Annotated in this window: 50 protein-coding genes (2 of these 50 cut by a window edge); 34 read left to right on the top strand and 16 right to left on the bottom strand. The window is 68.6% G+C overall.

Annotated elements, in window-relative coordinates; translation table 11 throughout:
• The 5 genes from VGN58_RS02800 to rph all read right to left on the bottom strand — a co-directional run.
• Positions 1–1954: the 5' portion of a DUF1631 domain-containing protein gene (locus tag VGN58_RS02800; RefSeq protein WP_327481404.1), read on the bottom strand. 530 nt of this gene lie to the left of the window's left edge; the window shows 1954 of its 2484 coding nt (coding positions 1–1954); the start codon lies at positions 1952–1954; its stop codon lies off the left edge, out of view.
• 90 nt (positions 1955–2044) lie between these two features.
• A complete protein-coding gene (gene hemW / locus VGN58_RS02805; protein WP_327481406.1) occupies positions 2045–3199 on the bottom strand; it encodes a radical SAM family heme chaperone HemW in 1155 nt (384 codons plus the stop codon).
• Positions 3200–3201: 2 nt separating this feature from the next.
• A complete protein-coding gene (rdgB, locus tag VGN58_RS02810) occupies positions 3202–3795 on the bottom strand; it encodes an RdgB/HAM1 family non-canonical purine NTP pyrophosphatase (protein ID WP_327481408.1) in 594 nt (197 codons plus the stop codon).
• Positions 3796–3801: 6 nt separating this feature from the next.
• Positions 3802–4194 carry a VOC family protein gene (locus VGN58_RS02815; RefSeq protein WP_327481410.1) on the bottom strand — a complete coding sequence of 131 codons (393 nt, stop codon included), beginning with the start codon at positions 4192–4194 and terminating at the stop codon, positions 3802–3804.
• A 101-nt stretch (positions 4195–4295) separates the two neighbouring features.
• Complete coding sequence (gene rph / locus VGN58_RS02820) at positions 4296–5021, bottom strand: ribonuclease PH (RefSeq protein WP_327481412.1); 726 nt, start codon at positions 5019–5021, stop codon at positions 4296–4298.
• Between the two features lie 110 nt (positions 5022–5131).
• Here rph and VGN58_RS02825 point away from each other — a divergent pair, with 110 nt between their 5' ends.
• From VGN58_RS02825 to VGN58_RS02845, 5 genes are all read left to right on the top strand, one after another.
• Positions 5132–5992 (top strand): YicC/YloC family endoribonuclease, encoded by an 861-nt coding sequence (locus tag VGN58_RS02825; RefSeq protein WP_327481414.1) that lies wholly within the window; start codon positions 5132–5134, stop codon positions 5990–5992.
• A gap of 90 nt (positions 5993–6082) precedes the next feature.
• On the top strand, positions 6083–6772 hold the full coding sequence (gene gmk / locus VGN58_RS02830; protein ID WP_327481416.1) for a guanylate kinase: 690 nt from the start codon (positions 6083–6085) through the stop codon (positions 6770–6772).
• A gap of 262 nt (positions 6773–7034) precedes the next feature.
• A complete protein-coding gene (gene rpoZ, locus VGN58_RS02835) occupies positions 7035–7334 on the top strand; it encodes a DNA-directed RNA polymerase subunit omega (RefSeq protein ID WP_327481418.1) in 300 nt (99 codons plus the stop codon).
• A gap of 125 nt (positions 7335–7459) precedes the next feature.
• Positions 7460–9631, top strand: a complete 2172-nt coding sequence (locus VGN58_RS02840) for a bifunctional (p)ppGpp synthetase/guanosine-3',5'-bis(diphosphate) 3'-pyrophosphohydrolase (protein ID WP_327481420.1) — start codon at positions 7460–7462, stop codon at positions 9629–9631.
• A 251-nt stretch (positions 9632–9882) separates the two neighbouring features.
• On the top strand, positions 9883–10266 hold the full coding sequence (locus tag VGN58_RS02845; protein WP_327481423.1) for a RidA family protein: 384 nt from the start codon (positions 9883–9885) through the stop codon (positions 10264–10266).
• Positions 10267–10358: 92 nt separating this feature from the next.
• Here the strand turns inward: VGN58_RS02845 and VGN58_RS02850 are convergent, their stop codons facing one another.
• Positions 10359–11396, bottom strand: coding sequence for an AraC family transcriptional regulator (locus VGN58_RS02850; protein ID WP_327481425.1), 1038 nt, complete (start codon positions 11394–11396; stop codon positions 10359–10361).
• Positions 11397–11514: 118 nt separating this feature from the next.
• On the opposite strand from VGN58_RS02850, the gene VGN58_RS02855 reads away from it, so the two are divergent.
• From VGN58_RS02855 to VGN58_RS02885, 7 genes are all read left to right on the top strand, one after another.
• The gene (locus VGN58_RS02855) at positions 11515–12750 is read left to right on the top strand and encodes a parallel beta-helix domain-containing protein (protein WP_327481427.1); all 1236 of its coding nucleotides are present in this window, start codon (positions 11515–11517) and stop codon (positions 12748–12750) included.
• A gap of 9 nt (positions 12751–12759) precedes the next feature.
• Complete coding sequence (locus VGN58_RS02860) at positions 12760–13935, top strand: SO2930 family diheme c-type cytochrome (RefSeq protein WP_327481429.1); 1176 nt, start codon at positions 12760–12762, stop codon at positions 13933–13935.
• Positions 13936–13970: 35 nt separating this feature from the next.
• Positions 13971–16421: a TonB-dependent receptor gene (locus VGN58_RS02865; RefSeq protein WP_327481431.1), complete on the top strand. Its 2451-nt coding sequence runs from the start codon at positions 13971–13973 to the stop codon at positions 16419–16421.
• An 86-nt stretch (positions 16422–16507) separates the two neighbouring features.
• Positions 16508–18613 carry an ATP-dependent DNA helicase RecG gene (gene recG / locus VGN58_RS02870; protein ID WP_327481433.1) on the top strand — a complete coding sequence of 702 codons (2106 nt, stop codon included), beginning with the start codon at positions 16508–16510 and terminating at the stop codon, positions 18611–18613.
• A gap of 123 nt (positions 18614–18736) precedes the next feature.
• The gene (locus tag VGN58_RS02875) at positions 18737–19675 is read left to right on the top strand and encodes a nucleoside hydrolase (protein WP_327481435.1); all 939 of its coding nucleotides are present in this window, start codon (positions 18737–18739) and stop codon (positions 19673–19675) included.
• Between the two features lie 74 nt (positions 19676–19749).
• Complete coding sequence (locus tag VGN58_RS02880) at positions 19750–19992, top strand: type B 50S ribosomal protein L31 (RefSeq protein WP_162336762.1); 243 nt, start codon at positions 19750–19752, stop codon at positions 19990–19992.
• A gap of 260 nt (positions 19993–20252) precedes the next feature.
• A complete protein-coding gene (locus tag VGN58_RS02885) occupies positions 20253–21542 on the top strand; it encodes a citrate synthase (RefSeq protein ID WP_327481439.1) in 1290 nt (429 codons plus the stop codon).
• 58 nt (positions 21543–21600) lie between these two features.
• On the opposite strand, the gene VGN58_RS02890 is transcribed toward VGN58_RS02885, so the two are convergent.
• A complete protein-coding gene (locus VGN58_RS02890) occupies positions 21601–22101 on the bottom strand; it encodes an isochorismatase family protein (RefSeq protein ID WP_327481442.1) in 501 nt (166 codons plus the stop codon).
• Between the two features lie 104 nt (positions 22102–22205).
• On the opposite strand from VGN58_RS02890, the gene VGN58_RS02895 reads away from it, so the two are divergent.
• A complete protein-coding gene (locus VGN58_RS02895; protein WP_327481444.1) occupies positions 22206–22610 on the top strand; it encodes an Lrp/AsnC family transcriptional regulator in 405 nt (134 codons plus the stop codon).
• A gap of 9 nt (positions 22611–22619) precedes the next feature.
• Here VGN58_RS02895 and VGN58_RS02900 read toward each other — a convergent pair whose 3' ends face one another.
• Positions 22620–23276, bottom strand: a complete 657-nt coding sequence (locus VGN58_RS02900) for a hypothetical protein (RefSeq protein WP_327481446.1) — start codon at positions 23274–23276, stop codon at positions 22620–22622.
• 104 nt (positions 23277–23380) lie between these two features.
• Positions 23381–25804: a penicillin-binding protein 1A gene (locus VGN58_RS02905; RefSeq protein WP_327481448.1), complete on the bottom strand. Its 2424-nt coding sequence runs from the start codon at positions 25802–25804 to the stop codon at positions 23381–23383.
• 215 nt (positions 25805–26019) lie between these two features.
• Here VGN58_RS02905 and VGN58_RS02910 point away from each other — a divergent pair, with 215 nt between their 5' ends.
• The 14 genes from VGN58_RS02910 (at position 26020) to VGN58_RS02975 (ending at position 42065) form a co-directional block, all read left to right on the top strand.
• Complete coding sequence (locus tag VGN58_RS02910; RefSeq protein ID WP_345786028.1) at positions 26020–27078, top strand: pilus assembly protein PilM; 1059 nt, start codon at positions 26020–26022, stop codon at positions 27076–27078.
• On the top strand, positions 27078–27842 hold the full coding sequence (locus VGN58_RS02915) for a PilN domain-containing protein (protein ID WP_327481452.1): 765 nt from the start codon (positions 27078–27080) through the stop codon (positions 27840–27842). The genes VGN58_RS02910 and VGN58_RS02915 overlap by 1 nt, the downstream gene beginning before the upstream one ends.
• Positions 27839–28516 carry a type 4a pilus biogenesis protein PilO gene (locus VGN58_RS02920; protein WP_327481454.1) on the top strand — a complete coding sequence of 226 codons (678 nt, stop codon included), beginning with the start codon at positions 27839–27841 and terminating at the stop codon, positions 28514–28516. Before VGN58_RS02915 ends, VGN58_RS02920 begins: the two co-directional genes overlap by 4 nt.
• On the top strand, positions 28516–29037 hold the full coding sequence (locus VGN58_RS02925) for a pilus assembly protein PilP (RefSeq protein WP_327481456.1): 522 nt from the start codon (positions 28516–28518) through the stop codon (positions 29035–29037). The genes VGN58_RS02920 and VGN58_RS02925 overlap by 1 nt, the downstream gene beginning before the upstream one ends.
• 14 nt (positions 29038–29051) lie before the next feature.
• Positions 29052–30968, top strand: a complete 1917-nt coding sequence (locus VGN58_RS02930; protein WP_327481458.1) for a type IV pilus secretin PilQ family protein — start codon at positions 29052–29054, stop codon at positions 30966–30968.
• Positions 30969–31132: 164 nt separating this feature from the next.
• Positions 31133–32122, top strand: a complete 990-nt coding sequence (locus VGN58_RS02935) for a MoxR family ATPase (RefSeq protein WP_327481460.1) — start codon at positions 31133–31135, stop codon at positions 32120–32122.
• A gap of 19 nt (positions 32123–32141) precedes the next feature.
• Complete coding sequence (locus VGN58_RS02940; RefSeq protein WP_327481462.1) at positions 32142–33038, top strand: DUF58 domain-containing protein; 897 nt, start codon at positions 32142–32144, stop codon at positions 33036–33038.
• Complete coding sequence (locus VGN58_RS02945; protein ID WP_327481464.1) at positions 33038–33496, top strand: DUF4381 domain-containing protein; 459 nt, start codon at positions 33038–33040, stop codon at positions 33494–33496. The genes VGN58_RS02940 and VGN58_RS02945 overlap by 1 nt, the downstream gene beginning before the upstream one ends.
• 17 nt (positions 33497–33513) lie before the next feature.
• The gene (locus VGN58_RS02950; RefSeq protein ID WP_327482052.1) at positions 33514–34515 is read left to right on the top strand and encodes a VWA domain-containing protein; all 1002 of its coding nucleotides are present in this window, start codon (positions 33514–33516) and stop codon (positions 34513–34515) included.
• Positions 34512–36263, top strand: coding sequence for a VWA domain-containing protein (locus VGN58_RS02955; RefSeq protein ID WP_327481466.1), 1752 nt, complete (start codon positions 34512–34514; stop codon positions 36261–36263). Before VGN58_RS02950 ends, VGN58_RS02955 begins: the two co-directional genes overlap by 4 nt.
• Entirely contained in the window at positions 36260–37933 is a 1674-nt protein-coding gene (locus tag VGN58_RS02960; protein ID WP_327481468.1) for a BatD family protein, read from the top strand. Before VGN58_RS02955 ends, VGN58_RS02960 begins: the two co-directional genes overlap by 4 nt.
• Positions 37934–38073: 140 nt before the next feature.
• Positions 38074–39387: a dicarboxylate/amino acid:cation symporter gene (locus VGN58_RS02965; RefSeq protein ID WP_327481470.1), complete on the top strand. Its 1314-nt coding sequence runs from the start codon at positions 38074–38076 to the stop codon at positions 39385–39387.
• A 100-nt stretch (positions 39388–39487) separates the two neighbouring features.
• Positions 39488–41485, top strand: coding sequence for a transketolase (gene tkt, locus VGN58_RS02970; protein WP_327481472.1), 1998 nt, complete (start codon positions 39488–39490; stop codon positions 41483–41485).
• A 13-nt stretch (positions 41486–41498) separates the two neighbouring features.
• On the top strand, positions 41499–42065 hold the full coding sequence (locus tag VGN58_RS02975; protein ID WP_327481474.1) for a 2OG-Fe(II) oxygenase: 567 nt from the start codon (positions 41499–41501) through the stop codon (positions 42063–42065).
• Positions 42066–42089: 24 nt separating this feature from the next.
• Here VGN58_RS02975 and VGN58_RS02980 read toward each other — a convergent pair whose 3' ends face one another.
• The 7 genes from VGN58_RS02980 to VGN58_RS03010 form a co-directional block, all read right to left on the bottom strand.
• Positions 42090–44036, bottom strand: coding sequence for an acetyl-CoA hydrolase/transferase C-terminal domain-containing protein (locus tag VGN58_RS02980; RefSeq protein WP_327481476.1), 1947 nt, complete (start codon positions 44034–44036; stop codon positions 42090–42092).
• A 44-nt stretch (positions 44037–44080) separates the two neighbouring features.
• Positions 44081–44641, bottom strand: a complete 561-nt coding sequence (locus VGN58_RS02985; protein WP_327481478.1) for a flavin reductase family protein — start codon at positions 44639–44641, stop codon at positions 44081–44083.
• A gap of 40 nt (positions 44642–44681) precedes the next feature.
• Positions 44682–45299, bottom strand: coding sequence for a molybdenum ABC transporter ATP-binding protein (gene modC, locus VGN58_RS02990; RefSeq protein ID WP_327481480.1), 618 nt, complete (start codon positions 45297–45299; stop codon positions 44682–44684).
• Positions 45299–46000: a molybdate ABC transporter permease subunit gene (gene modB, locus VGN58_RS02995; RefSeq protein WP_327481482.1), complete on the bottom strand. Its 702-nt coding sequence runs from the start codon at positions 45998–46000 to the stop codon at positions 45299–45301. The genes modC and modB overlap by 1 nt, the downstream gene beginning before the upstream one ends.
• Positions 46001–46007: 7 nt before the next feature.
• The gene (modA, locus tag VGN58_RS03000) at positions 46008–46793 is read right to left on the bottom strand and encodes a molybdate ABC transporter substrate-binding protein (RefSeq protein ID WP_327481485.1); all 786 of its coding nucleotides are present in this window, start codon (positions 46791–46793) and stop codon (positions 46008–46010) included.
• A 75-nt stretch (positions 46794–46868) separates the two neighbouring features.
• Positions 46869–47678, bottom strand: coding sequence for a S1/P1 nuclease (locus VGN58_RS03005; RefSeq protein ID WP_327481487.1), 810 nt, complete (start codon positions 47676–47678; stop codon positions 46869–46871).
• Between the two features lie 64 nt (positions 47679–47742).
• A complete protein-coding gene (locus tag VGN58_RS03010) occupies positions 47743–48363 on the bottom strand; it encodes an OmpW/AlkL family protein (RefSeq protein ID WP_327481489.1) in 621 nt (206 codons plus the stop codon).
• A 165-nt stretch (positions 48364–48528) separates the two neighbouring features.
• Between VGN58_RS03010 and gap the strand changes: the two genes are divergently transcribed.
• The 7 genes from gap to VGN58_RS03045 all read left to right on the top strand — a co-directional run.
• Complete coding sequence (gene gap, locus VGN58_RS03015; protein WP_327481491.1) at positions 48529–49533, top strand: type I glyceraldehyde-3-phosphate dehydrogenase; 1005 nt, start codon at positions 48529–48531, stop codon at positions 49531–49533.
• A gap of 224 nt (positions 49534–49757) precedes the next feature.
• Positions 49758–52475, top strand: coding sequence for a DUF2339 domain-containing protein (locus tag VGN58_RS03020; RefSeq protein WP_327482054.1), 2718 nt, complete (start codon positions 49758–49760; stop codon positions 52473–52475).
• A complete protein-coding gene (locus VGN58_RS03025) occupies positions 52472–53830 on the top strand; it encodes a DUF3999 family protein (RefSeq protein WP_327481493.1) in 1359 nt (452 codons plus the stop codon). Before VGN58_RS03020 ends, VGN58_RS03025 begins: the two co-directional genes overlap by 4 nt.
• Positions 53831–53900: 70 nt before the next feature.
• Positions 53901–55076, top strand: a complete 1176-nt coding sequence (locus tag VGN58_RS03030) for a phosphoglycerate kinase (protein WP_327481495.1) — start codon at positions 53901–53903, stop codon at positions 55074–55076.
• Positions 55073–55714 carry an HAD hydrolase-like protein gene (locus tag VGN58_RS03035; protein WP_327481497.1) on the top strand — a complete coding sequence of 214 codons (642 nt, stop codon included), beginning with the start codon at positions 55073–55075 and terminating at the stop codon, positions 55712–55714. Before VGN58_RS03030 ends, VGN58_RS03035 begins: the two co-directional genes overlap by 4 nt.
• A 276-nt stretch (positions 55715–55990) precedes the next feature.
• Positions 55991–57460, top strand: coding sequence for a pyruvate kinase (gene pyk / locus VGN58_RS03040; protein ID WP_327481499.1), 1470 nt, complete (start codon positions 55991–55993; stop codon positions 57458–57460).
• 136 nt (positions 57461–57596) lie between these two features.
• On the top strand, positions 57597–57671 hold the 5' portion of the coding sequence (locus tag VGN58_RS03045; RefSeq protein ID WP_327481501.1) for a class I fructose-bisphosphate aldolase. Its footprint extends 930 nt past the window's final position; 75 of the gene's 1005 nt are visible here — the first part of the coding sequence; the start codon lies at positions 57597–57599; its stop codon lies beyond the right edge, outside the window.

The raw sequence follows: 57671 nt of genomic DNA on the forward strand, positions 1-57671 counted from the left end.
CGGGCGCCTGCGTGGTGGTGGTGGCGGCGACGATCTCCAGCGTGGTCTGCAGCTGGTCGGCCCATTCCGCGGACGACTCGCCATTGCGCAGTTGGGTAAGCGTCAGCACGTCGGCCCAGGCCTGGCTCAGCAGGGCCTGCACGAATTTCTGCGGCCTGGCTTCGGCCATCGCCGATTCGATCGTGTCCACCGCCCGTTGCTTGGCGATCTCCAGCCGATCCTTGCCACGCGCGGCCTCGATCTGCCGGCGTTCGGCCAGTTCGGCCTTGCGCGCCGCTGCCTGCAGGTGCTGCTGCACGTCGCGGTTGGCGTCTTCAAAGACCGCCTCGTCGCCCTCGTAGGTTTCGACCACGGTCTCGACCGCCTTGTGCAGGCGCTGCACCAGGTTCGGATCGACATCGTCGTCGCCCAGCCAGGTGGCGCCGGATTCGGCCACCGTGTTGAGCAGGTCGCGCGCCGGATGCTGCGCGCGCAGGAAGAAGTTGCGGTCGCGCAGGGCGGCCTGCACGACCGGCACCTGCAACCGAACCAGCATGTCGGCGGCGGGGGCGTCGTGCTGCACTTCGCGCTCGATCTCGTTGTACAGCAGGTCGAGCAGCTCGAAGGTGTCCGAATCGGCGCTGGCCAGCGTCGCCCCCGGCCCATGCGTGGCGCGGACTTCGGCCAGCATGGCCTGCTGCAGGTCGGCGACCGTGCGGCGCGGCTGGTCCGGCGTGCGGGCGGGCAGCGGCGCCTTCTGCAGCGCCTGCAGGGTGCCCAGCACGTCGGGCGTGGGCAGAAGACGGCGCGGAGCCGGTGTATCCGACGATCCGCCGCGTTGTGTGCCGCCCGGGGCGCCACCGTCACCGCCATCACGGTGGCCATGGCCTGCCGTGCCACCGGCGGCGGCTCCGTCGGCGTGACCGGTGAGCGGTGCCAGCCCGCCTGCCTGCGCCAGCGCATCGGCCTGCAGGCCGCCGCGGCGTATGGAGAGCAGCTTCTGCAGCACCTCGAACGAGCCGGCCATCTCCTGCGAGGACGCGCCTGAGGCGGCCGCGTCGGCGGCGGGCGCGCCTGCGACGGCGGACGACGTCACGGCATGGTGCTCGCCGTCCCTGCTGCCGGTCAGCGCGCCGGCGACCGCATGCAGCTGTTCGGGCGACAGCGTGGCCCAGTGCGAGCCGCCCGGCTGGCTCTGCCAGCCGGTCATCGGTCGTGCGCCACTGCCGGCCTCATCGCGCGGCGGGCGCACGATCTCGAGAGTGCGTGCGCGCCGCGGCGCGTAGACCAGGCCGGGCAGGATGCCCTCGCGTGCGAGGAACTGGTTCACCGTGCTCGCCCATTCGGTGTAGTTCAGCATCACCTTGTGGTCGAAGCTGCGGTACAGCACCAGTTGCGCATCGATGGACAGGTCCAGGCACTGCGCCGCGTCCTTCAGCAGGTGGCACAGGCGGTACGGGCCGAGCGGCAACGTCTCGGCCTCGTAGGCGGGGCAGCAGGCGAGCACGCCGAACCGCTGGCCCAGCATCAGGATCTGCGCGTTGCCGCGCTGCTCGTGCCGGCGCGCGACCTCGCGCAGCACGATCTCCTGGTCCATCACCGCGTCCTCGACCAGGGTCAGCGTCTGGTAGTCCAGCCGTGCCTGCGCCGACTCGTCCGCCGGCCGTGCGCTGCGGATGCCCGCCAGCGTCGCTTCCAGCGCGAACATGTAGTGCGGGACCAGCTCGCCCCGGTTCTTCTGCAGCGAGCGCAGGTCCACGAAGATCTGCGCCTGCGCATGGTTGCTGCGGGCCTGCTCGGCCTGCTTGAACAACTGCTGCTCGAACTCCACCAGCATGCCGTTGAGGGCCGACACGAAATCCGTGGCGATATGGTCGAACAGGTTCTGCAGCACGCGGCGCACGCGCGGCGGCAGGGCCGACAATGCGATCGTGGTCGGCGCGGCAGCGGACGTAGGCGGTCGTGTCGCGGTCATCGGTGCGGTGGGCTCCCCTGTAGCCGCATCATTATCACACCCGGTGTTGCCTGCGCACCCCTCCGTCGGCACGTGCGGGCGGGGCGCGGATCAGGTCTCCAGGAACAGTTCGATCACATCGTTGGTGAACCGCCGGCCCAGGGCCGTGGGGCGCACGTGCGTCGCGGACAGGTCCAGCCAGCCGTGCTGCGCGGCCTGCTGCAGCGCCGCCGTGATGCTCGCCGGCGGCAGGCCGGTGGTGGCGGTGAAATCGGCCAGCGCAAAGCCTTCGTGCAGCCGCAGCGCGTTGAGCATGAACTCGAACGGCCGGCGATCGGGCCCGATGTCGTCGTCGCCGCCGATCGCCTGGGGCGTGCCGGCGGTAGCCAGGTAGGTCGCCGGATGCTTCACCTTCCAGCGCCGCAGGATCCGCTGCGTGGCGCCGACGGTGATCTTGCCGTGCGCACCGGCGCCGATGCCGAGGTAATCGCCATAACGCCAGTAGTTGAGGTTGTGCGCGCAGCGCCGGTCCGGCTGCGCGTAGGCGCTGACTTCGTAGTGCCCGTAGCCGGCGTCGGCGAGCAGCGCCTGGCAGTGCTCCTGCATGTCCCAGGCATGGTCGTCGTCGGGGATGCCCTGCGGCGGACGCGCGAAGAACACCGTGTTCGGCTCCAGCGTCAGCTGGTAGTGCGAAATGTGCGCCGGCCGCAAGGCGAACGCGCGCTGCAGGTCGTGTTCGGCCATCGCCAGCGTCTGGCCGGGCAGGGCGTACATCAGGTCGAGGTTGACGTTGTCGAAGCCGGCATCCTGTGCCAGCTTCACTGCATTTTCGGCTTCGCGACTGTCGTGGATGCGGCCGAGCTTCTCCAGGCTCGCATCGTCGAAGCTCTGGATGCCGAAGCTGATGCGGTTCACTCCGGCCGCGGCGTAGCGGTCGAAGCGGCCGTGCTCGGCGGTACCGGGATTGGTCTCCAGTGTGATTTCCAGTCCGGGTGCGAAGCGCAGCCGGCTGCTCGCGCCCTGCAGGAACCGGTCGATCGCCTCCGGCGGAAACAGGCTGGGCGTGCCGCCGCCGAAGAACACGCTGTGCACCGTGCGACCCCACACAAGCGGCAGGTCCTGGTCCAGGTCGCGCAGCAGGGCGTCCACATAGTCGTCGAACGGCAGCGCGCCATTGCCCTGGTGCGAGTTGAAGTCGCAGTAGGGGCATTTGCGCACGCACCACGGCAGGTGCACGTACAGCGACAGGGGGGGCGGGATGAGCATGGTCAGGGCAGGTCGAGCAGCAGCTGCTTCAGGCCGGCCAGCGCCTTGCCGCGGTGGCTGATGCGGTTCTTCTCGTCCAGCGGCATTTCGGCGGCCGTCTGTCCGCGCGACGGGTCGAAGAACACCGGGTCGTAGCCGTGTCCGCCGCTGCCGCGACGCTCGTGCAGGATCCGTCCACGCCATTCCCCCTCGACGATCAGCGGCTGCGGGTCGTGCGCATGACGCAGCAGCACCAGCACGCAGTAGAAATGTGCGCCGCGCTGGTCGCCGGCGACGTCCTTCAGCGCGTCCAGCAGCTTGTCGATGTTGCGGTCGGCGTTGCCGTGCTCGCCGGCGTAACGCGCCGAATACAGGCCGGGCGCGCCGTTCAGCGCATCCACGCAGATGCCGGAGTCGTCGGCCAGCGCGGGTAGACCGGTCTGCAGGCTGGCGTGGCGCGCCTTGATCAGCGCGTTCTCGACGAAGGTGGTGCCGGTCTCGTCGGCATCCTCCACGCCCAGGTCGGATTGCGCGACCAGTTCGATGCCGGTGTCGGCCAGCAGGCCGCGGAGTTCTTCCAGCTTGCCCGGATTGGAGGAGGCGAGGACGAGTTTCATGGTGGATCAGCCCTTGGGTTGCAGCAGGTCCCAGCGGTTGCCGTAGGCATCGCGGAACACGGCGACGGTGGCGTAGGCCTCTTCGCGCGGCGTCTCCAGGAACTCGACGCTGGCGGCCGTCATGCGCGCATGGTCGCGCCAGAAGTCGTCGGTCTGCAGGAAGAACCCCACGCGCCCGCCGGTCTGGTCGCCGATGCGCGCGCGCTGTTCGTCCGTGCTCGCGACGGCGAGCAGCAGGTCCGTGGTGCCGTCGCCCGGCGGTGCCATGCGCACCCAGCGCTTGCCGCCGCCGAGGTCGGTGTCCTCGCGAAGTTCGAAGCCGAGCGCGTCGCGGTAATGCGCGATGGCGCGGTCGTAGTCGTCGACGAGCAGGGTGACCAGGCTGAGGATCTGCGGCATCAGTCAACTCCGTGGAACAGGGCGGTTGTGGGAGCGATGTCAGTCGCGATGAGGCGTTACCGCTGGGCTATCGCGACTGACGTCGCTCCCACAGGACAACATCAACCTGCCAACGCGGCGCGCTGGGCGGCGAACAGTTCGCCGATGCCCTTCTCGCCCAGCGCGAGCAGCGCATCCAGCTCTTCGCGACGGAAGGCGTGCCCTTCGGCCGTGCCCTGCAGTTCGATGAAGCCGCCGCCGTCGTTCATCACGAGGTTCATGTCGGTGTCGCAGTCGCTGTCCTCCGGATAATCCAGGTCCAGCACCGGCACGCCGCGGTAGATGCCCACCGAGACCGCCGCCACGGCGCCATGCACCACGTCGCGCTTGATCTCGTTGCGCCCCTTCAGCCAGTTCACCGCGTCCACCAGCGCCACGTAGGCACCGGTGATGGCGGCGGTACGCGTGCCGCCGTCGGCCTGCAGCACGTCGCAGTCCAGGGTGATGGTGCGCTCGCCCAAGGCGCCACGGTCCACGCAGGCGCGCAGGGTGCGTCCGATCAGCCGCTGGATCTCCAGCGTGCGCCCACCCTGCTTGCCGCGCGAGGCCTCGCGGTCGCTGCGGGTGTGGGTGGAACGCGGCAGCATGCCGTACTCGGCGGTCACCCAGCCTTCGCCCTTGCCACGCAGGAAGCCCGGCACCTTGTTCTCCACCGTCGCCGTGCACAGCACGCGGGTATGTCCGAAGCTGACCAGCACCGAGCCCTCGGCATGGCGGGTGTAGTGGCGCAGGATGCTCACATCGCGCATCTGGTCGGGCTGGCGGCCACTGGGGCGTGAGAAGGACATGGGAACATCCGCAAAGAGGGGGACGAAGTCTACCAGCCCGCCCTCCCGGGCCCGGCGGCGGCCGTGCAGGCTGGTAAGATGCGCCGCTCACTGGTCCGATGGGCACCTGCATGATCCGCAGCATGACGGCGTTCGCCACCGGCGAGCGCGCTACCGAGGGCGGCACGCTGGCGGCCGAACTGCGCGCGGTCAATCACCGCTTCCTGGAACTGGGCGTGCGCCTGCCGGACGAACTGCGCGCGCTGGAGCCGGCGTTGCGCGAGCGCGTGGCCTCTCGCGTGTCGCGCGGCAAGCTGGACCTGACCCTTCGCCTGCGCGCGCCCGAAGGCGGCGGCGCGCTGCAACTCAACCCGCGCGTGGTGGCGCAACTGTCCGAACTGGCGCAGGAGCTCTCCGCGCGCCTGCCGGACCTGCGCACCGAGTTGACCGACGTGCTGCAGTTTCCCGGCGTGCTGCAGAGCAAGGGCGTGGACATGGAGGCGCTGCAGGCCGAGGCGCTCGGACTGCTGGACACGGTGCTGGACCAGTTCGTGGCGGCGCGCGAGCGCGAGGGCGGCAAGCTGGTGGCGGCGATCTTGGAACGCGTGGACGGCATCGCGGCGCTGGCGGCGGAAGTGCGCACCCTCATCCCGCAGATCCGCGCGGGCCAGCGGCAGAAGCTGGAAGCGCGCCTGGCCGACGTGGCCCAGAACATGGAGCAGGGCCGGCTGGAACAGGAACTGGTGCTGTGGCTGCAGAAGCTCGACGTGGACGAGGAACTCGACCGCCTCGACAGCCACATCAAGGAGATCCGCCGCGTGTTCACCCAGAAGGAACCGCAGGGCCGCCGGCTGGACTTCCTGCTGCAGGAGTTCAACCGCGAAGCGAACACCCTGGGCTCCAAGTCCGTCGACATCCGCACCACCAACATCGCGGTGGAGCTGAAGGTGCTGATCGACCAGATCCGCGAACAGGCGCAGAACATTGAGTGAGGCGGTGATTGGTGATTGGTGATGCGGAAAAGCACCCATTCAGAATCGCTGGGACGAACGGATCGATGGAACTACCACTTGAGCGCGACGATGACTCACCAGACTCCCAATGAGCGCGATTCGGCGTCTGCGAATCACGAATCACGAATCACGAATCCCAGCTCCAACCGGGGGACCCTCTACATCGTCGCGGCGCCGTCGGGCGCGGGCAAGAGCAGCATCGTCAACGCCGTGCTGGCGCGCGATGCCGACATCGCGCTGTCCATTTCTTTCACCTCCCGTGGTGCGCGTCCGGGCGAGAGGCATGCGCAGCACTACCATTTCATCAGCGCCGACGAGTTCAAGGCGATGATCCGGGCCGGCGATTTCTTCGAGTACGCCGAAGTCCATGGCGACTGGAAGGGCACCGCTCGTCAGTCGGTGGAGCCGCAACTGGCGGCCGGCAAGGACGTGCTGCTGGAGATCGACTGGCAGGGTGCGCGGCAGGTGCGCGAGAAGGTGCCGGACGCGGTCAGCGTGTTCATCCTGCCGCCGTCGCGCGACGCGCTGGAACAGCGCATGCGCGCGCGCGGGCAGGACAGCGAAGAGGTCATCCAGCGTCGGCTGGCAGCCGCGCGCGAGGAGATGTCGCATTACGCCGAGTTCGACTACGTCATCGTCAACGACGTGTTCGAGACCGCGGTCGAGCAGATGCACGCCATCTTCACCGCCAGCCGCCTGCGCCGCGAAGCGCAGGACGCACGCCACGCCGACCTGATCGCGGCGCTGCTGGCCGAATAGCGCCCGACCGGCGTAGCGCCGAGCTTGCTCGGCTCCGCACGCCATCAACCCGCGAGGAAACCGTCCTGGATTGGGGTTTGCCCAGCATCCGTTTCGAGCACATCCAGAGGCAGCGGAGCGAGCTCCGCTCTACGGAAGCAGTGCCATCTCGCCCTAAATCATTGATTTGCAAGGAAAGACTTGCAATGCGGGGCTTGGCTGCCTACAATCCCGGCCCCTTTCCGTATTCACTGCGCGGCCTGCCCGGTCGCCGGGAGCCCGCATGGCCCGCATTACCGTCGAAGATTGCCTGGAAGTCGTAGATAACCGTTTCGATCTGGTCACGATGGCCGCCAAGCGCGCCCGCCAGCTGGCGAACGGCGTGGAGCCGCAGATCGACAACACCGAGGCGCAGGACAAGCCGACCGTGCTGGCGCTGCGCGAGATCGCCGCGCGCAGGATCGACAACGAGCTGATCGACCGCGTCGAGAAGGCCGAGCGCGAGCGCGCCGAGCGCGAGGCGCTGGAGTGGGCCGCCGCCGAAGTGGTCGCCGACGACGACCTGTCCAAGGGCGACGACTGATCGTTTCCGACTACCGTTGCGATCGGAACGGATGATCGATGGAAAGCCCGCGCAAGCGGGCTTTCCGCGTTTGGGAGCCCGCTAGGCGCGTTGCCGTGGCGACGTGACTGGCATAGTCTGGCGACATGAATTCAGGTCGTACCGCCAAGGCACTCCGCAGCCCCGCCGCATCGCGCGACGAGGGCGTGCCCGAGTACGTCGCCCAGTTCGAGAAAACCGCGTCGTATCTGCCGAAGGAACAGCTGCCGCTGTTGCGGCGTGCGTGGGAGGTCGGTGCCGCCGCGCACGCCGGACAGACCCGCAAATCCGGCGAGCCCTACATCACCCATCCGGTGGCCGTGGCCGGCGTGCTGGCCGAACTGGGCATGGATGCCGAGACGCTGATCGCGGCCATCCTGCACGACACCATCGAGGACACGCCGTTGACCGGCGTGGACATCGCCGCCGAATTCGGCGAGTCGGTCGCCGAACTGGTGGAAGGCGTCACCAAGCTGGACAAGCTGAAGTTCCGCGATCGCCAGGAGGCGGCGGCCGAGAGCTTCCGCAAGATGCTGCTGGCCATGTCGCGCGACCTGCGCGTGATCATGATCAAGCTGGCCGACCGCCTGCACAATATGCGCACCCTGGGTTCGCAGAGCGCCGAAGCGCGCGGACGTATCGCGCGCGAGACGCTGGAGATCTACGCCCCCATCGCGCAGCGGCTGGGCATGAACCTGGTCAAGTCGGAGCTGCAGGATTTGGGTTTTCGCGCGCTGCACCCGTGGCGGCATGCGGTGATCGAGAAGCACATCCGCAGCCAGCCGGTGATGCGCCGCGAGTCGATGGCGCAGATCGAGGCGCACCTGTCGCAGCGCCTGGCCAAGGAAGGCATCGAACACCGCCTGGTCAGCCGGGTGAAGACGCCGTGGAGCATCTACAACAAGATGCGGGGCGAGGGCAAAAGCTTCGACCGGGTGATGGACGTGTTCGGCTTCCGCGTGGTGGTCGACTCCGTGCCGGACTGCTACCACGCGCTGGGCGCCGCGCACGCGCAGTACAAGCCGCTGGACGGACGCTTCCGCGATTTCATCGCCATCCCGAAGGCCAACGGTTACCAGTCGCTGCACACGGTGCTGTTCGGGCCCTACGGGTCGCCGATCGAGGTGCAGATCCGCACCACCGAGATGGACCTGATCGCCGAGCGCGGCATCGCCGCGCACTGGACCTACAAGTTCGGCACCGATTCGCCGAACAGCGCGCAGAACCGCGCCCACGCGTGGATCGTGGAGCTGATCGACAACCAGCGCGCCGCCGGCTCGTCTCTGGAGTTCCTGGACAACGTGAAGGTCGACCTGTTCCCGGACGAGGTCTACCTGTTCACGCCGAAGGGCAAGATCCTGTCGCTGCCGCGCAACGCCACCGCGCTGGATTTCGCTTATGCGGTGCACACCGACGTGGGCAACCAGGCGGTCGCCTCGCGCGTGGACAAGAAGCTGGTGCCGCTGCGTACCAAGCTGGCCAGCGGGCAGAGCGTGGAGATCATCACCGCCAAGTCGGCCGCGCCGAAGCCGCAATGGCTGGAGTTCGTGGTCACCAGCAAGGCGCGCACGGCGATCCGGCATCAGCTCAAGCAGCTGGAACACGAGGACGCGGTGCAGCTCGGCCACCGCATGCTCGACCGCGCGCTGGAAGACCTGGACAGCTCGCTCGAGCGCCTGCCGCAGCAGCGCCTGGAGGCCTTCCTCAGCGAGCACAAGTATCCGCGCCTGGAAGCGTTCCTGGCCGACGTGGCGCTGGGCAACTGGATGCCCTCGCAGGCGGCCCAGGCGTTGACGGCGTTCGCCGAGCTGCGCGCCGGCGGCCACTCCAAGCATTCGCAGGAAAAGATCCTGATCACCGGCGGCGAGCGCGGCGTGGTGAGTTTCGCGCAGTGCTGCCAGCCGATTCCCGGCGACGAGATCATGGGTTACCACACCGCCGGCAAGGGCATCGTGGTCCATCGCCTTGATTGCCCCAACGTCACCGAGTTCCGCAAGTCGCCGGAGCGCTGGGTGCCGATCGCGTGGGACGCGAAGGTCACCGGCGATTACGACGCCGCCCTGCTGATCGACGTGGAGAATCGCCCCGGCGTGCTGGCGCAGGTGGCGGCCGCGGTCGCCAAGAGCCAGTCCAACATCGAGCGTGTCGAGTATCTCGAACGCGACATCAATGTCGCCGTGCTGCGCTTCTCGATCCAGGTGCGCGACCGCAACCATCTGGCCGAAGTGATGCGTCGGCTGCGGCGGCTCAACGTCGTGCATGGCGTGCGTCGGCAGTGATTGGTGATTGGTGATTCGTCATTCGTGATTGGTGATTGGTGATTGGTGATTGGTGATTGGTGATGGTGATGGTGATTCGGCCGTGGCGTAGGGCGGGCCTTGGCCCGCCGTTTTCATGCCCGTGCGTGTGGGGATGGCGACTCGTGTCCATCGCCTGCACCGATCAATTCAATGCCATCGCGATCCGGGTGGTGCCGATGGCGGGCCAAGGCCTGCCCTACGTAGAATCGGGGTTCTGACAGGAGCCCGCCATGACCAAGCAGATCATCCACACCGACCAGGCGCCCGCGGCCATCGGTCCGTATTCGCAGGCCGTCCGTGCCGGCAACACGGTGTACTTCTCCGGGCAGATCCCGCTCGATCCGGCCACCGGCACTCTGGTCGACGGCGATATCGACGCGCAGGCGCGCCGCGCCTTCGACAACCTCAGGGCGGTGGCGGAAGCGGCGGGCGGCTCGCTCGACCGCATCGTGCGGCTGGGCCTGTACCTGACCGACCTGTCGCAGTTCGCGGCGGTCAATGCGGTGATGCAGGACTACTTCGCCGCGCCGTATCCCGCGCGCTCGACCATCGAAGTCTCCGGCCTGCCGAAGGGCGCCGCGTTCGAAGTCGATGCGGTGATGGTGCTGGAGTGAGGGCGGAGGCGTCGTAGAGCCGAGCTTGCTCGGCTCCGCATGCCGTCAGGCATGTCGTCGACACAGCAAGAGACAGCGGGGCAAGCTCCGCTCTACGCGGGCGAGCGTCGGGTCTCGCTCGGCGTATGTCCGGTCCATCGCTTGAACGCCCGGCGGAACTCACGAACGTCGTTGAAGCCGATCTGCGTTCCGACGGCCGCGATAGTGGTTTCGGCATCCTGCAGCAGTTCCAGGGCCCGCTCGGTGCGCACGCGGTCGTGCACGGCGCTGAAGGTGGTGCCTTCTTCGGCGAGCTGGCGGCGCAGCGTGCGCTCGCTCAGGTGCAGTGCGGCGGCGACGTCGGTCATCTGCGGGTTGTCGCGCAGGCGCGGGCGAAGCTGGCGTTCGACGGCGGCGGTGGTCTCGCCGCGCAGCGACATGGCGGTGAGCTGCGCCCGGCACAGGGCCAGCGCCTGTCGCGACGTCACGGGGTTGTAGCTGGCGAACGGCAGCTCCAGCCAGCGCCGGTCGACCACCATCGCGTGGTGGGGCTGGTCGAACCGGATCTCGCAACCGAACAGGTCGTCGTAGCGTGCGGCATAACGCGGCGCCGGATAGCCCAGTTCCAGCCGTAGTGGACGGAACTCCGGCCCCGCCAGTTCGCGCGCCAGCATCAGTGTGCTGGCGAACATCTCTTCGCACAGGAACGGCAGCAGGTCGGCGGCTTCCTCCGGCGCCGTCGCGACCACCGCCAGGCTGCCGTCGTCGCGGTCCTGCATTTCCAGGTCCATCAACGGCCCGAGGTTGCGCTGGTATTCCAGTCCGATCTGCACGGCGTCCCCGAACGTCGGCGCGGTCTTCATCGCCAGCCCGAGCAGGCCGAAGTTGCCGCCGTTCTGCTTCTCGCCCATGGCCAGGCCCACACCGTCGATCGGCAGGGTCGGCAGGGCGCGGCGGATGATCTCGCTGGCCTGGCGGTAGGACACGCGCGCCTGCGGGTCGTGGATCTCCTGCACGTTCAGCCGCATGCCGGCGAACCAGCTTTCGGCCTTCACGCCGAATTCGCCGGCCAGCAGCACCAGGCCGCACAGCATGTTGGTGGGCAGGTTGGCGATCGACAGGCGATGGCCCAGTCCGGTCTTCCAGCGCATCGGAGCCCCTCCAGCTTGTCCGCTTTACCCCCCGTAGTATGCCGCTCCCGCCCTCCGTGCCGCACCTGCCCGCGCACCAGACTGCGGGGCACTACGCAGGCGTATGGGAGGGGACCTCATGCAACGCACCATGTCCGTGGCGGTGGCAGGCGCGCTGGCGCTGGTGGCCGGCGCCTGCCAGCAGAAAGCGCCAGAAGCCGCATCCGTCGCGGCCGCTGATGCCGCCTTCGCGACCACGCTGCAGGAACGGCTGCTGGATGCGAAGCCGGGCGACGTCATCGAGATCCCGGCCGGCCGCCATGCCTTCGACCGCAGCCTCAGCCTGCGCGCCGACGGCGTGACGATCCGCGGTGCCGGCATGGACAAGAGCGTGCTGAGCTTCAAGAGCCAGAAGGCCGGCGCCGAGGGGCTGCTGGTCAACGGCGATGACTTCACCATCGAGAACCTCACGATCGAGGACTCCAGGGGCGACGGCTTGAAGATCAGCGAGTCGTCGAACATCACCATCCGCGGCGTCAAGGTGCAGTGGACCGGTGGGCCGAGCACGAAGAACGGCGCCTACGGCATCTATCCGGTGCTGACGAAGAACGTGCTGATCGAGGACACCGTATCGATAGGTGCGTCCGACGCCGGCATCTATGTCGGCCAGTCCGATGGCGTGATCGTCCGCCGCAGCCGCGCCGAGCAGAACGTGGCCGGCATCGAGATCGAGAACACCATCAATGCCGACGTGTACGAAAACGTGGCGACCGGCAATACCGGCGGCATACTGGTGTTCAACATGCCCGGGCTGTCGCAGCAGGGCGGCAACATCCGCGTCTTCGCGAACAAAGTGATCGCCAACAACCACGAGAACTTCGGCGCCAAGGGCACGCCGGTGGCCAGCGTGCCGGCCGGGTCGGGCATCGTCATCAATTCCAACGACGACATCGAAGTGTTCGGCAACGAGATCCGCGACAACGCGACCGCCAACATCATCGTCTCCAGCGTGTATTCCACCGGTTACAAGGACAGCAGCGCATCGCCGAACTTCGATCCGTACCCCGAGCGGATCTTCATCCACGGCAACACGCTGTCCGGCGGGGGCGATTCACCGGACGGATTCGACCTGAAGGCGCTGAAGGTGGCCACTTACGGCCTGCGCGGCAACTTCCCCGACGTGCTGTGGGATGGCTATTTCAATAGGGACAGGATCGTCGACGGCAGGAAGATCGGGCCGCAGATCTGCCTGCGCAACGTCAACGGCGTCGTGAATGCGGACGGCCCCGGCGGCTACAAGAACCCGAGCAAGGACGCCAAGCTCCACGACTGCGAACTGCCGCGCCTGCCGGCGGTCGACCTGAAGCGCGGTTGAGGACAGCGCATGCGGTGGCGCACGCTGGTCCTGCTGATGGCGCTTGCGGCCGGGGTGCTGCTGTCCGCCTGCCGACCGGCACCGGGCGTGCACTTCTTCGCTGAAGGCCAGCCCGCCACGCTGGAGGAGTGGAGTGTGCTGCGGATCGAGGACGGTCGGCTGCGCCTGAGCGAAGGCGTGGTGCCCTACGACCTCAACACGCCGTTGTTCAGCGACTACGCCCACAAGTTGCGCACGGTCTGGATGCCGGCCGGCACCTCGGCGCGATACCAGCCAGAACACAGCTTCGACTTCCCCGTCGGCACCATCCTCAGCAAGACCTTCTATTACCCGCTGCCCGAAGGAGCGCCGTGGGACGGCAGGTCGGTCGCGCGCACGCCGGCCTCATCCTCTCCGCTCGAAGCGGAGTCGCTGGATCTTTCCAGGGTACGCCTGATCGAAACCCGCCTGCTCGTGCATCGCGCCGAAGGCTGGGTCGCGCTGCCGTACGTGTGGAACGATGCACAGTCCGCCGCCACGCTGAAGCGCACGGGCGAACTGGTCGAACTCGATCTGGTCGATGCGCAGGGCAAGCGCGAGACCGCGAACTACCAGGTGCCGGACCAGAACCAGTGCGGCGGCTGCCACATCACCGACAACAAGTCGCGCAAGCTGCTGCCGATCGGTCCGAAGGCGCGGCACCTGAACCGCGACTTCGACTATGCCGGCGGCAGGGAGAACCAGCTGGCGCATCTGGTGCGCGTCGGTTACCTGACCGGCGTGCCCGCCACGCCACCACGGCTGGCCGATGCGATGGACACGAACGCGCCGCTCGACGCCCGTGCGCGCGCCTATCTGGACATCAACTGCGGCCACTGCCACAGCGCCACGGGGCCGGCGATCACCTCCGGCCTGTGGCTGGACGCGCACACGCAGGACCGCCTGAAGCTGGGCTTCTGCAAGCAGCCGATCGCGGCCGGCAAGGGCACGGGCAACCGCTTGTACGACATCGTGCCGGGTCGCGCGGCCGATTCCATCTTCGATTACCGGCTGGACAGCGACGATCCCGCGATCATGATGCCGGAGCTCGGCCGCTCGGTCGTGCACCGCGAGGGGGTCGATCTGATCCGCGCCTGGATCAACGCGCAGGCGGGCAGTTGCGATACGGCGACCGCGACAGGCAGTGAACCACCGCCGGCCAGCTGAGGCCGGTATCCGTACAACGCTTCCGGGAGGGCGTAATGAAAGTGATGCAGCGGACTCTGGTCGTAGGGCTTCGGCGCGCGCTGTTCGGCGGTTGCGTGGTGCTCGGTGCGGGCGGGACGGCGTGGGCGCAGGCGACGCCGGAAGGCGAACGGCAGGCCACCAACCTCGACACCATCACCGTCACCGCGCAGAGCCGCCAGCAGGAACTGCAGGACGTGCCGATCGCGCTGCAGGTCGTCGACCAGCAACTGCTCGACGATGTCGCGGCGGAGAACCTGGGCGATATCGATGCCTTCGTGCCCGGCCTGGTCGTCGATGCCGCCCAGCCGACGCAACCGTCGTTCCGCCTGCGTGGCGTGGAGACCAACGACTTCGGCATCGGCACCGATCCGGCGGTGGGCATCTTCGTCGATGGCGTGTACGGCGGCCGCGGCGGCGGCGTGCTGCTGCCCTTCCTCGACGTGGAGCGCATCGAGGTGCTGAAGGGGCCGCAGGGTACGCTGTTCGGCCGCAACACCGCCGCGGGTGCGATCTCGCTGGTGACGCGCCGGCCGCAGGACGAGACCGAAGCGCGGCTGCGCCTGCGTCTCGGCAACTACGGCAAACAGTACGTCGATGCGATGTGGAACGTTCCGGTCAGCGACGTCTCGGCGTTCCGGGTGAACGCGCTGTTCAACCACAGCGACGGCTGGTTCCAGGACGGCACCACCGGCCAGGATCTGGGTGGCGAGAACGTCTGGGCCGCGCGCGCGGCATGGCAGCTGCGCATCGGCGACAACACCACTGCGCTGCTGAGCTGGGACCACGAAAGCCTCGATCAGAACGGCCGTGTGACCACCGGCATCGTGCCGTTGCCGGCGTATCCGGCGCTGCCGTCGGTGCCGGTGGACACCGACGACTACCTCGACCCGCGCGAGGTGCCGACCTACAGCGACGCCGAGAACGCGGAGTGGCGCACGTTCGATGGCGTCACCCTGATCGTCGATCACGCCTTCGCCTGGGGCAACCTGACCTCGACCTCGTCCTGGCGCGAGTACGATTCGCTGAACCAGACCGAGGAGGACGGCACCAACCGCGCCGACCTGTACATCGACTCGGTCAACACCGAGAGCAACGAGACCTTCTACCAGGAGTTCAAGTTCGCCGGCAGCAATGCGCGGCTGGACTGGGTGGCAGGCGCCAGCTTCTTCAAGGAGGACGCCCGCCAGACCAGCGAGGTGAACACGAATACCGAAGCGGTGGACAACATCGTGCGCAACCTCGGCATCGCGCCGACGCCGGACGGCAGTCTGTTCGGTTTCACCTCGTTGCTGGCGCAGATGAACGGCATCCCGGTGTCGCTGGTGGGCGACCGCTGGAACGAGCGCTTCAACAACACGCTGTCGACCACCGCCTACGCGGCGTTCGGTGACATCATCTGGCGCGCGAACGACCGGCTCAACCTGACCTTCGGCCTGCGCTATACCCGCGACGAGAAGGACTTCACCTGGCTCAACACGCCTCGCAACGCACCGGAGCTGGAGGCCAAGCTGGCGCTGCTGGAATCGCTGGGCTTCTTCGCCGCGTTGGGGCAGATGGGCATCCCGATCACGCGCGAGCTGCTGACCTTCGACATGGCCTTCATCGACCCGCCGGCGATCGTCAACAAGGGCGTGCTGGTGCGTGACAAGCGCAGCTGGAGCGATGTAAGTCCGCGCTTCGTCGTGGACTACCACCTCGACGACACCACCATGGTCTTCGGTTCGCTGGCCAAGGGCTACAAGGCCGGCGGCTTCAACGCCCTGCAGATCGGCCCGGCGTTCGAGAACGAGGATGTCTGGAACCTGGAAGCCGGCATCAAGCAGTCGTTCGGTCGCTTCGCCTGGAACGCGTCGCTGTTCCACTACCGGTACGACAATCGACAGTCCGTCCGCCTGATCGATCCCGATCCGAACAACCCGGTCGACATCCCGCGTTTCGTCTTCGACACCGGCGACCTGGAAGCGACCGGCGTCGACGTGGACCTGCGCTGGAAGGTGACCGACGGCCTGACGCTGGATGCACAGGCCGAGTGGATCGATTCCAGGTACAAGGACTACGTGACGCCGGAGGGGGTGGACCTGGATGGCGAGGCCACCGGTGAGCCGCGCTTCACCGCGTCGATGGGCGCGGCCTACCGGATCGACCTGGCCGGACATGGCGAACTGCGCTTCTCGGCGCGACATGCGTACCGTGGGCGCAGCCGCTGCAACGCCGGCTCGGACCTGCAGGGCGATTGCGGCGTCAATGCATTGCTCGACATCGGCGAGGCGCGCGACCGCACCGACCTGCGGATCGGTTGGACGGCACCGCAGGGCCACTGGAGCTGGGCGATCTACGGCAACAACGTGTTCGACAACCAGTACGTGAAAGGGCTGAACACCTATGGCCGCGGACCGCTGGGACTGGTGGGCGCCACCATCACCGAGCCGCGCACCTACGGCATGGAAGTGGCCGTGAAGTTCTGATCCGCGCGGCGATGCGCTGGACGTGGGCCCCGGCATCGTGAGGTGCCGGGGTTTTTGTTTGGCGGCGTTCCCGGCATGCTTGCGCGATGCCTGCACGCCGCGATGCGCCCCCCATCGAACTCTCCGCCGAACCCTTGAGCCGCCTGCCCGGCGTGGGCCCGCGCGTGGCCGAGAAGCTCGCCGCGCGCGGACTGGTGACGATGCAGGACCTGTGGCTGCACCTGCCGCTGCGCTACGAGGACCGTACCGCGATCACGCCGATCCGCCTGTTGCAGCCCGGCGTGCCGGCACAGGTGGAAGGGCGCGTGGAGGCGGTGGAGCGCGGCTTCCGCTATCGCCCCGTGCTGCGGGTGGCGGTGGCCGACGAAGGTCACGGCTCACTGGTGCTGCGCTTCTTCCATTTCCGTGCTGCGCAGGTGGCGCAGTTCGCGGTCGGCGCGCGCATCCGTTGCTACGGCACGCCCAAACCCGGCCAGAATGGACTGGAGATCGTCCATCCCAGCTACCGCATCCTCGGCGACGACGATGATGCGGCGTTGGGCGATGCACTGGATCCGGTCTACCCGGCCATCGAGGGTCTGGGGCCGGCGAGCATCCGCAAGCTGGTCGGACAGGCGCTGGAACGGCTGCCGGACAACGATCGGCTCGAACTGCTCCCTGCCACCCTGCTGGCGGGCCTGGGCTTGCCCTCGCTGCGGCAGGCGCTGCTCACCATGCACCGGCCGCCACGCGATGCCGACGTCGCGGCGCTCGCGCTGGGCACGCACCCCGCACAGCGCCGGCTGGCGATCGAAGAACTGCTGGCGCATCACCTGAGCCTGCGCCGGCAGCGGCTGGCGTTGCAGCAGCATCGTGCGCCGGCATTGAAAGGCAAGGGTGCGCTGGTGAAGGCGCTGCTGAAGACGTTGCCGTTCACGCTGACCGGCGCGCAGCAGCGCGTGTTCGCACAGATCCGCGAGGACATCGCCAAGCCCTCGCCGATGCTGCGGCTGGTGCAGGGCGACGTGGGCAGCGGCAAGACCGTGGTGGCTGCGCTGGCGGGCATGCTGGCGGTGGAAGCCGGCAAGCAGGTGGCGCTGGCCGCGCCGACCGAACTGCTGGCCGAGCAGCACCTGGCCAACCTGCGCGCCTGGCTCGAACCGCTGGGCGTGCGCGTGGCCTGGCTGGCCGGCAAGGTCACCGGCAAGGCGCGCGAGACCGTGCTGGCGCAGGTGGCGTCGGGCGAGGCGCAGGTGGTCGTCGGCACGCACGCGCTGATGCAGGAGGCGGTGACCTTCCACGACCTGGGCCTGGCCATAGTCGACGAGCAGCATCGCTTCGGCGTGCACCAGCGCCTGGCGCTGCGCGACAAGGGCGCCGGCGCCAACCGCGTGCCGCACCAGCTCGTCATGACCGCCACGCCGATTCCGCGCACGCTGGCGATGGCGGCCTATGCGGACCTGGACGTGTCCGCGATCGACGAACTTCCGCCGGGCCGCACGCCCGTGCAGACCGTTGCGCTGAGTGCGGAGCGCCGGCCGGAGCTGGTGGAGCGCATCCGCACGGCCTGCGCGGAAGGGCGGCAGGCCTACTGGGTCTGCACGTTGATCGACGACAGCGACGAGGTGGTCGCGCAGGCGGCGCAGACCACGTTCGAGGCACTGTCCGCGTCGTTGTCCGAGGCGCGCGTCGCCCTGGTGCATGGACGGATGAAGGCCGCCGACAAGCAGGCCACGATGCGCCGCTTCAAGCAGGGCGAGATCGACCTGCTGGTGGCGACCACGGTGATCGAGGTCGGCGTGGACGTGCCCAACGCCTCGCTGATGATCATCGAAAACGCGGAACGACTGGGCCTGGCGCAGTTGCACCAGTTGCGTGGCCGCGTCGGCCGCGGCGCAACCGCATCGACCTGCGTGCTGATGTACCAGCCGCCGCTGTCGATGATGGCCAAGCACCGCCTGGCGACGATGCGCCAGACCAACGACGGCTTCGTCATCGCCGAAAAGGATCTGGAGCTGCGCGGGCCCGGCGAACTGCTGGGGACGCGGCAGACCGGCCTGGCCGCATTCCGCGTGGCCGACCTGGCGCGCGATGCGGGCCTGCTGCCGCAGGTGCATGCGCTGGCGGAGCGCCTGCTCGCGGACGATCCGGCGGCGGCGGACCGCGTGATCCATCGCTGGGTGGGCGGGGCGGCGAGATACGCCTCGGCGTAGAGCCGAGCGTGCTCGGCCGAGCAAGTCCGTTGCAGCGGAGCGGGCTCCGCTCTACAGGCCCCGCGCTTCCCTGGCATCGCCTGCGGTGCGAGACTCGACGGCCAAGAAGACGAAGAGAAGAAGATGACGGAGAGGATTCCCCTGCTGATCGACACCGATCCCGGCGTCGACGATGCGCTGGCGCTGCTGATGGCGTTCAACGACGCGAGGCACGACATCGTCGGCCTGACCATCGCGGCCGGCAACGTCGGCCTGCAGCACACCGTGCGCAATGCGCTGAAGCTGTGCGAAGTCGCGGGCCGCGACGACATCCCGGTGTTCGCCGGCGCACCCGCGCCCCTGCTGCATCCGTCGCCGGATGCGGGGTATGTGCACGGGCAGGATGGCTTCGGCGATGTCGGCTATGCCCCGGCCGCGCGCCAGGCGGACGCCGAACACGCGGCCCTGGCCATTCTGCGCCTGTCGCACGAATACGCCGGCCGGCTGGTGCTGGTCGCACTGGGGCCGCTGACCAACATCGCGCTGGCGCTCAAGCTCGACCCCTCGCTGCCGCAGCGGATCGCACGCTTCGTGGTGATGGGCGGGGCGGTGACCTGCCATGGCAACATCACCCCGGCCGCCGAGTTCAACTTCTACTTCGACCCCGAAGCCGCGCATCTGGTCCTGGAGGCCTTCGACCGCTACGACCTGGCCGACTGGGAGGCCACCATCGCCCATGGCCTGCACCATGAGCGGGTGGCGGGCTGGCTGCGTGCCGATACCGACCGCGCCCGCTTCTACGACCGCATCTCCGGGAAGACCCGCTCGTGGTCGGCCGACCGTCGCGGCGATCACTGGTTCGCCGCCGACGCCCTGGCCATGGCCTTCGTGCTGGCGCCGGAGGGCGCGCTGGAACTGGCCGAGCGCCCGCTGGCCATCGAGCTGCAGGGCGCCCACGCCCGTGGCGCGTCGGTGGTCGATTGGCGCCGGGAAAGCGGCCGGCCCGACAAGGCCAACATCCTGCTGCGCTACGACCAGGCCCGCTTCGAGGCCCTCATCGAGGCGACCCTGGCGGCCGGCTGAGGACAGGCTTGCACGGGATTGGCGGGGCGGTTTACAATGCCGCTCTTCCATTCCCGCTACACGGTGTTACCGCCATGAAGGCCGACATCCACCCGAATTACCGCGAAGTCGTCTTCCACGACGTGACCTCCGATTTCAAGTTCCTGACCCGCTCCACGCTGGGCAGCAAGGAAACGACGAAGTGGGAAGACGGCAACGAGTACCCGTTGATCAAGGTCGAAATCTCCTCGGCCTCGCACCCGTTCTACACGGGCAAGCACAAGGTCATCGACACCAGCGGCCGCATCGACAAGTTCCAGAAGCGCTACGCGCGCTGACCGGACCGTCGTTCGCCTGACCCGCCTGCGGCCGCGCCTTGTGCGCGGCCGTTCGCATTTGCGCCCGCGCGATCGTGCCTCGTGCCGGAACGCAGGGTTGCGTCCACTGCCTCATTCTTTGGTCTGACTTTGGTGCGGTATCGAGCGACGGCTCCAGACCGCTGTGCGATAATTCGGTTCATCCAAGGCTCATGGCCTGGACTCCCGTCACGCGCCGCCCGGACCTCTGGCCGGCGTTACCCCACGAAGGAGCGCACACTGTGTCCGAACTTGACCAGGTCACGCTGAATGCCGGCGACAAATCCGTCGTCCTGCCAGTCCTGAAACCCACGCTTGGCAACGACTGCGTCGACATCTCCAAGCTGACCAAGGAAACGGGTCTCTTCACCTACGACTCCGGTTTCACCGCCACGGCCAGCTGCAAGTCGGCCATCACCTACATCGATGGCGACCAGGGCGTGCTGTTGTACCGCGGCTATCCCATCGAGCAGCTGGCCCAGCATTCCAGCTTCCTGGAAGTGTCGTACCTGCTGATGAACGGCGAACTGCCGACCCCGGCCGAATTCGCCAAGTTCGAGCATGAAGTCACGCATCACACGATGATGCACGAGTCGTTGAAGAACTTCCTGCACGGCTTCCACTACGATGCGCACCCGATGGCGATGCTCGCCGGCACGGTCGCCTCGCTGTCGGCGTTCTACCACGACACGCTCGACCAGGAAGACCCGGAACAGCGCCGCCTGGCCGCCATCCGCCTGCTGGCGAAGATGCCGACCCTGGCGGCCGCCGCCTACCGCTACTCGATCGGCTGGCCGATCCGCTACCCGCGCAACAACCTCGAGTACGTCGACCGCTTCCTGCACATGATGTTCGAAGTGCCGAGCGAGCCGCTCGAGGTGAACCCGGTGGTCGCCAAGGCGCTGGACCTGCTGTTCATCCTGCACGCCGACCACGAACAGAACGCGTCCACCTCGACCGTGCGCCTGGTGGGCTCGACCGGCGCCAATCCGTACGCCTCGGTCGCCGCCGGCATCACCGCCCTGTGGGGCCCGGCGCACGGCGGCGCCAACGAGGCCGTGCTGAAGATGCTGGAAGAGATCGGCGATGCGAAGAACGTCGCCTCGGCCGTCGCCAAGGCGAAGGACAAGGAATCGGGTTTCCGCCTGATGGGCTTCGGCCACCGCGTCTACAAGAACTTCGATCCGCGCGCCAAGATCATCCGCGAGATGACCCACAAGGTGCTCGGCGAACTGGGCGTGGACGATCCGCTGCTGGAAGTGGCGATGCGGTTGGAAGAGGCCGCGCTGAAGGACGAGTACTTCATCCAGCGCAAGCTGTATCCGAACGTCGACTTCTACAGCGGCATCATCTACAAGGCGCTGAAGATCCCGACCGAGATGTTCACCGTCATGTTCGCCATCGGCCGCACCGCCGGCTGGGTGTCGCACTGGCTGGAGCAGCAGGTCGACCCGGAGGCCAAGATCGGCCGTCCGCGCCAGATCTACACCGGCTACGCACCGCGCGACTACGTGCCGACCGACAAGCGCTGATCCTGTGGCGCAGAGGAAGCAGGAAAGGCCCCGCAAGGGGCCTTTTCTTTCTGGTGCGTCAGGCGTCGGGCTCCACCGTCACGCGGGTCGACAGGCCATGCAGGGCGAAACCGTGGATGGCTTCGTTGATCGTGGTCGTGCAGTCCGACAAGACGCTGACATCGAAGCGCTCTGCGTCCGGCGACAGCGCGGTGAACACCACGCAGTTCTGCGTCATCATGCCCGCGATGCGCAGGCGGGTGACGCCCAGGTCCGCCAGCACGTTGGCAAGTCCGGTCTGGTGGAAGCTGTCGGCGTGCCGCTTCACGACCACGGGTGCGTCGGGCGCGGCCGCGCGTATGCGGGCATGGATCTCCACGCCCGGCGTGCCGGCCCGGAACAGCGGACTATCGGCCGCGGCGGCCACGTGCTGGACCAGGATCACCTGTTCGCCCCGCGAGCGTGCGCGGTCGATGGCCGCAACGATGGCATCGAGCGTGGTCTCGGCGTTCCAGAGCGGGAATGCGCCGCCTGAAAAGTAATCGTTCTGTACGTCGATGATGAGCAGGGCGGTGGTCATGGGTTGCCTGGCGGAGGGATGTCGCGTCATCGTAGGGATCGACGGCGCAGGCAGTAATTGCAGTCCGCAAGAAGGCGCGCGGTTTTCCTTGAGGATCGAAAGACATGCCCCTCGACAAGATGGACCGGACCATCCTCTCCGCCTTGGCGCGCGATGGCCGCATGGCGTGGCAGGCCATCGGCCGTCAGGTGCACTTGACGGGACAGGCGGTGGCGACGCGCGTGCAGCGGATGATGGACGACGGCACGATCCGGGGGTTCACCGTGCTGCGCGGCGACCTGCGGCGCTATTTCATCACGGTGTTCATGGACACCCCGCAGTTCGATGCGTTCGAGGCGTTCCTGCGATCGCATGCCGACGTGGAGAGCGCCAGCAAGATCGCCGGCGAGGGCTGCTATCACGTGACGCTGGCCTGTGGGCGTGATGCGGACCTGGATGCGTTCACCCAGGCGCTGCTGCGGTATGGCCGCTACAAGGTCGCCAGCGAGATGCGGCGCGTGACGCCGTAGGTCGTCGGCTCAACGGCGCGCGGCGTCCAGTTCGTAGCCTGCGATGTCTTCTTCGGTGAGCAGCCGGCGCAGTTGCGCGGCCGATGCCCGTCGCATGGGCTTCTCGTCGACGCTGGACAGCGGTGCCTGCCGCAACGCGTCGTGGGGCAGCACCGTCAGGTCGAAGCTCAGTTCCTCCGCGCTGAATATCCATACCGGCACGTCGGCCACGCGCTCGCGGTCCATGCGGAGCCGGCGCTCGCGCGAGTCGGCCGGGATGCGATGTTCTTCGAGGAAGCGGGTCACGGCGTCCGGGTCATCGCTGTGGACATGCAGGTGGACGGGCGTGCCGGCATCGGCCGTGCCCTCTAGCACCGGCCCGACCAGGCGTGGCGAAAACCCGGAAAGGAAGTCCAGCGCGCGCAGGGCCGCTTCGCGTCGCTGCCGGAGGCCCGCCACGTGCGCCTCGCCGGCGAACAGGCGCTGGTACTCGCGCAGTGCCTCTTCGATCTCGCGGTTGCGGGGCAGGGAGGCGTCGTCGTGGATGCCCAGCCGGCTGGCGGCCTTGAGCTTGGCCTGGTGGAAATCGCGGATGCCGCCTTCGGCCATCAGTCGGGCGGCTTCGTGTGCAAGGCGCTGGCGGCGTTCGCGGGTGCGCGTTTCGGCGTGCTGACGGGCGTGGTGCATGGCGAGCCTCCGCGTCGAAACTGACCGCGAATGTACACCATGCGCCCGACGTGTCGATGACCGCGCACGCGCGCCGTCATGGGATCTTCAGCGGATGCGCACGATCAGAAGATGTCGAACGCTTCCTCGTCCGGCACGGCGTCTTCGGGACCGTACAGGTCGTAATCCTGGATGCGGTCCATGTCCTCGACCTTGACCCATTCGGTCACGCCGTTGAGGGTGGCCTGGACCATGCCCTCCGGCGGGTCGTTCGCCGCGACCGGCGCGTCCTTCAGTGCGGCCCGCATGTAGTCGATCCAGATCGGCAGCGCGGCCTTGCCGCCGTACTCGCGATAACCCAGCGACTGGAAGTTGTCGCGGCCCACCCAGACCACCGTGGCGTAGTTGCCGCCGAAGCCGCCGAACCAGGCGTCGCGGTGGTCGTTGGTCGAGCCGGTCTTGCCGCCCACGTCTTCGCGCCCCAGCACCTTGGCCGCCGTGCCGGTACCGCGCTGGACCACGTCGCGCATCATCGACACCAGCTGGTAGGCGGTGCGCTCGTCGATCGCGCGCGGCGCCGTCACCGCGTTCGGGTCGACCGGCTTCTCCTCCGCCTTGGGCTTCGCCGCTGCGGGCGTCGCCGGTTTGGCGGCCTGCGCGGGACCGAAATTGAAGCCGTCCACCACCTGCGCGGCCGCCGCGCTGGTGCCGTACTGGCCGGTGCCGCAGCCGCGGCAGGCGACGGCCGGGTTCTCCTTGAACACCACGTTGCCTTCGCGGTCCTTGACCTGGTCGATGAACCAGGGCGTCACGCGCGAGCCGCCGTTGGCGAACACGGCATAGCCGCGGGCCACCGACAGCGGCGTCAGCGAGGCCGTGCCCAGTGACATGGACAGGTTGGGCGGCAACTCGGCCTCGTCGAAGCCGAACTGGCTGATGTACGTGCGCGCGAACGGCACGCCGATGCCGTCGAGCAGACGCACCGACACCAGGTTGCGCGACTGCACGAGGGCCTCGCGCAGTCGCATGGGGCCGCGGAAGCCGCCGCCGTCGTTCTGCGGACGCCACATGTGTCCGCGGCGGTCGCGGAATACGACCGGCGCATCCAGCACGATCGAGGCCGGGTTGAAGCCCTTCTCGAACGATGCCGCGTACAGGAACGGCTTGAAGCTGGAGCCCGGCTGGCGACGCGCCTGGGTGGCGCGGTTGAACTTGTTGCCGGCGAAGCTGTAGCCGCCGACCAGCGCGCGGAGAGCGCCGTTGTTGGCGTCCAGCGAAACCAGGGCGGCCTGCGCGCGCGGGACCTGGTCGATCACGTAGGTGCCTGCTTCCTTGCCCGCCTTGATGCGGGTCAGGTCGCCGCGCTTGAGCAGCCTGGCGGGCGAGCGTCCGGTCCATTTGCTGGCGGCGACGGGCAGGGTGATTTCCTTGCCATCGGCCATCACCACCGTGGCGCTGCCATCATCGGCCACGCGTGCCACCACGACGGGGAGCAGTCCGTTCTGGGCGGGAATGCCGCGCAGATGGGTGGCCAGGGCCGCCGCATCGGCATCGGCGGCCACGTCGAAGTGCTGCTCGACGCCGTTCCAGCCGTGGCGGTGGTCGTACAGGCCCAGTCCATCACGGACGGCGTCGTTGGCGGCGGCCTGCAGGGTGGCGTCAAGCGTGGTGGTGACGTGGTAGCCCTTGGTCAGCGCCTCCGGACCGAAGCGCGCGATCATCTCCTGGCGCACCATTTCGGCCACATACGGAGCGTAGACCTCGACCGGCCGCTCGTGCGGCTTGGCGTGCATGGGTTCGGCCTTGGCCTGCGCGGCTTCGGCGGCGGTGATGTAGCCGTCCTCGCGCATGCGCTCGACCACGTAGGCGCTGCGTTGCTGGTTGCGGCCGGGGTTGCTGATGGGGTTGCCGCTGGAGGGGAATTTCAGGGCACTGACCAGGGTGGCGGCTTCGGCCAGGGTCAGCTGGTCCAGGGTCTTGCCGTAGTAGTACTCGGCGGCGGCGGCAACGCCGTAGGAGCGGTTCCCGAAGAAGCTCTTGTTGAGGTACAGCTCCAGGATCTCGTCCTTGGTCAGCATGTTCTCGATGCGCATGGCCAGCATCATTTCCACCAGCTTGCGGGTGTAGCTGTACTCCGAGCTGAGGAACCACTGCCGGGCGACCTGCTGGGTGATCGTGCTGCCGCCGGCCACGCGGCCTTCCTTGCGGCTGACGATCTGCCAGACCGCCCGGGCGATGCCGGTCGGGTCGATGCCGTTGTGCTCGTAGAACTTGCTGTCCTCGGCGGCGATGAAGGCCTGCTTGACCCGGGCCGGGACCTGGTCGATCTGCACCGGATAGCGGCGGATCTCGCCGTACAGGCCCATCAGCCGGCCGTCGCTGGCGTAGATGTAGAGGGGTTCCTGCAGCTCGACGCTGCGCAGGGACTGGATGTCCGGGACCTTGGCTGAGACCGTGTAGTACAGCACCCCCAGGCCGACCGCGCCGGCGAGGGCAAGTATCAGGAACGTGATGAGGGTCCAACGGAGAAGACGACGGAAACGGGACATCCAGTGCTTTCCGATTGCAGAATTCGTAACGGCAGAGTATAGATGACCGCTGGGATCGCCACAGGTGATCCCAAGGGGAACAGGGACTTGGGGAACAACCCTCGTGAAACGTGACAAGCCGCACAGCCACGTCATCGTCGGTTGCCAAGCGTAAAAAGTTGGTTATTAATGTCGGCGCACGTCATGCGCCAGTGCCCGTCGGAAGGGGAAAGACCGTGGGGCTAATCCCAAAAAGCCAGTCGCCGCTGATCGGCGTCGACATCAGTTCGACTGCGGTAAAGCTGCTGCAGCTCTCGCGTGTGGGCAACCGCTACCGGGTTGAACACTATGCCGTCGAGCCGCTGCCGCCCAATGCCGTGGTCGAGAAGAACATCGTCGAAGTCGAGGCGGTCGGCGAAGCCATCCGTCGCGCGGTCAATCGCGCCGGCAGCAAGGCCAAGTACGCCGCGGCCGCCGTCGCCGGTTCGGCGGTGATCACCAAGATCATCCCGATGCCTGCCGACCTCGACGAGAACGATCTGGAAGCCCAGGTCGAACTCGAGGCCGTCAACTACATCCCGTATCCCATCGAGGAAGTGAACATCGACTTCGAGGTGCTGGGCCCCATGCCCAACAACCCGGAGATGGTGCAGGTGCTCCTCGCCGCGTCGCGTTCCGAGAACGTCGAGCTGCGCCAGTCGGCGCTGGAACTCGGCGGCCTGACCGCGCGCGTCATGGACGTCGAAGCGTTCGCGGTGGAGAACGCCTTCGCCCTGATGGCCACCGACCTGCCGATCCCGCAGGACGGCGTGGTGGCCCTGGTCGACATCGGCGCCACGATGACCACGCTCAACGTCCTGCGCCGCGGTCGCAGCCTCTACAGCCGCGAACAGGTCTTCGGCGGCAAGCAGCTGACCGACGAAGTGATGCGCCGCTACGGCCTGACCTACGAGGAAGCCGGCCTGGCCAAGCGCCAGGGCGGCCTGCCCGAGAGTTACGAAGTCGAAGTGCTGGAGCCGTTCAAGGAAGCCACCGTCCAGCAGATCAGCCGCCTGCTGCAGTTCTTCTACGCCGGCAGCGAGTTCAACCGCGTCGACCAGATCGTGCTGGCGGGCGGTTGCGCCGCGCTGCCCGGGCTGCCCGAGATGGTGGAGGAGCAGCTCGGCGTGCCGACCGTGGTCGCCAACCCGCTGGCGCAGATGACCCTCGGTCCGCGCGTGCAGGCGCATGCACTGGCGCAGGACGCCCCCGCGCTGATGATCGCCACCGGCCTGGCTTTGAGGAGCTTCGACTGATGGCAAGAATCAACCTACTCCCATGGCGTGCCGAACGCCGTGTGCAGCGCCAGCGCGAGTTCTACGTCATGCTGGGCGCCGCCGCGATCGCCGGCCTGCTGCTGTCGTTCCTGCTGTGGTTCCACTACGACCGCCAGGTATCCGGCCAGACCGAGCGCAACGACTTCCTCAAGGACGAGATCGCCAAGGTCCAGGCGCAGAACAAGGAAATCGAGAAGCTCGACGAGCAGAAGCGCCGTCTGCTGGCCCGCAAGGAAGTCATCGAGAAGCTGCAGGCGAACCGTTCCCAGATGGTCCACCTGTTCGATTCGCTGGTGCGCACCATTCCGGATGGCGTGATGCTGGCCAACATCAAGCAGGAAGGCGAAGTGCTGACGCTGCAGGGCCGTGCCCAGTCCAACGCCCGCGTCAGTGCCTACATGCGCAACCTCGAGACCTCCGGCTGGATGACCAAGCCTGAGTTGTCGATCATCGAAGCCAAGCCGGAAGAGGTCAAAACGCTGACCAACACCGGCGCAGGCAGCGCGCTGCCGTACGTGTTCACGCTGCAGGTCAGGCTGGCCAATCCGACCGCCGAGCAGGAGGCGGAGTCCGCCGCCGCCGGCACCGAGCCCGCCGATCCGAATGCCCCGGCCGCGGCGCCGCCGGCCACCCCGCCCGCCGCTGCGCCGCTGGAAGGCCAGCCTGCCGCGCCGGCACCCGCCGCCCCCGCGCCCGCCGCTCCGGCCGGCGCCACTCCCCCGGCTTCCGGGAGCAACTCATGAGCCAGAAGACGTCGCTCAAGAACCTGGACATCAACAACATCGGTGCCTGGCCCAAGAATGCCAAGACGGGGTTCTGCGTGGTGCTGGCGATCTTCATCCTCGCCCTGTCCTACTTCCTCTTCGTGAGGGGCAAGACGCAGACGCTGGAATCGCTGGAGCAGGAAGAAGTCCGCCTGCGCCAGGACTTCGAGAAGGAGCAGGCCAAGGCCGCCAACCTCGAGCCGCTGAAGCAGCAGCTGGCGCAGATGGAGCAGGTGCTGCAGCAGATGCTGCGCCAGTTGCCCAGCAAGACCGAGATGCCGGACCTGATCATCGACATCTCGCAGACGGCGCTCTCCAGCGGCCTGACCAACGAGCTGTTCCAGCCGCAACCGGAAACGCTCAAGGAGTTCTATGCCGAGAAGCCGATCCAGCTGCGCATGGTGGGCAATTACCACCAGTTCGGCGCGTTCGTCAGCGGCGTGGCGTCGCTGCCGCGCGTGGTCATCCTGACCATGCACGACATCTCGCTGCAGCCGAAGGAAGGCAAGGGCGGCATCAACCGCGGTGCGCTGGAATTGTCCGGCACCGTCAAGACCTACCGCTACCTCGATGAGACCGAAGTGGCCGAGCAGGAGGCTGCGGCCGCCGAAGCGGCGAAGGCCGACGGCAAGAAGGCGGGAGGAGCCCCATGATGCGCGGCAACTGGCAGTGGTTGATCCTCGCCGTCCTCGTGACGTCCGGCTGCGCCCGCGGCATCACCAGCACGCCGGGCGATGCCCCCAACCTGGAGAAGTGGGTGGAGGACGTGCGCGCGCGCCCTGCGCCTCCGCTGGAGCCGCTGCCGGTGATGCAGCAGTTCGAGACCTTCGAGTACGCCGCACAGACGTTGCGTGATCCTTTCAGCAACGCCTGGAGCAACACCGATACCGGCGGGCTCCGGCCCGACCCGGATCGCCGCAAGGAAACACTGGAGCAGTACCCGCTGGACAGCCTGGACATGGTCGGTACGATCGGCAAGGGGGCAGGTCTGGTGGCACTGGTGATGGGGCCCGACAAGGTCACCTACCGGGTACGTCCGGGGAACTACCTGGGCCAGAGCGACGGCCGGGTCACCTCGGTCCGCGAAGATGGCGTGGAACTTGTCGAACTAGTGCCGGATGGCGCGGGCGGCTGGCTGGAACGGCCGGCATCGCTGGCGCTTGAAGATCAATGATTGGGGGATACACGATGACCGCTACGAATGCCTACCGCCTGCGGCCGTCCCGGCGCCTGGCTACCTTCCGGCTCTGCGCTCTGGGGCTGGCCATCGGCCTGTCTGCCGCGGCAAGCGTTGCAGGTGCCGTCTCGCCGACGACGCACGCGACGTCCCCCGCCACCCAGTCCGCCTCGGCCGTGTCGGTGTCCAACATCGACTTCCGCCGCGGTGAAGACGGGGCCGGTCGCCTCGTGATCAAGTTCGACGGCCAGGGCGCCGCGCCCGACCTGCGCAACCAGGGCGACAGCGTGGTGGTGAGCGTCGGCAATGCGACGCTGCCCGCGTCGCTGCAGCGGCCGCTCAACGTGGTCGATTTCGCGACCCCGGTGCAGCGCGTCGATGCCCAGAGCAAGGGCGGCGGCACCCAGCTGGTGCTCAGCACGCGCGGCGACTTCGAGTCGCTGGCCTACCAGTCCGGCAACGAATACGTCGTCGAGATCGTGCCGCGCGCGGCGCAGAAAGCCATGGGCGGCGCCGGCACGACGTCCGGCACCAGCGCCTCGGCCGTGGTGGCCGCCGCGCAGAAGGTGGCCGCCGAGGCCCGTCGCTACAGCGGCCGCCCGGTGACGTTCAACTTCCAGGACGTGCCGGTGCGCACCGTGCTGCAGCTGATCGCCGAGGAGTCGAACCTCAACATCGTCGCGTCCGATACCGTCCAGGGCAACGTCACCCTGCGCCTGGTCAACGTGCCGTGGGACCAGGCGCTGGACATCGTGCTGCGCGCCAAGGGCCTGGACAAGCGCCGCGACGGCGCGGTGGTCTGGGTCGCACCGCAGCCGGAACTGGCCAAGTTCGAGCAGGACAAGGAAGACGCCCGCATCGCGATCGAGAACCGCGAGGACATGGTCACCGACTACGTCCAGATCAACTATCACAGCGCCGCCGCCATCTTCAAGGCGTTGACCGAAGCCAAGGGTATCGGCAACCAGGGCAGTGGTGGCGGTGGCGGTGGCGGCAGCGGGCAGAACGAGAACGGCTTCCTGTCCCCGCGTGGCCGCCTCGTCGCCGACGAGCGCACCAACATGCTGATGATCAGCGACATCCCGAAGAAGGTCGCGCAGATGCGCGAGCTGATTTCGATGATCGACCGCCCGGTCGACCAGGTCCTGATCGAAGGCCGCATCGTCATCGCCAGCGACACGTTCGCGCGCGACCTGGGTGCGCGGTTCGGCGTGCAGGGCCGTCGCTTCGGCGATCGCCGGCAGGGCATCGGCGGATCGCTGGGCGGCAACGCGGGCAATATCAGCAATCCCAGCACGCCGATCACGCCCGGCGCCCTCAATGTCAATCTGCCCGCGGACACCTTTACGGATGCCGCCGCCGGCGCGCTGGCCTACACTCTGCTGGGCCGCAACTTCTCCATCGACCTCGAGCTGTCGGCGATGCAGGAGGAGGGACGCGGCGAGGTCATCTCCAACCCGCGCATCGTCACCGCCAACCAGCGCGAAGGCGTGATCCGCCAGGGCAGGGAGATCGGCTACGTCACGATCACCGCCGGCCAGGGTGGTCTCGCCACGCCGAACGTGCAGTTCAAGGAAGCCCTGCTCGAGCTGAAGGTGATGCCGACCATCACCAACGACGACCGCGTCTTCCTGAACCTCAACGTCAAGAAGGACGAAGTGGCCGAGTTCATCGTTCTCGAGAACTACGGCACCGTGCCCACGATCGACAAGCGCGAGATCAATACCGCCGTGCTGGTCGAGGACGGCCAGACGGTGGTGATCGGCGGTGTGTACGAGTTCACCGACCGCAGCAGCGTGGCGAAGGTGCCGTTCCTCGGCGACATCCCGTTCCTGGGCAACCTGTTCAAGAAGAAGGGTCGCAGCAAGGAGAAGGCGGAACTGTTGATCTTCATCACCCCGAAGGTGCTGTCGGTCGCCAAGCGGTGATCCGTACATTCCATGTAGACGAGGACGGGCCGCATCTGCGGCCCGTTTTCATTCCGGGGCGAACCGAAGCGAATTCCGCCTGAATCCATGCCGTTCCGCACGCGGACGGCGGGAACCCCCGTGGCACACTGAAGGTCCCACGCGCACCCGACCGTTCCGAGCCCATGGATAGCCCGCTGCCCGACGCCCGCTTATTCGACCGCTTTTCCGTCCTGCGCGAGGACCTGTCGCAGACCATCGTCGGGCAGTCCGCGCTGGTCGAGCGCCTGCTGATCGCGTTGCTGGCCGATGGCCATCTGCTGGTCGAGGGCGCGCCCGGGCTGGCCAAGACCACCGCCATCCGCGCGCTGGCGTCGCGGCTGCAGGCCGAGTTCGCACGGGTGCAGTTCACACCCGACCTGTTGCCGGCGGATCTGACCGGCACCGAGGTGTGGCGTCCGCAGGAAGGACGCTTCGAGTTCCAGGCCGGGCCGATCTTCCACCCGCTGCTGCTGGCCGACGAGATCAACCGCGCGCCGGCCAAGGTGCAGTCGGCCCTGCTGGAGGCCATGGGCGAGCGGCAGGTGACGGTGGGCCGGCACACGTATCCGCTGCCGGCGCTGTTCCTGGTGATGGCGACGCAGAATCCGATCGAGCAGGAAGGCACGTTCCCGTTGCCGGAAGCGCAGCTCGACCGCTTCCTGATGCACGTGAAGATCGGGTATCCGGAAGCGGCGGCCGAGGCCGACATCCTGCGCCTGGCGCGCGACCGTGCGCGCGAGCAGATGCAGTCCGTTCCCGCCGCGGTCGCGCGGATGCCGCTGGAGGATGTGTTCGAGGCGCGCAGGCAGGTGCTGGACCTGCATCTGGCGCCGGCGTTGGAGCGCTACCTGATCGAACTCGTGCTCGCCTCGCGCGATGCGTCCCGCTACGACGCGTCGCTGGCCCGGCGCATCGCCTGGGGCGCGAGTCCGCGCGGCTCCATCGCGCTGGAGCGGTGCGCGCGCGCGCGCGCCTGGCTGGCCGGTCGCGACTACGTCACCCCCGACGACATCCGCGCCATCGCACCCGACGTGTTGCGCCACCGCGTGCTGCCCAGTTACGAAGCCACAGCGGAAGGCTGGGACGGCGACCGTCTGGTGAAGGCGCTGCTCGACGCGGTTCCGCTGCCCTGAGTCGGGACGGCACGGCGCCATGAGCGAAGGCATCACGCCCACCCTGGCCGAGCTGATCGCGTTGCGCGCCAGCGCGCAACGACGCCCGCCGGCGCGACACGGGCGGCATTCGGTCACCGGCCCCTCCGCATCGCCGTTGCGTGGGCGCGGGATGGAATACGCGGAGTCGCGCGAATACGTCGCCGGCGACGACGTCCGCCATATCGACTGGCGATTGACCGCACGCAGTGGGCGCACGCATACCAAGCTGTTCCAGGCCGAGCGTGAGCGGCTGACGCTGCTCGTCGCCGATACGTCGCCGCTGCTGTACTTCGGCACCCGCACGCGCTTCAAGTCGGTCCAGGCTGCGCGGGCCGGTGCCGTTGCCGCCTGGCAGGCGGTACGCGAAGGCGATCGTCTCGCCATCCTGCGCGGCAGCATGGCGGAAGCGCCGGTGCCTCCCGCCGGCGGCACGCGCGGTGCGTTGAGGGTGCTGGATGCGCTGGTGCGCTGGTACGCACGGCCACCCGCGGAGGATCTGGGCCTGGCGTTCGCGCTTGACCATGCGGCACGCCTGCTGCGGCCGGGGTCGCGCCTGCTGGTCCTTGCCGATCCGCACAGCCTCGCGTCCATTCCCGAGTCGCGCTGGCCGGCGCTGGCCGCGCACCACGATGTCGTCGTCCTGCTGCTGACCGATCCGCTGGAAACGGCCCCGCCGTCGCAGCGCCTGCCGTTCATCGTGGGCAGCCAGCGCATCGAACTTGACCTGGCCAGCGAGGCGCAGCGCGAGGCGTGGCGCGCCGAGTTCCAGCAGCCCCTCGAACGCGCGCTCGAGCGCCTGCCCGCACGTGGGGTGCAGGTACGTACCCTGTCGACCGATGCGCCCAGCGATGCGTGGCTCGCCGCGCTGGGTCGCGCCCAGCCGCAGGTGGCGTGATGACGGTCTCAGGCACGCTGGTGCTGCGCGACGTGCATCTGCCCGCGTCACCGTCCTGGTGGCCGCCCGCGCCAGGCTGGTGGCTGGTGGCGGCCGCCGTGCTTCTGATAGCGCTCGGCGTGACGGTGTGGCGCGTGCTCCGGTACCGCAGGCGGAAAGCATGGCTGCGCTGGTTCGATGCGGCGTGCGAGTCCGGCACGCCTGCCGAACAGGTGGCCGCGATGTCCGAACGGCTGCGCCGGGCCGCGCGTCGACTGGATCCTGCTGCCGACCGGCTGGAAGGCGAAGCGTGGCTCGCGTTCCTCGATGGCAGGCGAGGCGACCACGCGTTCTCCCAAGGCGCCGGCCGCCTGCTGCTCGATGGTGGCTATCGCCGCGACGTCACGCAGGCCGAGCTTGCTTCCGCCGCGACGGTGGCGCGTGCGCGTTTCCTAGAACTGATGGCGGGCACGCGATGAGCCTGTCGTTGCCTGCCATGCACTGGCTGCAGGAGGGCTACGCCGGCTTCGCCTGGCCGTGGTTCTGGCTGGCGTTTCCGCTGCCGTGGCTGGTGGGCTGGCTGTTGCCGGCGCGGCGCTCAAGGGCCGATGCGTTGAAGGTGCCCTACGGTCCTTCGGTGCAGTCGATCGCACGCCAGGGTGGGCGGGGATTGCCCAGGCGGGCCGCTGCGCTGGCGTGGCTGGCGTGGTTCCTGCTGTGCGCAGCGGCCGCGCGGCCGCAGCAGTTCGGCGAAGCGGTGACACCGCCCGTGAACGGGCGCGACCTGATGCTGGCGGTGGACCTGTCGGGCAGCATGACCGAAGCCGACATGGAGCTGGGCGGTGCCGTGGTGGATCGGCTGACGGCCGCGAAGGCGGTGCTCGCGGACTTCCTCGACCGCCGCGATGGCGATCGCGTCGGCCTGCTGGTGTTCGGCCAGCGTGCGTACGCAATGACGCCACTGACGCGCGACCTGCAGACCGTGCGCGAGCAACTGCGCGACGCCGTCGCCGGCCTGGCCGGCCGCGAGACCGCCATCGGCGACGCGATCGCCCTGGCCGTGCGCCGCCTGCGCATGCAGCAGGACGGACAGCGCGTACTCATCCTGCTCACCGACGGCGTCAATTCCGCCGGCGTGCTGACGCCGCAGAAAGCCGCCGAACTGGCGAAGGAGGAGCGGGTACGCATCCACACCATCGCCTTCGGCGGCGACGGCGGGATCAGCGTGTTCGGCATTCCCCTGCCGATGCCGGCGAGTTCGCCGGAGGCCATCGACGAGGCGACGCTGCGCGATGTCGCCGCACAGACCGGCGGGCGCTTCTATCGCGCCCGGGATACGCGCGAGTTGGCCGGCATCTATGCCGAACTGGACCGGCTGGAGCCGGTCGAGCAACCCGGCAAGGCGGTGCGTCCGCGCATCGAACGCTACGCCTGGCCGCTCGCGGCGGCGCTCGTGGTGGCGCTGCTCGCCATCCTCCTCCCGCGGAGACGGGCATGACGTTCGACGTGACCGCACTGCATTTCCTGCGCCCGCACTGGCTGTGGGCCCTGGCGGCATTGCCCGTGCTGGCTTGGGCATGGCGCGCGCAGCGGCAGCGGCGCAGTGCGTGGCGTGGCCATGTCGATGCCCATCTGCTGCCGCATCTGCTGGTGACCGGCGGGACCGGCGCGCGCGCCGGCGTGATCGTGGCGGCGATGGCGTACGTGCTCGCCGTGCTGGCCCTGGCCGGTCCCAGTTGGCGTCAGGCCGACCAGCCGCTCTGGCAGGCGCAGCGGCCGCTCGTCGTCGTGCTCGACCTGTCCAGCCGGATCACCGCCACCGACCTGCCGCCCTCGCGCCTGCTGCAGGCGAGGGCGAAGCTCGCCGAGGTGCTGCAGGCGCGCGCGGGCAGTCCCGTCGCGCTGGTGGCGTATGCGGACGACGCCTTCACCGTGACGCCGCTCACCGACGACACCGCCAACATCGGCCTGTTCCTCGACGAACTGGCGCCCGACATCATGCCGAAGGATGGCCAGCGTGCGGATCGCGGCATCGCGTGGGCGGCGCGGTTGCTGGCGCAGGCGGACGCGCGACGCGGCGACATCCTGATCCTGACCGATCGAGCGGACAGCGCGGCAATGGATGCGGCGGCGGCCGCGCGTGCGCAGGGCTATGCGGTCTCCGCTCTGGGACTGGGTAGCGCAGCCGGTGCTGCCTACCGCAGCGCCGATGGCGTGATTGGACGCGCGGCGCTGGACGCCGCGTCGCTGCGCGGACTGGCGACGGCCGGCGGCGGTCGCTACCACGCGCTGACGGCGGACGACGGCGACATCGCCGCACTGGGCGTGCGGTCGTCCGTTTTGACGACCGAAGGTAGTACGGCCAGCGGCGGCAAGTCGTGGCGCGACGAAGGCTACTGGCTGCTGATCCCGCTGATGGCGCTCGCGCTGCTGGGCTTCCGCCGCGGCGCGGCGCTCGCCCTGGTCGGCGTCTTGTGGCTGCCGATGGCGTCGCCCGCATCCGCGGCCGGCGTCGACTGGTGGCGGCGCGCCGACCAGGCGGAACATGCGCGCGTCGCGCAGGGCGTGGATGCGTACCGGAAGGGCGACTACGCTGCGGCCGAGCAGGCGTTCACCGGCGTCGACAGCGCCGAAGGCTGGTACAACCTCGGCAATGCGCTGGCGAAACAGCAGCGTTACGACGATGCCATCGCCGCCTACGACCGCGCGCTGCGTGCGCAGCCCGGCATGCCGGATGCGGTGGCGAACCGGGCTGCCGTCGACGCCGCGCGCAGGCGACCGCCGTCCTCGGGCGAAGGGCAGGGCAAGTCGGGACCGCAGGGAGACGGCACGCAGGGAGGCAAGGGATCGCCGGGCGATGCGAAGCCCGATCCCGGGAGCCAGAAGCCTGCATCGCCCTCGCCGGCGAAGGACGCGTCATCGTCGCAGGAGCAGGGAAAGAGCCCGGCTGCGAAGACCGCGCCGTCCTCCGCGCCGCCCGACGCATCGCCACCTGACGCCGCCACCCAGTCCGCCGCCGATGCGGCGCAGCGCGAGCGCATGCGCGACGCGATGGCGCGCGAATCCGCGCAGCGCGCAGCGCAGTCCGCACCGGGCAAACCGGTCGTGCAGGCGGAAACCGCCGAACAGCGCGAGCGCCGGCAGGCGGTCGATGCCTGGCTCAAACGCGTGCCGGACGAGCCCGGCTCGCTGCTCAAGGCGAAGTTCCGGCTCGAACAGGAACGCCGGCAGAGGGAAGGACGATGAAGCATCGGGTGTGGTTGCTGGCGTGCATGCTGCTGGCGTGGCCCCTGTCGTCGCTCGCCGCGACGCGTGCGTGGCTGGAACAGTCGCAGGTGACGCTGGGCCAGGCGGTGACGCTGAACGTGGAGACCGACAGCGTCTCCGCCACGCCGGATCTCACGCCGCTGCTGCGCGACTTCGAGGTGGAAGGCCAGTCCGACAGCCGCAGCGTGCGGATGGTGAACGGACGCGTGGGCAGCAGCACGACGTTCGCGCTGACCCTGCGGCCGCGGCGCGCGGGCACGCTGTCGATTCCCGCGCTGCAGGTGGGACGCGAGCGCACGGCGCCGCTGGTGCTGGAGGTTAGTGCGACGGCGACGGCCAGTGCCGCATCGAACGGCCTGGTGTTCGTCGAAACCGAGGTCGACGACGAACGTCCTTACGTGCAGCAGTCGGTCGGTGTCACTGTCCGGCTGTTCTACGCCACGCCGCTGGTGTCCGGCCAGCTCGATCTGGACCCGCCCGAGGGCGCGCTGCTGCAGCGGGTCGGCGAGATCGTGCAGTCGAGCCGCGAGATCGACGGGCGACGGTACAACACGGCCGAGCGCCGCTTCCTGCTGGTGCCCGAGCGCAGCGGTCCGCTGACGCTGCCGGGCGCGCGCTTCAGCGGACGCGGGGCGGGCGGCTGGATGGACGACCTGCTCGGCGGCAACAGCCGCGAGGTCGACATCACCGGGGCGCCGCGCACGCTGCAGGTCCGGCCGCAGCCGGCGAACGCGCCGCAACCGTGGTTGCCGGTGCGCGACCTGCGGCTGCGGTACACCGCCGTGCCGGAACAGATGCGCACCGGTGAAGCGGCCACGCTCGCGGTCGAGACCACCGTCGTCGGCGCCACCCAGGCGCAGTTGCCGGAACTGCCCGCCCCCGTCGTGCCCGGCGCGCAGGTGTTCGCCGAGCCTCCGCAGTACGACGAGACCTTCGTAGGCGGGACGCCGCAGGTGAAGCTCACGCGTCGCTATTCCATCGTGCCGTCGCAGCCCGGTCCGCTGACCGTGCCCGGCGTGGCGATGGCGTGGTGGGACGTGCGCGCCGGCGCGGCGAAGCGCGCGACGTTGCCCGACATGACGATACCGGTGGTGGTCGGCAATGGCCAGGCGGCACGTCCGGCAGCGACCGGTCCTGCGACCGCGATACCGCAGGACGCGGCGGAGGAGGGCGTCATCCCGCTGGCCGGCGAGCGCGGCATCCCTGCCCGGATCTGGCCCTGGCTGGCGGCGGGGTTCGCCCTGCTCTGGCTGGCGACGCTGCTGTGGGGACTGTCCCGTCGCCAGAGGGACCCGCATGTGGCGAGCGCGCCGCGGGCGTCCGGCATGCCTGCATCGACGGCATCGACCGCCACCCACACGGCCTCTGACCTCAAGCGCGTGCTCGATGCCGGCGATCTCGACGATATCGAGCATGTGCTGTGCGGCATGGCGCGCCCGAGAGCCGTCGATCTCGACGACCTGCAGCGGCGCCTCGCAGTGCCGGTGCAGCGCGCCGCAGTGGACCTGCTGCGGCGTGCCCGCTGGGCCGGCGGCGATCCGGCGCAGGCCCGCCTGGCGCTGCGCGAGGCATTTCGCGGCGGTCCGCAGTGGCGGGGCGTGGAGGCGGTTGCGGCGGAAGAACCCCTGCCGCCGTTGTACCCGCGATAAGGGAAGCCGGGCCGATATGTTCGTCCTCTTGCCGGGACGGACGCCAATGCCGTGGGCCCGGCGGCCCCGTCCCTCGCGCAGGGACGGGACGCCAGACCGGGTTTGCTAAGCTCCGGCCTTTGTATCCGCAGGACCGCCTGATGACCGACGCCACGCCCGCCACCCGCGCCAAGCTGCCGCTGCACTGGAAGATGGCCATCGGTTTCGCGCTAGGCCTGATCGTCGGGCTGATCGTGCATGCCACCGGGCAGGGCGACGCGGGCTGGGTGCAGAGCGTCACGACCTACGTCACCACGCCCTTCAGCAAGATCTTCCTCAACCTGATCTTCATGCTGATCGTGCCGCTGCTGTTCTCGGCGCTGGTCTGCGGCATCGCCGAGATGGGCGACATCCGCGCGCTGGGCAGGATCGGCTGGAAGACGCTGGCCTACACCATCGTGCTGTCGGCCGTCGCGGTGCTGCTCGGCCTGGTGCTGGTGAATGTCTTCAAACCGGGCGTCGGCGTCGATCCGGCGCTGGCGCAGCAGCTGATCGCCGAGAACGCCGAGCGGACGAAGAAGATCGTCGCCAGCGTCGGCACGCAGGCCACCGGCATGGACATGCTGCTGTCGATCGTGCCGGACAACGTGATCGGTGCGGCGTCCAGCAACGCGGCGATCCTGTCGCTGATGTTCTTCGCGGTGATGTTCGGCATCGGTCTGGTACTCACCCCGTCCGAGAACACCGGCATCCTCAAGCGCGGCATCGAGGGCGTGTTCGAGATCTCGATGACGCTGATCGGCCTGGTCATCCGCCTGGCGCCGTACGCGGTGGCCTGCTTCATGTTCAATCTGGCGGCGATCTTCGGCTTCGACCTGCTGCTGCGATTGGGCCAGTACGTCTTCGTGGTGGTGCTGGCGCTGGCGCTGCACCTGTTCGTCAGCTACTCGGTGGCGTTGAAGCTGGCCGGCTATTCGCCGCTGCGCTTCTTCCGCGGCGCGCAGGAAGCGATGGTGATGGCGTTCTCCACCGCGTCCAGCAATGCCACGCTGCCCACGGCGCTGCGCGTGGCCGACGAAAAGCTCGGCCTGCCGCGCACGGTGTCGCGCTTCGTGCTGACCGTCGGTGCCACCGCCAACCAGAACGGCACCGCGCTGTTCGAGGGCGTGACGGTGATCTTCCTGGCGCAGTTCTTCGGCGTGGACCTGTCGCTGGGCCAGCAGTTCATGGTGATGCTGGTCTGCATCCTGGGCGGCATCGGCACGGCCGGCGTGCCGTCCGGCTCGCTGCCGGTGGTGGCGCTGATCTGCGCGATGGTCGGCGTGAATCCCCTCGGCATCGGCCTGATCCTGGGCGTCAACCACTTCCTCGACATGTGCCGCACCACGCTCAACGTCACCGGCGACCTGACCCTGGCGTCGCTGGTGGCCAAGGGCGAACGTGCCGACGTGAAGCTGCCGGGTCAGCCCGGCTAACACCGCCGGAAGCGCCCCGCAACCGCGACAGCGCGGGCGGGGGGTGGGACAATGGGCCGCCCGCAGCCCGCCGGGCGCCGCCCCTTCTGCCCCGATCCCCATGACGACGCCCACCCGCCGCCAGCTCGCCAACGCCATCCGTTTCCTCGCCGCCGACGCGGTGCAGGCCGCCAATTCCGGCCATCCCGGCATGCCCATGGGCATGGCCGACATCGCCGAAGTGCTGTGGAACGACTACTACCGCCACAGCCCGTCGAACCCCCACTGGTTCAACCGCGACCGCTTCATCCTGTCCAACGGCCACGGCTCGATGCTGCAGTACGCGTTGCTGCACCTGGCCGGCTACGACCTGCCGCTGCAGGAACTGAAGAACTTCCGCCAGCTGCACAGCAAGACCGCCGGCCATCCGGAGCGCCACGAGACCCCGGGCGTGGAGACCACCACCGGTCCGCTCGGCCAGGGCTTCGCCAACGCCGTCGGCTTCGCGCTGGCCGAGAAGCTGCTGGCGCAGCGCTTCAACCGCGACGGCCACGCCATCGTCGACCACCGTACCTTCGTCTTCATGGGTGACGGCTGCCTGATGGAAGGCGTGTCGCACGAAGCCGCTTCGCTCGCCGGCACCTGGGGCCTGGGCAAGCTGGTCTGCTTCTGGGACGACAACAAGATCTCCATCGACGGCAACACCGACGGCTGGTTCACCGACGACACGCCGGCCCGCTTCGAGGCCTATGGCTGGCAGGTGGTGCGCAACGTCAACGGCCACGACCCGGTCGAGATCAAGACCGCCATCGACACTGCGCTGAAGACCGCCGACAAGCCCACCCTGATCTGCTGCCGCACGACGATCGGCTTCGGTTCGCCGAACAAGGCCGGCAAGGAATCCAGCCACGGCGCGCCGCTGGGCAAGGACGAACTGGAGGCCACGCGCGCCGCGCTGGAATGGCCGTATGGTCCGTTCGAAGTGCCGGCCGAGATCTACGCCGGCTGGAACAAGGTCGAGGCGGGCAAGGCGCTGGAAACCGACTGGAACGCGCTGTTCGACGCCTACGCCGCGCAGTACCCGGAACAGGCCGCCGAACTGAAGCGTCGCGCCGCCGGTGAGCTGCCGGCAGACTTCGTCGCGCGGGCCGATGCGTACATCGCCAAGGTGCAGGCGGAAGGCCCGACCATCGCCTCGCGCAAGGCCTCGCAGAACGCCATCGAAGCCTTCGCGCCGCTGCTGCCGGAACTGGTCGGCGGCTCGGCCGACTTGGCCCATTCGAACCTCACGCTGTGGAAGGCGAGCAAGTCGGTGTCCACCACCGACCCGAACGCCAACTACGTGTACTACGGCGTGCGCGAGTTCGGCATGACCGCGATCGCCAACGGCCTGGCGCTGCACGGCGGCTTCGTGCCGTTCGACGCCACGTTCCTGGTGTTCAGCGACTACGCCCGCAACGGCGTGCGCATGAGCGCACTGATCCCGGCGCACGCCATCCATGTGTACACGCACGACTCCATCGGCCTGGGCGAAGACGGTCCCACGCACCAGCCGGTCGAACACCTCGCGTCGCTGCGCTACATCCCGAACAACGACGTGTGGCGTCCCTGCGACGCAGTGGAATCGGCGGTGGCGTGGAAGCAGGCCATCGTCCGCCAGGACGGCCCGAGCTGCCTGGTGTTCTCCCGCCAGAATCTGGCGCACCAGCCGCGTACCGAGGCGCAGGTGGCCGACATCGCGCGCGGCGGTTACGTGCTGGCCGATGCCGACGGCACGCCGGACGTGATCCTCATCGCCACGGGCTCTGAAGTTGGTCTGGCCACGCAGGCCAAGGCCACGCTGGATGCACAGGGCCTCAAGACGCGCGTGGTGTCGATGCCGTCCACCGACGTCTTCGACCGCCAGGACGCCGCATACCGCGAATCGGTGCTGCCGAAGGCCGTGCGCAAGCGCGTGGCGGTGGAAGCGGCCATCAGCGATTTCTGGCGCAAGTACGTCGGCCTGGACGGCGCGGTGATCGGCATGACCACGTTCGGTGCGTCCGCGCCGGCCGACGCGCTGTACACGCACTTCGGCATCACCGCCGAGGCGGTGGTCGAGGCGGCGAAGTCGCTGTAGCCCGGCCGCGCCCGTGACGGTCACGCCCGCGTACACGCAGCAGGTCGACGGACGCCGCATCTCGGTGTTCGACGGCCTGCTGGAGTTGCCGCAACTGGCGGAACTGCATCGCGTGCTGCTGCAGGCGGGCTATACACGCTCGGAGATCGCGCGACCCGATACCGCCGAGTACCGGCACTGGGCCACGGAGATTCCGCTGGCCCGACTGCCCGCCATGCCGTTCGCCGCGCCCACGATGGCCGCGGTGGCGGTGCATGCGCCGGCCATGGCGTATCGGCCCTACCGCAGCTACGTCAACGTCGCGCATTACGGCGACATGCTGTTCAGTCACATCGATTGCGTGGAAGGCGCGGGCGAACTGACCGCGCTGTGGTACGTATGCGAGCAGTGGGACCACGAGTGGGGCGGCGAGACCGTCTTCTTCGACCGCCAGCGCGACGTGCGTGCGGCCGTCAGCCCGCGTCCCGGACGGCTGGTGGTGTTCGATGGCGACATCCTCCACGCGGGTCGCCCACCCAACCGCAACTGCCACGCACCGCGCTTCACCCTGGCGGTGAAGCTGGAGCGTGCGGCGGCCTGAGTGGAGTCGAGCACGGAGGCTCGCTCAGCGCGTGCCGCTCTCCTGCAACCCAAGTCCCAGCAGCTTCGCCTCGATACGCTCCCCCACGCTGGTCGGTGCGGACAGATGCATCCGCTCCATCGCCTCGGCATCGTCCGATCTCGCCCCCAGCGCGCGCAGCACGGTGCCGATCTTCTTCCATGGCGTCGCAGTCTTCGTCTTCAGCCAGCCCAGCGCCCTGACGATGCGCTGCTCCACCTCGGTGAAGTCGCTGCCCAGCGGGTAGTCGGGCAGGGTGCCGTCGTGGCGGAACGCGCGCAGCCGGGCGGACAGGTGCACGGGGGTGTTGTCGATCCAGTGGGCGGGCGCATGGAAGCCGCTGCGCAGCTTTCCCGCCCGCTGTGCCTGCTCGATCAATCCTGGTTGGAAGCGGACATCGGTGATGCCGCCCATGGCGACGATGCAGTCCTCGTCGTTCCTGCCGCGGAGATCGGCGATGCCGTATTCGTTGACGTAGACGTCGCGCAGGTGGCGCGGGATGGTGGTATGGCCATAGTGCCAGCGGACGTTCGATCCGGCGGCACCGGCCTCCTCGCGCACGGCGCGGAACATCAGAACGCTGCGTGCGCCGTCCAGCGCGTTCGACATGTCGACGAAGTTGTACTGGCCGCCCACGCCCGACACCACGCGGCCGTCCTCCAGACCGTCGGACACCGCCGCGCCCAGCGCAGTGGCCATCATGCAGGAGTTGAAGAAGCGCGCGTCGCGGCGCTGCAGGCGGGCCAGCGACTCGCGGCCGCGCTCCAGTTCGTTGATCAGGCTGATGCGGCGCATGCCGATGGCGCGGCGCTGGTCATCCGGCAGCTCGCGCAGCCAGTCGTAGAAGGCAGGCGAACCGAGATAGAACGCGCCATGCAGATACTCGCCGTCGCGCTCCAGCCGCGCCTGGTCGCCGAGGTTGGCGGTGCCGTCGGCGAGCCGCTGCATCAAGGCTTCGTCGTCGACCACCTTGCGACGGATCACGCCGGTCTCCACCAGCCGCTTGAAGCCTTCGTTGACCATCTCGCTGCAGCCGTACAGGCCGATGGCGAACGGATCGAGGCCGCCGCTGGCGACCACGGCGGGATGCCGTTCCAGCTCGGGATCGAGTGACGCCAGCACGCGGCGGTAGGTCGGGTTGTCGGTATGGCGCAGCACCAGCGCATGGCACAACGCGTCGGCCAGTGCGCCGATGCCGATCTGCAGCGTGCCGCCATCGCGGACCAGCGCACTGGCGTACAGACCGATGGCGTAGTCAACGTCCGATACCGGCTGGCGCGGCAGGCCGAACAACGGCGGATACGGGCCGGGCGGCGAAACCACGATGTCGAAGTAGGCCTCATCCACCGCCGCCGTGCCGCCGATCCACGGCAGCGCGGGATCGACTTCGGCCACCAACAGCGGGCGCGGCAGCCCGCGCGCGACGACGGCGTCCACGGTGTCCTGGGTGAGGTCGTTGTTGCACGAGAACGACAAACGCGTGCCGCCCGGTTCGCGCGCAACCTTCTGCACGATGACGTTGATCTCGCGATCGGCGAGCGCGCGCGCGACATGGGTGTAGTTGAGGCTGGCGTAGTGGCGCTGTGCGGTGGTCGAGTGCAGCAACGCGCCGCCCTGCATGTAGAACTCCTCCACCTCGATGTTCGGAGGAAGCGCATCGCGCCTGATCGCCTGCACGTAGGCCAGCCGCGGGAAGTCCTCCCCGAAGTGCCGCGTCGCGAACGGTTTGACGAACCGGCCTTCCAGTCCCTTGCCGCCTCCCGGCGGATCCAGCGACAACGCCGTGTACAGCTGCCACGGTCGCGAGGGGTCCGCCGAGATGCGTGCGTAGAGGGCGTTCAACAGCCGGTGCGGCTTGCCGATGCCCAGCGGTGCGCCCATGCGCAGCGGACCGTAGGTGTGGGACAGGATCAGGTCGACGGCGTCGTCGAGGTCGGTAAGGTGCTTGGTCATGGCGCCAGCGTACCCAGCCGGGCGTTAACCGGCCATGGGCCGACTCACTGCTCCAGCATGTCCGGCCGGAACAGGCGCCGTCGGGAGACCTCCCGGCCCGATACCATGAAGCGGCCGTCGCCGCGGTAGTGTACGGTGCGCGGGATGCGCGGCGAGGTGGCGATGCGGGCGTGGACGATGCGCCAGACGAACAGCGGGTAGTCGGCGGTGATGCGGGTCTCGTGCAGGCGGCATTCGAAGCGCGCGTGGCACTCGGCGATGCCCGGCGCGTCCACGTCGCGTGATGGCGATGCGGTCAGGCCGAAGCGCTCGAACTTGTCCTGCTCGGTGCTGCTGCAGTTGCCGATCCGCACCACGGTATCCAGCAGGTCTTCGGTCGGCAGGTTGATCACGCATTCGCGGCTGGCACGGGCCAGTGCGTGGCTGCGGTTGGCCTGCCAGATGTAGGTGCCGACCAGGTCGTAGCCCAGCATCATGTGCCAGCCGAGCGTCATGATGGCGCGTTCGCCCCGGTGCGCCGTGCTCAGCAGCACGACGGGACCGGGTTCGAGATAGCGCCGCGACTGTTCGACGGGCAGGGAGGTCCAGCGCTTCTTCGTGCTCATGGTCGGCTCCGTGGTTCCACGGCGGCAGCCTACCCCTCGCTCAGTCGAGGGTATGTATGGAGTCGGCGACCCGCCGCACTTCGTCCGGATGGTGGCTGACGTAGACGATGGGCAGGCGGATCTCGTCCCGGACACGCTGCAGGTAGGGGATCAGTTCCTCGCGACGGGCCTGGTCCAGCGCCGACAATGGTTCGTCGAACAGCAACAGCGAGGGCTGCGACAGCAGGGCACGCCCGATCGCGACACGCTGGGCTTCGCCGCCTGACAGGTTGCGCGTGCGGCGCGGCAGCAGTGGCGCGATGCCGAGCAATTCGACCACGGCGTCGAAGCCGAATCGTGGCGCGCCGCGTCCGCCGTGGCGTCCGTAAAGCAGGTTGCGACGGACATCGAGATGCGGGAACAGGCGGGCGTCCTGGAACACGTAGCCCACGCGCCGGCGATGCACCGGTTCATCGATCCGCTGCGCGCTGTCGAACAGGCAACGGCCGTCGATTTCGATACGGCCGGCGACCGGCGTGACCAGTCCGGCGATGGCGTTGAGCACGGACGTCTTGCCTGCGCCGGACGGTCCCACCAGCGCGATCACGCGCGCGTCGTCGTCGATGCGCACGTGGCGATGGAAGTGGCCGCGCCGGAGTTCGATGTCGAGGCGGAGCATCAGGCCTCCTCACCCTGGCGCGTGTGGTGCCGTCGGACCAGCCACTCCGAGAACAGCAAGGCCGTCAGCGAGATCACCACGGCCACCGCGGCAAGGCGCCAGATACCGGCTTCGCCGCCCGGCACCTGCATCAGGCCGTAGATGGCCGATGACAGCGTCTGGGTTTCGCCGGGGATGTTGGAGACGAAGGTGATGGTGGCGCCGAACTCGCCCAGTGCCTTGGCGAACGCCAGCACGCTACCGGCGACCAGGCCCGGCCACGCCAGCGGCAGGGTGATGGTGAAGAACACGCGCCACGGGCCGGCACCGAGCGTGGACGCGGCCTGCTCCAGGCGGCGGTCCGTCGCTTCGAGCGACAGCCGGATGGAACGCACCATCAACGGAAAGCCCATCACCGCGCAGGCCAGCGCCGCACCGGTCCAGCGGAACGCGAACACGATGCCGAACTGCTCCTGCAGGAACGCGCCGACCGTGCCCTGCGTGCCCAGTGTCACCAGCAGCGCGTAGCCCATCACGACGGGCGGCAACACCAGCGGCAGGTGCACGATGGCATCGAGCAGCGCCTTGCCGGGGAAGCGCGTGCGCGCCAGCAGCCAACCCACCAGTATCCCGACCGGCAGGCTGGCAAGCGCTGCGACCGTGGCCACCTTCAGGCTGAGGCGGATGGCGGTGAGCTCTTCCGGCGAGAACGCGTCTAGCATGGGCCGCTCAGGGCTTCACCGAAAAGCCGCGGCGCTGGAAGATCGCATCGGCAGCGGGTGAGGAAAGCCACTGCACGAACCGCGTCGCCTGCGCCGAGCGCGCGCCGCGCAGTGCGGCCACCGGGTAGACGATCGGCGGATGGGAATCCTCGGGGAAGGTGGCCAGCACGCGCACACCGGGTTCAGCCCTGGCATCCGACGCATACACGATGCCCAGCGGGGTTTCGCCGCGCGCCACCAGCATCAGGGCTGCGCGCACGCTGTCGGATTCGGCCAGCCGCGCCTTGACGCCGTCCCACAGCGCCAGCGATGCCAGCGATGCCCGGGCGTACTTGCCGGCCGGCACGGTCTGCGTCTGACCGACGGCGAGGCGGCCGCTGCCCAGGGCGGTGAGCAGTGTCGCCGGACGCTTCAGGTCGACCTGTACCTTGCTCGCCTTCGGCGCGATCAGCACCAGCTGGTTGCCCAGCAGGTTGCGGCGCGTGGCGACTTCGAGCCTCTGTCGCTGCTGCAGATGGTCCATCCATTCCAGGTCGGCGGAAAAGAACACGTCGGCCGGCGCGCCCTGTTCGATCTGTCGGGCGAGGGCGGAACTGGCGGCGTACGACACGCGGACCGGGACGCCGGTCTGCGCCTGGTAAGCGGCAGCGGCCTCGTCCAGCGACTCCTTCAGGCTGGCGGCGGCGAACACGGTCAGGCCGCGTTCCTGCGCGAGGACCGTGGTGGACGCCAGGGACGCGAGCGCCACGGCAAGTGCCCAGAACGCGTCGCGGAGCAGCGTGGATGGGGTCATGCGAACGACTCCTGGGGCGGGCGATTCGATGATGCGATGCGCGGGCTCGCGGTGGCAGGACGGCGCCGGGTCGGATCAGCGCGGCGCCAGCGCCTTGTTCAGCACCGCCGCCAGCGCCACGCCACCGGCGCGCAACTGGCGCTCGGCGATGGGCAAGTGCTTGTCCACGTAAGCCTGTTCGAGTTTCGCGCGGCGTGGATAGAAGTCCGGCTGGATCACGACGCGGCACGACTGCTCGGCCCACGCGGCCGCAGGCGGCGGCAGCGTCATGGCCGCCAGGGTGGGACGCGGCAACGTGCGCAGGTGATCCAGGTAAGCCTGTTCGCTGCGGCCGGTGGACAGCAGCATGCGGCTGTCCCACAGCGTGTGCAGGTTGGTACCGCGCCCGTTCCAGTTGATCTGCGCATCGTTGCCGCCCTTGTCGCGCGCGTAGCCGGCGTGCAAGGGCTGGTGCGCGTCGCCGACGAAATGCACGACGAACTTCAAGGCCTGCAACCGCTCCGCGCGCGTGCGCGCCGGATCGGCCAGGATCGCGGTCTGCGCGCGGATGGCTTCCACCACGCAGTTACCGCCTGGGCAATCGCGGCGCTGCGAATAGACGCAATCGTCTTCGCCGAGATTGACGAAGTGCCAGTTCGCGCTTTGCCGGCCCAACACGGGATCGTTCTTGCGCAGGTCGTCCGCCCAGCCGGCAATGCCGGCCAGCGTGGGGTCCGGTTCGCCCTGCAGCAGCGCGTCGATCCGGCGGCGCGTATCCGGGGTCAGGTCGTCCCAGGCCAGCAGGGCGACCAGCCGATGCCCCAGCAGGCCCCATGCCTGCGCCGGCACCGGCAGCAGCACGAGGGCGGTGACGAGAACGAGGGATGAAAAAAGGGGACGGACCATGCCGGTACTTTACCCGACACGGGCCGTTCCCCGATTTGCCGCAGGCGACGGATCGGTTGTCTGCTCAGAACGTCAGGACATAAGCCACGCCGTAGACCATCGGATCGATGTTGGCGGTGCCCAGGTCCACGCCATCCACGCTGACGTCGGTATCGATGTCGATCCAGCGCGCATCCACGCGCACGGCGCCGCGCTCGCTGACCTTGATGTCGAGCCCCGCATGCGCGGCCAAGCCCCACGAGTCGTCCAGCTTCAGGTCGGTGCCTGCCAGCGCGCCCTGGGTGTCCTCGCTGAAGAAGGTGGTGTAGTTCAGGCCGGCGCCGAGGAACGGCGACACCTTGCCCTTGCTGTTGAAGTGGTACTGCAGTGACACGGTCGGCGGCAGGTGCTTGGTGCTGCCCACGGTGCCGACGCCGTCGACGGCGATGTCGTGCTTGAACGGCAGGGCGGCCAGCACTTCCAGGCCCAGGTTGTCGCGCAGGAAGTATTCGAAGGTGATGGTCGGCTTGACGTCGCTGTCGATGTCCAGCGGCAGGGTGCCGCCGGCGAGCGAGCCATTGCCGGACTTGGGGTTCACCTGGTGCGCGCCGACGCCCAGGGTCCAGTCGCCCTTGGACTGGGCGAAGGCGGGCGCGGCGGCGCCGAAGGCAAGGGCGACGGCGATCGGGATCAGGGTCTTCTTCATGGTGGTGACGCTCGTTGGAAGGTGGCGTCAGTCTCTGCCCGCGTTTCCCGTGCTGCCTTGATCCTGATCAATGCCCGCGGGGACGTGCCGCCGGGGTGGCCTGTTAGAATGTCGGCCCCCGTCAACCCCGCCGCGCCGCGTGCGTGGCCGCAGGAGTCCTGAGCAATGTCGATCAAGGTGGGTATCAACGGCTTCGGCCGCATCGGGCGCAACGTGCTGCGTTCCGCCGTGCAGAACTTCGGCAACGACATCGAGATCGTCGCCATCAACGATCTGCTGGAGCCGGACTACCTGGCCTACATGCTGCAGTACGACTCCGTGCACGGCCGTTTCGACGGCGACGTGAAGGTCGAGGGTGGTGCGCTGTTCGTCAACGGCAGGAAGATCCGCCTGACCCAGGAGCGCGATCCGGCCAACCTGAAGTGGGATGACGTCGGCGCCGATGTCGTCATCGAGTCCACCGGCCTGTTCCTCGACAAGGCGACTGCGCAGAAGCATCTCGATGCGGGCGCGAAGAAGGTCATCCTGTCGGCCCCGTCGAAGGACGACACGCCGATGTTCGTCTACGGCGTGAACCACGACACCTACAACGACGAGGCGATCATCTCCAACGCCTCGTGCACGACCAACTGCCTGGCGCCGATCGCCAAGGTGCTGCACGACAAGTGGGGCATCAAGCGCGGCCTGATGACCACCGTGCACGCCGCCACCGCCACGCAGAAGACGGTCGACGGCCCGAGCAACAAGGACTGGCGCGGCGGCCGCGGCATCCTCGAGAACATCATTCCCTCGTCCACCGGTGCGGCCAAGGCCGTCGGCGTGGTCATCCCCTCGCTCAACAAGAAGCTGACCGGCATGTCGTTCCGCGTGCCGACCAGCGACGTGTCGGTGGTCGACCTGACCGCCGAGCTCGAGAACCCGGCCACGTACGACGAGATCAAGGCCGAGATGAAGGCGCAGAGCCAGGGCGCCCTGAAGGGCATCCTGGGCTACACCGAGGACAAGGTGGTCGCCACCGATTTCCGCGGCGACACCCGCACCTCGATCTTCGACGCCGAGGCCGGCATCGCGCTGGACCCGACCTTCGTCAAGCTCGTGGCCTGGTACGACAACGAGTGGGGCTACTCCAACAAGTGCCTGGAAATGGTCAGGGTGGTCGCCGGCAAGTAAGCCGCAGGCTCCGGCGGCATCGCACGGGCGCCCCTGGGGGCGCCCGTGTCGTTTGCGGGTATCGCGAAGTGATACGGAGCGGGCGGGATGGCGCCACCTGCGCATCGAATCTTGCAAATCCGGCCGCCTTGGCCGAGGCTGCGGCGAGGCTGAATGGACGGCCGGGGAGCGGATGCGTCCGTTCCCGCATCGAACACGCAACGACGGGGTAGGCGATGGATGATCTGGCGGGAGTGCTGGTGCTGCTCGGCCTGGCGGTACTGGCCGTGCCGGTACTGCTGATCGTGGCGCTGGTCGCCATCAGCGGGCTGAAACGCCGGGTCGGCGAACTGGAACGGCAGGTGATGCAGCTGCGCAGCGCGCCGGTTGCGTCCGTCGCACCGCAGGCGGCGGATGTCGCGACACCCGCGCCGGTCGATGACGGGCCGACGCTGACCGAACTCGTGCGGTCGCCGCCGGTGCGCGTCCAGACACCGCCTCCCACCCCGGCGGCCGCGACGCCGCCACCGATTCCCCCGCAGCGCCCCGTGCCTGCGGCGCCGCCCGTGGAACCCGCGCCGGCGGTGCCGCCGCGCCCACCGCGCCCCGAAGCGCCGCCACGTCCCGCCAAACCCGATGTGTTCACCGTCGCCCTGCGTGCGGTGCAACGCTGGTTCACTGTCGGCAACGTACCGGTCAAGATCGGCGTGCTGGTGCTGTTCGCCGGCGTGGCCGCGCTGCTGAAGTACGGCGCGGACCAAGGCTGGTTCACCCTGCCGCCGGAACTGCGTCTGGCCGGCATCGCGGCAGCGGCGCTGGGCGCGCTGGTTTTCGCGTGGCGCAAGCGCGACAGCAACCGCACATTCGCCTTGAGCGTGCAGGGCGGTGCCATTGGCGTGCTGCTGCTGGTCGCGTTCGCGGCGTTCAAGATCTTCGGCGTGATGCCGGCCGGCGCGGCCTTCGCGCTGAGCATCGTGCTGATCGCCGGTGCGGGCATGCTGGCGGTGCTGCAGGATGCGAAGTCGCTGGCCGTGTTCGCGCTGCTGGCAGGCTTCCTCGCGCCGATCTGGCTGTCCACCGGCAGCGGCAACCACGTGGCGCTGTTCTCGTACTACGCGGTATTGAACGCGGCCATCGTCGGCATCGCCTGGTACAGGTCGTGGCGCGTGCTGAACCTGCTCGGCTTCCTCTTCACCTTCGGCATCGGCACCGCGTGGGGCCTGTTCGACTATGCGCCGGAGAAGTACGCCAGCACGCAACCTTTCCTGGCACTGTTCTTCGTGTTCTACCTGCTGATCCCGCTGCTGTTCGCGCGTCGCCAGCCGGCCAGCCGGCGCGACTTGATCGACGGATGTCTGGTGTTCGGCATGCCGCTGGTCGCGTTCTCGCTGCAGGAGGGGCTGATGCAGGGCGGCAGCTTCGAGGACAGCCGACTGCCGCTGGCGTTCTGCGCGCTGGGGCTTGGCGTGATGTATGCGGTGCTGTCGCGGGCGTTGCGGCGTCGCGAGAATTACGACGTGCTGGCGCATTCGTACGCCCTGCTGGCGGTCGGCTTCGCCACGCTGTCCGTGCCGCTGGCGCTGTCGGCGCAGGCCACGGCCTGCGTGTTCGCGCTGGAAGGCGCGGCGCTGGCGTGGCTGGGACTGCGGCAGTCGCGCCTGTTGCCGCAGTTTACCGGTGCGGGCCTGCAGCTTGCGGCGGCGGTGGCGTTCTTCATCGCGAGCGCCGACGCGCCGTCGTGGGATACGACCGCTGCCGTGCCGATGTTCGCCAACGCGGCCTTCATGAGCGCATTGCTGATCGCGGCCGCAGGCGTTGCCAGTGCCTGGGCGTATCGCGGGCGGAGTGCCGGCGTGGCGCTGGTGTACTACCTGTGGGCGCTTGCCTGGTGGCTGGGCAACGGCGTGCTCGAGATCGACACCCACATCGACGGAGATAGTGAGCCAGACGCGATGCTCGCCTTCATCGCGCTCACCGGCTGGCTGGCAGCGGAAGTGCATCGCCGGCGCCCGGCCGGCGCGCTCGCCTGGACCACGCTGGCCGCGCTGGCGTCCGCCGCGCCGCTGGCGCTGTGGCAGACCGCGGAGCACCAGCAGCCCTTCGCCGGCAATGGCGTGTGGGCATGGCTCGCCTATGCGGTACTCGGCGTCCGCAGCCTGATGTGCCTGCGCGACAGCGATCATCGGCTGGCCGGTGCGGCGCAGTTCGTGTGGTGGCTGGTGTGGCCGCTGGTGGCGAGCCTGCTGCTGGCCTGGCTGCCCGGACATGTGCAGGGCATGGGCAGTGGTTGGCAGGCCGGTCTCATCGCGTTGCCATGGCTGGTGGTGGTGGCGCTCGCGCTGTTCCGTTGGGCATGGCTGGCGGCTCCGCTTGGCGACCGGTTCGATGGCTGGCGTACACCGTTGCTGGGCGTGCTGTTCGCCGCACTGGGCCTGTGGTGGCTGGTGTCGCTGTTCATGGCCGGCAGCGCGCGTCCGCTGCCGTGGATGCCGGTGCTGAATCCGCTGGAACTCGCCCAGTTCGCGGTGCTGGTCCTGCTGCTGCGCTGGTGGCTGCCGGAAACCCGTACGCTGCCGCCGGCGCGCATCGTGCTGCTGTCGTCGCTGGCCTTCGTGTGGATCACCTCGGTGGTGCTGCATGCCGTGCATCACTGGGGCGGCGTGCCGTGGAACGAGGGTCTGCTGTCGGGCAGCCTGGCGCAAACCAGCCTGACCATCACCTGGAGCGTGCTGGGCGTGCTGGGCTGGGTGATCGGGTCGCGCCGCGGCCAGCGCATGTTGTGGCTGGGCGGTGCGGTGCTGATGGGCGTGGTGCTGGCCAAGCTGGTCTTCGTCGATCGCCAGCATCTGGGCAACCTGCTCGGCATCGGCTCGTTCATCGGCTACGGCCTGTTGTGCACCGTGGTGGGCTATCTGGCGCCGGCACCGCCGCGGCGCATCGACAACGAGGAAGCACCCGCATGAAGAAGTGGCTGATGGTCCTGTCTCTGCTGCCCGTGCTCGCCGCCGCGCAGGCGCCAACGTCTGCTCCCTATGCGAAGCGCTGGCCGCTGACGTTGTCGTCCGAACAGGCGGGTGCGTACCGCGTGGTCCTCGACCGCGAGGTCTACACCACCACGGCATGGCCGGACCTGCGCGACATCGATGTGCTGGATGCGCAGGGCAGGCCGGTGGCGGCGGCACTGTTCGGCCCCGAGCAGCCCACGGCCCTGCCGGCGCGACGCATCGTGGTGCCATGGTTTCCGCTGCCGGCGCTGCAGCAGGATCCATCGGTACCGTCGCGCGTGTCGGCGCAGTTCGGCGAGAACGGCCGCATCGTGCGCATCGAGGCCGACGGTGGCGGTACGGCCGCCTCCGGTCCCGCACGTGCCTTCCTGGTCGACCTGAGCGGCATCCGCGATACGCCCGAAGCGCTGGAGTTCACCTGGGATGCCGGCACGCCGCGCGAATCGCGCTATCGGGTCGAAGGCAGCCAGGACCTGCAGGCGTGGGAGGTCGTGCAGGACCGCGTGACCCTGGTCGAGCTGCAGCGCGGCCCGCAACGCCTGCTGCGCGACGAGGCGCCGATCCGCGGCGGTCTTCGCTACATCCGCTTCGTGCCGCTCGATGCCTCGCCGGCCCTGCCGATCCGTGAGGTGCGCGTGCGCCTGCAGGCCGTGCATCCGCGCCAGGATGTGCAGTGGTCGGAGCTGCAGGGCCGGCGCATGTCCGAGCAGGGTGTGGACGGCTACACCTACGAAAGCGATGGGCGCTATCCCGTGGCCCTGGCCGATCTGGCGATGGACGACTACACCGTCGGCGAATGGACGCTGGAGAGCCGCGACAGCACGGACGCGCCGTGGCGACTGCGCGCCGGGCCGTGGGTGGCGTATCGCGTGGCCGGCGAACAGCCCAGCGCCTCGCCGGCGCAACCGTTGTCGAGCGGACCGGCACGCGACCGCTACTGGCGGCTGCGCAACACCGGCGCACTGCCGGAGCGGGCGCCCACGCTTCGACTCGGCTACCGGTCGGAAGTGGTGGTGTTCCTTGCACGGGGCACGCCGCCCTACGCACTGGTGGCAGGCAGTGCGAGCGCGCGCCGCGCCGCCGTCCCGATGCCTGCCCTGGTGGATTCGCTGCGGCGCGACCGCGGCGAGGACTGGCAGCCCGCGCCGGCGTACCTGTCCCCGTCCACGGTGCTGGCCGGCGATGCGGCGCTGGTCGCTCCGCCCACGCCGCGCGACTGGAAGACCTGGCTACTGTGGGGCCTGCTGATCGCCGGTGCGGCGCTGGTGGCGGCCTTCGCCTTCAGCCTGCTGCGCAGCCGGCCACCGGCCTAGGCTGCGGTCGTTTGCGGCATGCGGGGGCAGGCGGGACAATAGCGGTCTCTCCCGCTGCCCAGGACTTCCGATGCCCATCGTCCGCATGACCGACCTCGACCTCGCCGGCAAACGCGTGCTGATCCGCCAGGATCTTAACGTGCCGATCGACGCTGGCCGGATCACGTCCGAGCAGCGCATCACCGCGTCGTTGCCGACGCTGAAGCTGGCGCTGCAGAAGGGCGCGGCGGTGATGGTGACCTCGCACCTGGGCCGCCCGAAGGAAGGCGTGTGGAGCGAAGCCGATTCGCTGGCGCCGGTCGCCGCGCGCCTGTCCGAACTGCTCGGCGTCGAGGTGCCGCTGGTGAAGGACTGGGTGGATGGCGTCGACGTGGCGCCGGGCCGGATCGTCCTGCTCGAGAACTGCCGCATGAACGTCGGCGAAGGCAAGGACGACGAAGCGCTGTCGAAAAAATACGCCGCGCTGTGCGACGTCTTCGTCATGGACGCGTTCGGCACCGCGCACCGCGCGCAGGCCTCCACGCATGGCGTGATCCGGTTCGCCCCGGTCGCCGCCGGCGGCCCGCTGCTGATGGCCGAACTGGACGCGCTGGACAAGGCGCTGGCCAATCCGGCCCGCCCGCTGCTGGCCATCGTCGCCGGCAGCAAGGTCTCCACCAAGCTGGAACTGCTGACCAGCCTGGTGGGCAAGGTGGACCAGCTGATCGTCGGCGGCGGCATCGCCAACACCTTCATCGCGGCGGAAGGCCATGCGGTGGGCAAGTCGCTGATCGAAGCCGACCTGATCGAGACCGCGAAGAAGATCGATGCCGATGCGAAGGCGCGTGGTGCCGAGATTCCGCTGCCGACCGACGTGGTGGTCGCCACCGCGTTCTCCGCCGATGCGCCGGCGACGGTGAAGGCCGTGGACGCCGTCGCGGCCGACGACCTGATCCTCGACATCGGTCCGCAGACCGCGCAGCGCTATGCCGAACTGATCAAGTCGGCCGGCACCGTGGTGTGGAACGGGCCGGTGGGCGTATTCGAGTTCGATGCCTTCGGCAAGGGCACCGAAACGCTGGCGCATGCGATCGCGCAGTCGAAGGCATTCTCCATCGCCGGCGGCGGCGACACGCTGGCGGCGGTGGACAAGTACGGTATCGCCGACGACGTCAGCTATATCTCCACCGGTGGCGGCGCCTTCCTCGAATTCCTCGAAGGCAAGACGCTGCCGGCCGTCGCGGCGCTGGAAGCACGCGGCCAGTGAGCCGCGCCACGCTGTTCTTCGACCTCGACGGCACGCTGATCGATTCGGCCGTCGGCATCACCCGCTGCATCGCCCACGCATTGACCCAGCTCGAGCATCCGATTCCATCGGAGGCCGAGCTGCGCGGTTGGATCGGTCCGTCGCTGCGTACCAGCTTCATGCCGCTGCTGGGCGATCCGGCCAAGGTCGAGGCCGCCATCGAGCATTACCTGGAGCGCTTCGAGTCGCACGGCTGGCTGGAGCACCAGGTCTACGCCGGCGTCGGCGAAACCATCGAGGCGCTTCACGCCGAGGGTCACCGGCTCGCCGTGGTCACCGCCAAGAACGAGCCGCACGCGCGCAAGATCCTGGCGCACCTGCCGTTCGGGCATCGCTTCGAGGACATCATCGGCGCGACTGTCGATGGCCGCCTCAGCCACAAGAAGGACCTGATCGGCGAAGCCCTGCGGCGCCTTTCACTGACGCCTGATGCGTGCTGGATGATCGGTGACCGCCGCATGGACATCGAGGGCGCGCGTCACCATGGCATGCGCAACGTCGGCGTGCTGTGGGGATTCGGCGGAGAAGAGGAGTTGCGCGATGCAGGCGCGACCCGGCTCGCAGGCGCACCCGACCAATTGCAGCCACTGCTCGCCTGAGCGGAAACGCACGCGATCAAACGCGCGTTTCATCCTCGCGTTTTTTGCGCAGTCGGGTGTGCGCGCGCAGCATCCGGCATGCGGGCAGAGACCAAAAAAATACCAGTCGCACGACGTGCGCGACCGTTGCGAAAGCGCTTGAAAACAGGGCTTTGCTGGCGTGCCGGTACACGTGCCTCATGCTGTCCCGGGACAGTGCGATCACACGGGGTCCGCGGGTCTCTACGCATCCGTATCGCTGTGGTAGCGTTTGCGCGATCACAGGGAATCCGCACCATGACCGAACGCCAGCGCCGCACCAAGATCCTCGCCACCCTCGGACCGGCGACCGACCCGCCCGGCGTGCTGGAGGATCTGTTCCGCGCCGGCGTCAACGTGGTGCGACTGAACTTCTCGCATGGCGATCCGTCCGGACAGGCCAAGCGTGCCGCTGCCGTTCGCCTGGCGGCGCAGCGCGTCGGTGCCGAGGTCGGCATCCTGGCCGACCTGCCGGGCCCGAAGATCCGCGTGGAACGTTTCGCCGAAGGCAAGGTGGTGCTGAAGACCGGCGACCGCTTCGACCTGGTGGCCCGTGTCGATGCACCTCCGGGCGATGCCACCCAGGTGGGCGTCAGCTACCTCGGCCTGCCGGGCGACGTGGAAGCGGGCGACGTCCTGCTGCTCGACGACGGCCTGATGCAGCTGAAGGTGACCTCGGTCGAGGGCGAACGCATCATCTGCACCGTGCTCAACGACGGCGTGCTGTCCGACCGCAAGGGCCTGAACAAGCAGGGCGGCGGCCTGTCGCTGGGCGCGCTGACCGAGCGCGACCGTGAGCTGATCGCCTATGTGGCGGAGAACATCGGCGTGGACTTCATCGCCGTGTCGTTCTGCCGCAATGCCGACGACATGAACGAAGCGCGCCGCATCGCCCGCGAGCACGGCTGCGACGCCGCACTGGTCTCCAAGATCGAACGTACCGAAGCCATCGAGAACCTGGCCGAGATCGTCGATGCCAGCGACGTGGTGATGGTCGCGCGCGGCGACCTGGGCGTGGAGATCGGCGATGCCGAATTGCCCGGCCTGCAGAAGAAGATCATCCGCGAGTCGCTGGCGCGCAACAAGGTGGTGATCACCGCCACCCAGATGCTGCAGTCGATGGTGGACAGCCCGATCCCCACCCGCGCCGAAGTGCTGGACGTGGCCAACGCCGTCATCGACGGCACCGACGCGGTGATGCTGTCGGCCGAGACTGCGGCCGGCAGCTACCCGGTCCGCGCGGTGGAAGCGATGGCGCGCATCTGCCTGGGCGCCGAGAAGCAGTTCGAGATGGATACCGATTTCGAGAAGGCGCCGCGCAACCTGGAGCGCGCCGACCAGGCCATCGCGATGGCCACGATGTTCCTGTCCGAGCACATCGGCGTGCGCGCGATCGTGGCGATGACCGAATCCGGCGGCACCGCGCGCTTCCTGTCGCGCTTCCGCTCCAGCGCGCCGATCTATGCGTTCTCGCGCCACGACGGCGCGCGCCGCAAGATGGCGATGATCCGCGACGTGTTCCCGATCGCCTTCGACAGCCGCGGCCTGGCTCCGCGTGAGGCCGCGCGCGATGCGATGCGCGTGCTGCACGACCGCGAGCTGCTGGCCGAGGGTGACCGCGTCATCTTCACCAGCGGCGACCACATGGAGCGCCACGGCGCCACCAATACGCTTCGCCTGCTGCAGATGGGCGAGCGCGGCAAGGCCGAGGGACTCGGCGAGCTGTAAGCGGTTCCGGCCGCGCGGGACCGCCTGCGACGTCGGGATTCCGGGCGCGCTGCGGCGCGTTCGCCGCCGCGATTGCCCGCTGTCGGCGGGGCGCGGTCTATAATTGGTCTCTTTTTCGCCCCGCCACAGGAATCCCATGAGCATCGAACAGCTTGCCGAAACCGCCCAGGCCATGGTGGCCGCGGGCAAGGGCATCATCGCGATCGACGAG

It is taken from the genome of Pseudoxanthomonas sp., from assembly GCF_035999195.1.
In the GTDB taxonomy this organism is placed as follows: Bacteria; Pseudomonadota; Gammaproteobacteria; order Xanthomonadales; family Xanthomonadaceae; genus Pseudoxanthomonas_A.

Excerpts from the sequence above, each read along its gene's own strand:
- VGN58_RS02875 (WP_327481435.1), top strand. The coding sequence starts at position 18,737 with ATGACGGAGAGGATTCCCCTGCTGATCGACACCGATCCCGGCGTCGAC.
- VGN58_RS02855 (WP_327481427.1), top strand. The coding sequence starts at position 11,515 with ATGCAACGCACCATGTCCGTGGCGGTGGCAGGCGCGCTGGCGCTGGTG.
- modC (WP_327481480.1), bottom strand. The coding sequence starts at position 45,299 with ATGCTCCGCCTCGACATCGAACTCCGGCGCGGCCACTTCCATCGCCAC.
- VGN58_RS03005 (WP_327481487.1), bottom strand. The coding sequence starts at position 47,678 with ATGGTCCGTCCCCTTTTTTCATCCCTCGTTCTCGTCACCGCCCTCGTG.
- VGN58_RS02940 (WP_327481462.1), top strand. The coding sequence starts at position 32,142 with ATGAGCGAAGGCATCACGCCCACCCTGGCCGAGCTGATCGCGTTGCGC.
- VGN58_RS02815 (WP_327481410.1), bottom strand. The coding sequence starts at position 4,194 with ATGCCGCAGATCCTCAGCCTGGTCACCCTGCTCGTCGACGACTACGAC.
- VGN58_RS02850 (WP_327481425.1), bottom strand. The coding sequence starts at position 11,396 with ATGCGCTGGAAGACCGGACTGGGCCATCGCCTGTCGATCGCCAACCTG.
- VGN58_RS02865 (WP_327481431.1), top strand. The coding sequence starts at position 13,971 with ATGAAAGTGATGCAGCGGACTCTGGTCGTAGGGCTTCGGCGCGCGCTG.
- rph (WP_327481412.1), bottom strand. The coding sequence starts at position 5,021 with ATGTCCTTCTCACGCCCCAGTGGCCGCCAGCCCGACCAGATGCGCGAT.
- modA (WP_327481485.1), bottom strand. The coding sequence starts at position 46,793 with ATGACCCCATCCACGCTGCTCCGCGACGCGTTCTGGGCACTTGCCGTG.
- VGN58_RS02840 (WP_327481420.1), top strand. The coding sequence starts at position 7,460 with ATGAATTCAGGTCGTACCGCCAAGGCACTCCGCAGCCCCGCCGCATCG.
- rpoZ (WP_327481418.1), top strand. The coding sequence starts at position 7,035 with ATGGCCCGCATTACCGTCGAAGATTGCCTGGAAGTCGTAGATAACCGT.
- rdgB (WP_327481408.1), bottom strand. The coding sequence starts at position 3,795 with ATGAAACTCGTCCTCGCCTCCTCCAATCCGGGCAAGCTGGAAGAACTC.
- VGN58_RS03030 (WP_327481495.1), top strand. The coding sequence starts at position 53,901 with ATGCCCATCGTCCGCATGACCGACCTCGACCTCGCCGGCAAACGCGTG.
- VGN58_RS02985 (WP_327481478.1), bottom strand. The coding sequence starts at position 44,641 with ATGAGCACGAAGAAGCGCTGGACCTCCCTGCCCGTCGAACAGTCGCGG.
- VGN58_RS02925 (WP_327481456.1), top strand. The coding sequence starts at position 28,516 with ATGCGCGGCAACTGGCAGTGGTTGATCCTCGCCGTCCTCGTGACGTCC.
- modB (WP_327481482.1), bottom strand. The coding sequence starts at position 46,000 with ATGCTAGACGCGTTCTCGCCGGAAGAGCTCACCGCCATCCGCCTCAGC.
- VGN58_RS02930 (WP_327481458.1), top strand. The coding sequence starts at position 29,052 with ATGACCGCTACGAATGCCTACCGCCTGCGGCCGTCCCGGCGCCTGGCT.
- pyk (WP_327481499.1), top strand. The coding sequence starts at position 55,991 with ATGACCGAACGCCAGCGCCGCACCAAGATCCTCGCCACCCTCGGACCG.
- VGN58_RS02895 (WP_327481444.1), top strand. The coding sequence starts at position 22,206 with ATGCCCCTCGACAAGATGGACCGGACCATCCTCTCCGCCTTGGCGCGC.
- gmk (WP_327481416.1), top strand. The coding sequence starts at position 6,083 with ATGACTCACCAGACTCCCAATGAGCGCGATTCGGCGTCTGCGAATCAC.
- gap (WP_327481491.1), top strand. The coding sequence starts at position 48,529 with ATGTCGATCAAGGTGGGTATCAACGGCTTCGGCCGCATCGGGCGCAAC.
- VGN58_RS02860 (WP_327481429.1), top strand. The coding sequence starts at position 12,760 with ATGCGGTGGCGCACGCTGGTCCTGCTGATGGCGCTTGCGGCCGGGGTG.
- VGN58_RS02980 (WP_327481476.1), bottom strand. The coding sequence starts at position 44,036 with ATGACCAAGCACCTTACCGACCTCGACGACGCCGTCGACCTGATCCTG.
- VGN58_RS02900 (WP_327481446.1), bottom strand. The coding sequence starts at position 23,276 with ATGCACCACGCCCGTCAGCACGCCGAAACGCGCACCCGCGAACGCCGC.
- VGN58_RS02960 (WP_327481468.1), top strand. The coding sequence starts at position 36,260 with ATGAAGCATCGGGTGTGGTTGCTGGCGTGCATGCTGCTGGCGTGGCCC.
- VGN58_RS02955 (WP_327481466.1), top strand. The coding sequence starts at position 34,512 with ATGACGTTCGACGTGACCGCACTGCATTTCCTGCGCCCGCACTGGCTG.
- VGN58_RS02825 (WP_327481414.1), top strand. The coding sequence starts at position 5,132 with ATGATCCGCAGCATGACGGCGTTCGCCACCGGCGAGCGCGCTACCGAG.
- VGN58_RS02905 (WP_327481448.1), bottom strand. The coding sequence starts at position 25,804 with ATGTCCCGTTTCCGTCGTCTTCTCCGTTGGACCCTCATCACGTTCCTG.
- VGN58_RS02920 (WP_327481454.1), top strand. The coding sequence starts at position 27,839 with ATGAGCCAGAAGACGTCGCTCAAGAACCTGGACATCAACAACATCGGT.
- VGN58_RS02935 (WP_327481460.1), top strand. The coding sequence starts at position 31,133 with ATGGATAGCCCGCTGCCCGACGCCCGCTTATTCGACCGCTTTTCCGTC.
- VGN58_RS02915 (WP_327481452.1), top strand. The coding sequence starts at position 27,078 with ATGGCAAGAATCAACCTACTCCCATGGCGTGCCGAACGCCGTGTGCAG.
- VGN58_RS02965 (WP_327481470.1), top strand. The coding sequence starts at position 38,074 with ATGACCGACGCCACGCCCGCCACCCGCGCCAAGCTGCCGCTGCACTGG.
- VGN58_RS02890 (WP_327481442.1), bottom strand. The coding sequence starts at position 22,101 with ATGACCACCGCCCTGCTCATCATCGACGTACAGAACGATTACTTTTCA.
- VGN58_RS03025 (WP_327481493.1), top strand. The coding sequence starts at position 52,472 with ATGAAGAAGTGGCTGATGGTCCTGTCTCTGCTGCCCGTGCTCGCCGCC.
- VGN58_RS02950 (WP_327482052.1), top strand. The coding sequence starts at position 33,514 with ATGCACTGGCTGCAGGAGGGCTACGCCGGCTTCGCCTGGCCGTGGTTC.
- tkt (WP_327481472.1), top strand. The coding sequence starts at position 39,488 with ATGACGACGCCCACCCGCCGCCAGCTCGCCAACGCCATCCGTTTCCTC.
- VGN58_RS02880 (WP_162336762.1), top strand. The coding sequence starts at position 19,750 with ATGAAGGCCGACATCCACCCGAATTACCGCGAAGTCGTCTTCCACGAC.
- hemW (WP_327481406.1), bottom strand. The coding sequence starts at position 3,199 with ATGCTCATCCCGCCCCCCCTGTCGCTGTACGTGCACCTGCCGTGGTGC.
- VGN58_RS02845 (WP_327481423.1), top strand. The coding sequence starts at position 9,883 with ATGACCAAGCAGATCATCCACACCGACCAGGCGCCCGCGGCCATCGGT.
- VGN58_RS03010 (WP_327481489.1), bottom strand. The coding sequence starts at position 48,363 with ATGAAGAAGACCCTGATCCCGATCGCCGTCGCCCTTGCCTTCGGCGCC.
- VGN58_RS02945 (WP_327481464.1), top strand. The coding sequence starts at position 33,038 with ATGACGGTCTCAGGCACGCTGGTGCTGCGCGACGTGCATCTGCCCGCG.
- recG (WP_327481433.1), top strand. The coding sequence starts at position 16,508 with ATGCCTGCACGCCGCGATGCGCCCCCCATCGAACTCTCCGCCGAACCC.